The sequence below is a fragment of the Acetobacter persici genome, assembly GCF_018256955.1.
Lineage (GTDB): Bacteria > Pseudomonadota > Alphaproteobacteria > Acetobacterales > Acetobacteraceae > Acetobacter > Acetobacter persici.
This window is the reverse complement of record NZ_JAERKU010000013.1, coordinates 1-57,671: the sequence shown is the minus strand read 5'-3', so window position 1 is coordinate 57,671 and position 57,671 is coordinate 1. Positions and strand designations below refer to the sequence as shown.

General features: G+C 56.7%; 42 protein-coding genes and 1 tRNA gene (1 of these 43 running past the window's edge). 17 read left to right on the top strand and 26 right to left on the bottom strand.

Going from position 1 to position 57,671, the window contains the following annotated elements; all coding sequences use genetic code 11:
- The 4 genes from JK199_RS12735 to JK199_RS12720 form a co-directional block, all read right to left on the bottom strand.
- On the bottom strand, nt 1-609 hold the start of the coding sequence (locus tag JK199_RS12735; RefSeq protein WP_212376595.1) for a tetratricopeptide repeat protein. The gene continues 1,179 nt to the left of window position 1, outside the view; the window shows 609 of its 1,788 coding nt (coding positions 1-609); its start codon is at nt 607-609; its stop codon lies off the left edge, out of view.
- A gap of 45 nt (nt 610-654) precedes the next feature.
- Nucleotides 655-2,112 carry an HlyD family type I secretion periplasmic adaptor subunit gene (locus JK199_RS12730; protein WP_212376592.1) on the bottom strand — a complete coding sequence of 486 codons (1,458 nt, stop codon included), beginning with the start codon at nt 2,110-2,112 and terminating at the stop codon, nt 655-657.
- Nucleotides 2,113-2,115: 3 nt separating this feature from the next.
- The gene (locus JK199_RS12725; RefSeq protein WP_212376589.1) at nt 2,116-4,371 is read right to left on the bottom strand and encodes a peptidase domain-containing ABC transporter; all 2,256 of its coding nucleotides are present in this window, start codon (nt 4,369-4,371) and stop codon (nt 2,116-2,118) included.
- Between the two features lie 140 nt (nt 4,372-4,511).
- Nucleotides 4,512-4,958 carry a hypothetical protein gene (locus JK199_RS12720; protein WP_212376586.1) on the bottom strand — a complete coding sequence of 149 codons (447 nt, stop codon included), beginning with the start codon at nt 4,956-4,958 and terminating at the stop codon, nt 4,512-4,514.
- A gap of 64 nt (nt 4,959-5,022) precedes the next feature.
- On the opposite strand from JK199_RS12720, the gene metH reads away from it, so the two are divergent.
- The 5 genes from metH to purF all read left to right on the top strand — a co-directional run bounded on the left by metH (nt 5,023) and on the right by purF (nt 12,798).
- The gene (metH, locus tag JK199_RS12715; RefSeq protein ID WP_212376582.1) at nt 5,023-8,529 is read left to right on the top strand and encodes a methionine synthase; all 3,507 of its coding nucleotides are present in this window, start codon (nt 5,023-5,025) and stop codon (nt 8,527-8,529) included.
- An 87-nt stretch (nt 8,530-8,616) separates the two neighbouring features.
- Nucleotides 8,617-10,296, top strand: coding sequence for a Na/Pi cotransporter family protein (locus tag JK199_RS12710; protein WP_212376579.1), 1,680 nt, complete (start codon nt 8,617-8,619; stop codon nt 10,294-10,296).
- Between the two features lie 32 nt (nt 10,297-10,328).
- Complete coding sequence (locus tag JK199_RS12705; protein ID WP_099050357.1) at nt 10,329-10,733, top strand: phosphoribosyl-ATP pyrophosphatase; 405 nt, start codon at nt 10,329-10,331, stop codon at nt 10,731-10,733.
- 15 nt (nt 10,734-10,748) lie between these two features.
- Nucleotides 10,749-11,273, top strand: a complete 525-nt coding sequence (locus JK199_RS12700; RefSeq protein WP_025824992.1) for a CvpA family protein — start codon at nt 10,749-10,751, stop codon at nt 11,271-11,273.
- A 46-nt stretch (nt 11,274-11,319) separates the two neighbouring features.
- Nucleotides 11,320-12,798 (top strand): amidophosphoribosyltransferase, encoded by a 1,479-nt coding sequence (purF, locus tag JK199_RS12695; RefSeq protein ID WP_077930905.1) that lies wholly within the window; start codon nt 11,320-11,322, stop codon nt 12,796-12,798.
- Nucleotides 12,799-12,865: 67 nt separating this feature from the next.
- Here the strand turns inward: purF and JK199_RS12690 are convergent, their stop codons facing one another.
- Genes JK199_RS12690 through JK199_RS12680 form a run of 3 tightly spaced genes read right to left on the bottom strand, consistent with a single transcriptional unit; the run spans nt 12,866 to nt 16,755 of the window.
- Nucleotides 12,866-13,570: a PqiC family protein gene (locus JK199_RS12690; RefSeq protein WP_212376575.1), complete on the bottom strand. Its 705-nt coding sequence runs from the start codon at nt 13,568-13,570 to the stop codon at nt 12,866-12,868.
- A gap of 3 nt (nt 13,571-13,573) precedes the next feature.
- Complete coding sequence (locus JK199_RS12685) at nt 13,574-15,229, bottom strand: PqiB family protein (RefSeq protein ID WP_244985143.1); 1,656 nt, start codon at nt 15,227-15,229, stop codon at nt 13,574-13,576.
- 44 nt (nt 15,230-15,273) lie between these two features.
- The gene (locus JK199_RS12680; RefSeq protein ID WP_212376569.1) at nt 15,274-16,755 is read right to left on the bottom strand and encodes a paraquat-inducible protein A; all 1,482 of its coding nucleotides are present in this window, start codon (nt 16,753-16,755) and stop codon (nt 15,274-15,276) included.
- Nucleotides 16,756-16,926: 171 nt separating this feature from the next.
- Here JK199_RS12680 and JK199_RS12675 point away from each other — a divergent pair.
- Nucleotides 16,927-17,002, top strand: a tRNA-Thr gene (locus tag JK199_RS12675).
- Nucleotides 17,003-17,109: 107 nt separating this feature from the next.
- Here the strand turns inward: JK199_RS12675 and JK199_RS12670 are convergent.
- Together JK199_RS12670 and JK199_RS12665 are read right to left on the bottom strand one after the other, a co-directional pair.
- Complete coding sequence (locus tag JK199_RS12670) at nt 17,110-18,345, bottom strand: NupC/NupG family nucleoside CNT transporter (protein WP_212376566.1); 1,236 nt, start codon at nt 18,343-18,345, stop codon at nt 17,110-17,112.
- A gap of 92 nt (nt 18,346-18,437) precedes the next feature.
- Complete coding sequence (locus JK199_RS12665) at nt 18,438-19,280, bottom strand: ribonuclease T2 family protein (RefSeq protein WP_212376563.1); 843 nt, start codon at nt 19,278-19,280, stop codon at nt 18,438-18,440.
- A 193-nt stretch (nt 19,281-19,473) separates the two neighbouring features.
- On the opposite strand from JK199_RS12665, the gene JK199_RS12660 reads away from it, so the two are divergent.
- The 3 genes from JK199_RS12660 to JK199_RS12650 are packed head-to-tail and all read left to right on the top strand — an operon-like array spanning nt 19,474 to nt 21,503.
- Nucleotides 19,474-20,106 (top strand): nucleoside 2-deoxyribosyltransferase, encoded by a 633-nt coding sequence (locus tag JK199_RS12660; RefSeq protein WP_212376559.1) that lies wholly within the window; start codon nt 19,474-19,476, stop codon nt 20,104-20,106.
- Entirely contained in the window at nt 20,099-20,533 is a 435-nt protein-coding gene (gene cdd, locus JK199_RS12655) for a cytidine deaminase (RefSeq protein WP_212376556.1), read from the top strand. Before JK199_RS12660 ends, cdd begins: the two co-directional genes overlap by 8 nt.
- 40 nt (nt 20,534-20,573) lie before the next feature.
- Nucleotides 20,574-21,503: a nucleoside hydrolase gene (locus tag JK199_RS12650; protein ID WP_212376553.1), complete on the top strand. Its 930-nt coding sequence runs from the start codon at nt 20,574-20,576 to the stop codon at nt 21,501-21,503.
- 146 nt (nt 21,504-21,649) lie between these two features.
- Here the strand turns inward: JK199_RS12650 and JK199_RS12645 are convergent, their stop codons facing one another.
- Nucleotides 21,650-24,283, bottom strand: coding sequence for a M1 family metallopeptidase (locus tag JK199_RS12645; protein ID WP_212376550.1), 2,634 nt, complete (start codon nt 24,281-24,283; stop codon nt 21,650-21,652).
- A 397-nt stretch (nt 24,284-24,680) separates the two neighbouring features.
- Between JK199_RS12645 and JK199_RS12640 the strand changes: the two genes are divergently transcribed.
- From JK199_RS12640 to JK199_RS12625, 4 genes are all read left to right on the top strand, one after another.
- Complete coding sequence (locus JK199_RS12640; protein WP_212376547.1) at nt 24,681-25,472, top strand: sulfotransferase family 2 domain-containing protein; 792 nt, start codon at nt 24,681-24,683, stop codon at nt 25,470-25,472.
- A 248-nt stretch (nt 25,473-25,720) separates the two neighbouring features.
- On the top strand, nt 25,721-25,999 hold the full coding sequence (locus JK199_RS12635) for a hypothetical protein (protein WP_212376544.1): 279 nt from the start codon (nt 25,721-25,723) through the stop codon (nt 25,997-25,999).
- 143 nt (nt 26,000-26,142) lie between these two features.
- Nucleotides 26,143-26,925, top strand: coding sequence for a response regulator transcription factor (locus tag JK199_RS12630; RefSeq protein WP_244985137.1), 783 nt, complete (start codon nt 26,143-26,145; stop codon nt 26,923-26,925).
- Nucleotides 26,922-28,268 (top strand): ATP-binding protein, encoded by a 1,347-nt coding sequence (locus tag JK199_RS12625; RefSeq protein ID WP_342356330.1) that lies wholly within the window; start codon nt 26,922-26,924, stop codon nt 28,266-28,268. The genes JK199_RS12630 and JK199_RS12625 overlap by 4 nt, the downstream gene beginning before the upstream one ends.
- Before the next feature lie 49 nt (nt 28,269-28,317).
- On the opposite strand, the gene JK199_RS12620 is transcribed toward JK199_RS12625, so the two are convergent.
- Entirely contained in the window at nt 28,318-29,292 is a 975-nt protein-coding gene (locus JK199_RS12620; RefSeq protein WP_212376541.1) for a hypothetical protein, read from the bottom strand.
- A gap of 440 nt (nt 29,293-29,732) precedes the next feature.
- Between JK199_RS12620 and JK199_RS12615 the strand changes: the two genes are divergently transcribed.
- A complete protein-coding gene (locus JK199_RS12615) occupies nt 29,733-30,872 on the top strand; it encodes a lipase family protein (RefSeq protein WP_408742384.1) in 1,140 nt (379 codons plus the stop codon).
- A gap of 112 nt (nt 30,873-30,984) precedes the next feature.
- Here JK199_RS12615 and JK199_RS12610 read toward each other — a convergent pair whose 3' ends face one another.
- From JK199_RS12610 to JK199_RS12600, 3 genes are all read right to left on the bottom strand, one after another.
- Nucleotides 30,985-31,326 (bottom strand): TonB-dependent receptor, encoded by a 342-nt coding sequence (locus tag JK199_RS12610; protein ID WP_212376538.1) that lies wholly within the window; start codon nt 31,324-31,326, stop codon nt 30,985-30,987.
- Nucleotides 31,327-31,713: 387 nt separating this feature from the next.
- Entirely contained in the window at nt 31,714-32,865 is a 1,152-nt protein-coding gene (locus JK199_RS12605; RefSeq protein WP_244985136.1) for a M24 family metallopeptidase, read from the bottom strand.
- Nucleotides 32,866-33,012: 147 nt separating this feature from the next.
- Nucleotides 33,013-33,645, bottom strand: coding sequence for a TetR/AcrR family transcriptional regulator (locus JK199_RS12600; protein ID WP_086656501.1), 633 nt, complete (start codon nt 33,643-33,645; stop codon nt 33,013-33,015).
- A gap of 200 nt (nt 33,646-33,845) precedes the next feature.
- On the opposite strand from JK199_RS12600, the gene JK199_RS12595 reads away from it, so the two are divergent.
- The 3 genes from JK199_RS12595 to JK199_RS12585 all read left to right on the top strand — a co-directional run bounded on the left by JK199_RS12595 (nt 33,846) and on the right by JK199_RS12585 (nt 36,614).
- Nucleotides 33,846-34,529, top strand: coding sequence for a Fe2+-dependent dioxygenase (locus JK199_RS12595; RefSeq protein ID WP_025824967.1), 684 nt, complete (start codon nt 33,846-33,848; stop codon nt 34,527-34,529).
- A 250-nt stretch (nt 34,530-34,779) separates the two neighbouring features.
- Complete coding sequence (locus JK199_RS12590; RefSeq protein ID WP_212376530.1) at nt 34,780-35,808, top strand: Dyp-type peroxidase; 1,029 nt, start codon at nt 34,780-34,782, stop codon at nt 35,806-35,808.
- An 11-nt stretch (nt 35,809-35,819) separates the two neighbouring features.
- Nucleotides 35,820-36,614, top strand: coding sequence for a family 1 encapsulin nanocompartment shell protein (locus JK199_RS12585; protein WP_086656503.1), 795 nt, complete (start codon nt 35,820-35,822; stop codon nt 36,612-36,614).
- A 68-nt stretch (nt 36,615-36,682) separates the two neighbouring features.
- On the opposite strand, the gene JK199_RS12580 is transcribed toward JK199_RS12585, so the two are convergent.
- The 12 genes from JK199_RS12580 to JK199_RS12525 form a co-directional block, all read right to left on the bottom strand.
- Nucleotides 36,683-38,701 carry a phosphocholine-specific phospholipase C gene (locus JK199_RS12580; RefSeq protein ID WP_212376527.1) on the bottom strand — a complete coding sequence of 673 codons (2,019 nt, stop codon included), beginning with the start codon at nt 38,699-38,701 and terminating at the stop codon, nt 36,683-36,685.
- A gap of 36 nt (nt 38,702-38,737) precedes the next feature.
- Nucleotides 38,738-41,092 (bottom strand): TonB-dependent receptor, encoded by a 2,355-nt coding sequence (locus tag JK199_RS12575; protein WP_244985135.1) that lies wholly within the window; start codon nt 41,090-41,092, stop codon nt 38,738-38,740.
- Between the two features lie 300 nt (nt 41,093-41,392).
- Nucleotides 41,393-42,307 (bottom strand): serine hydrolase, encoded by a 915-nt coding sequence (locus JK199_RS12570; RefSeq protein WP_244985134.1) that lies wholly within the window; start codon nt 42,305-42,307, stop codon nt 41,393-41,395.
- A gap of 73 nt (nt 42,308-42,380) precedes the next feature.
- Entirely contained in the window at nt 42,381-44,456 is a 2,076-nt protein-coding gene (locus JK199_RS12565; RefSeq protein WP_212376519.1) for a S9 family peptidase, read from the bottom strand.
- On the bottom strand, nt 44,453-45,727 hold the full coding sequence (locus JK199_RS12560) for a serine hydrolase domain-containing protein (RefSeq protein ID WP_212376517.1): 1,275 nt from the start codon (nt 45,725-45,727) through the stop codon (nt 44,453-44,455). Before JK199_RS12560 ends, JK199_RS12565 begins: the two co-directional genes overlap by 4 nt.
- Nucleotides 45,724-48,171, bottom strand: a complete 2,448-nt coding sequence (locus tag JK199_RS12555) for a penicillin acylase family protein (protein WP_212376515.1) — start codon at nt 48,169-48,171, stop codon at nt 45,724-45,726. The genes JK199_RS12560 and JK199_RS12555 overlap by 4 nt, the downstream gene beginning before the upstream one ends.
- A 1-nt stretch (nt 48,172) precedes the next feature.
- A complete protein-coding gene (locus tag JK199_RS12550) occupies nt 48,173-49,381 on the bottom strand; it encodes a D-amino acid dehydrogenase (protein WP_077930883.1) in 1,209 nt (402 codons plus the stop codon).
- 167 nt (nt 49,382-49,548) lie between these two features.
- Nucleotides 49,549-50,730, bottom strand: coding sequence for a serine hydrolase domain-containing protein (locus JK199_RS12545; protein WP_212376512.1), 1,182 nt, complete (start codon nt 50,728-50,730; stop codon nt 49,549-49,551).
- Nucleotides 50,727-52,301 carry a serine hydrolase gene (locus JK199_RS12540; protein WP_212376510.1) on the bottom strand — a complete coding sequence of 525 codons (1,575 nt, stop codon included), beginning with the start codon at nt 52,299-52,301 and terminating at the stop codon, nt 50,727-50,729. Before JK199_RS12540 ends, JK199_RS12545 begins: the two co-directional genes overlap by 4 nt.
- A gap of 75 nt (nt 52,302-52,376) precedes the next feature.
- On the bottom strand, nt 52,377-53,552 hold the full coding sequence (locus tag JK199_RS12535) for an acyltransferase family protein (protein ID WP_212376509.1): 1,176 nt from the start codon (nt 53,550-53,552) through the stop codon (nt 52,377-52,379).
- A gap of 22 nt (nt 53,553-53,574) precedes the next feature.
- Nucleotides 53,575-56,367, bottom strand: coding sequence for a TonB-dependent receptor domain-containing protein (locus JK199_RS12530; RefSeq protein ID WP_179194641.1), 2,793 nt, complete (start codon nt 56,365-56,367; stop codon nt 53,575-53,577).
- Between the two features lie 186 nt (nt 56,368-56,553).
- Nucleotides 56,554-57,447, bottom strand: coding sequence for a LysR family transcriptional regulator (locus tag JK199_RS12525; protein WP_212376507.1), 894 nt, complete (start codon nt 57,445-57,447; stop codon nt 56,554-56,556).
- Nucleotides 57,448-57,671: the final 224 nt, after the last annotated feature.

Here is a 57,671-nt window from a genome sequence, read left to right as displayed (position 1 = left end):
CGCTGCCTGAGCATACTGCTCATACGTCTGCGCGCCTTTCAGCGCCGCAAGACCAAGCCCCAGATGCCCCTGTAAACATCCTGCATCTGCTGACTTCTGATACCAAAGCAACGCCTGATCAGGGTCCCGAATATCATCCGGTCCTGCACTCAGGATATAGCCATACAGAGCCTGCGCATCGGAGTTACCAGCCTCCGCGGCCTGTCTGGCCCAGCGAGCCGCTTTGTAATAATCCGGCTGAGCTTTTTCCCGCTTTTTGTAGTCCTCAAAAACAGAAGACAGGCTCTCGCCTTCTTCTACCTCGGGTGGCAAGCCATGCAGATACAACGTCGCCAGAATAAAAGCAGCCCGGTCCCAGCCTTTCAAAGCCGCACGCCGGGTCCAGCGCGCCCCTTCAATCAGGTTGGGAGGGGCTCCCTGAGCGTTCAGATAAGCCTGCCCGACCAGATACTGCGCTTCCGGCTGCCCTTCTCTTGCAAGGGTTGTCAGAACCGTAAAGGCCTTGGAGTGCTCCCCTTGCTCAAGCAAGCTCTTGGCCTGAAGCAGCCTGTTATCGGCTACTGGCTCGTTGCGCTTTCCAAAGAGGCGGCTAATCAGATTTTTCAGCATACTATGCCCCTTCCCCCAACAAGACTCAGCTAACCGCGGCTCCCCTCAGGGCTCACGCATGCCGTCTGTCATCAGCGGCATAAAGCTGTTCAGCAGATATTGCATGACAGTCCGCTTACCAACACGAATATCAGCCGTTACAGGCATCCCAGGCTGAGGGTGGAAGAAGCTCGGCACCCCATGTAATGTATAACGATCAACGCGCAGACGAACACGGTAAAACTCTTTGCTGCTGCTATCTGGGGTTACATCGTTACTATCCTGCGCGCCCCCACCAGAGGAGTTTCCAACAAAGGAATCCGCACTAATCGTTCGCACAGTCGCGTCAGCGCCACCATATTGCTGGTTTGGGAACGTCGCAAACTTGACGAGTGCCTTATCTCCAAGGCGAACAAAGCCAGCGTCTTTGCCGGACATAACCGTTTCGATTTCAAGCCCTTTGCCGACAGGTACCAAAGTCATCAACTTTTGGCCAACTGTCAGGACGGCCCCGACAGACACCTTGGAGATATTGAGTACAACAGCATCTTCATCTGCCTTCAATGTCACCAAACTATTATGCAAGACGGCTTTCTGATAAGCACTTGTTGCTTCTGAAAGATGATGCTGTGCAGTTACAAGATCACGATAAGCTTCCGCTTTCCAGTTCTGAATATAGCCTTCTTTTTCAGAAACCTGAGCTGCCAGTTTATTCCGCGTACTACCCGCCAGTTGCTGCGCTGAAATCTGGGAACGCTCGACTTCCATCAGGTCATTCTGAGCACTTAGAGTGGAAAGCTTGCTCCCGACCTGATCTTTCTGCAACTGCATCCGCATTTTATGCACATCCGCCGCCACTTTGGCGCGTGCCGCATACATGGCAGCGCTGGCCTGAGCACTCTGCAGTTCATTTTGCAGGCTGGCAATCTGCTTGTCATAATTCATGACTTTGGCATCAAACTCAGCTTTGCGCCTTAGAAATGCTTCGGCCTGCTGAACAGAGGGCGGATTCTGGGGATCGGCCACGTAAGTTTTCCCCTGCGTCTCTGCGATAAGACGATCAACTTCGGCCTGATACTGGTCATTCTGGGTGCGCATGTTGTCGATATCCGCACCTGACGTCGTCGGATCGAGATGCGCAAGAACATCCCCTTTATGAACAAAATCCCCTTCCCGCACGTCAATGGAACGAACAATAGACGTATCCAGCGGCTGAACCACAAGGGTCTGTTCTGTTGAGACCAGACGACCTTGTGTTGAGACAACCCGGTCAAGAGGGAAAACCGTCATTACAGTCACAGAGGACAGAACCAGCGCCCCAACCAGCCACGTGATATACTGCGCTGATGGGGTTGGTGGCATATTGACCAGTGCGGCAGTAGGAGAATGAAACTCCAGCAACGCCACGGGCATATCGTCCTGTGCATACGGATCATCCGCCTGACGCAGAAAATCAGCCTCCTGCCCCTGATCCACTTCAGAACCAGCGGTCTGACCTGAGGCCACAATATCCTGTTCACTCATGGCTTACTCTCCCTCAGCGACCAGAGAAGACGAGCTGGGTTTGGCTCTTCCTTCCGTATGACGATTTTGCTGCATCCACAGCGTGCGATAAATATCGCACCGTTCAAGCAGGACATCATGTGGGGCAATATCTGCGACAGATCCGTGGTCCATCACACAGATCTGGTCGCAATTTACCAGAGACGACAGGCGATGCGAAACAATGACCATGGTGCGCCCTTTGCCAATCCGTTCAAGATTGGCGTTCACCAGTGCTTCACTTTCAGGATCGAGTGCAGAGGTCGCCTCATCCAGAATCATCAGCTTGGGGTCAGTAATGACTGCGCGTGCAATCGCCAGACGCTGGCGCTGGCCACCGGAAATATTGGTCGAGCCTTCTTCAATAAAGGTCTCATACCCGGCAGGCATCCGTTCAATAAATTCTTCCGCGCCGGCCATACGCGCCGCACGCACGACGTCATCAATCGTATATCCTGGACGGCCTGCCGTGATGTTTTCGCGGATAGTACCACGAAACAGGAAGTTATCCTGCAACACCACACCAAAAGACCGTCGCAGATGGGTCAGATTAATTTCACGCAGATCAATCCCATCCAGCTTCAGATAACCTGTATAGGACCGACTGACCCCCTGAAGCAGACGCGTGATGGTAGACTTCCCGGAACCGCTCCGCCCCACCAGACCGAGCATAGTTCCTGCAGGCACTTCAAAGTTTACGTTGTTAAGAGCTTTGGATGTTGAGCCTGGATAAGTAAAATCCACTCCGTCAAACGAGAGTGCTCCTTTAATCGCAGGCCGCATCCCGGTTGTGAGTGCCTTTGTTTCCGAGGGTTGATTGAGCACAGAGGCAGCTTCCCCCAAAGAGGTCATGACTTCGTTAAAATCATCAAGAAGCCTAGCAAACCCAACAAGCGGTGATGCCACTCTATTACCAAGCATCATAAATGCAACTAACCCGCCAACCCCGACAGAAGATGGACTTACCAGCGCCAGATAGGCCCCAATAAGAATAATACCGCGGTTGATAAACAGATCCAGAGGCATCACAAGAGTTTGCGGCCAGTTAGACATTCTTCCAACGGCAAGCTTCCATCGGATCACAACTGCGGTTGCTTCATCCCACACCTGCTTACGCATATTCTCCAAGGCTAGTGTCTTTAAAGTACGGATACCGGCAACTGTTTCGTATAAAATAGCGCCGCGCTCACGGTCTGCCTGCATTTGCGCAGTCATGACCTTAGCTACAGGTCCCATAAAAACCACCACGATGAGGCCGATACAACCAGCAGCAGCGACGGTCATCCATGCAAGGGTCGAACTGAGATAAAATAGAAAAGGTAAAATAACGACAAGCGTGAAGAGGTCGAGAAAAGTATTCATAAGCTTTCCGGTCAGAAAATCTCGGACCTTATAGATCGCCATGACACGACCAAGCAGGTTACCCGCCTGCTGACGTTCAAAATACTCCAGTGGTAGCGACACCAACCGACTGAATACATGTAAGGAAATGCGAGAATCAACACGGGTCGTCAGCACCATGGACAATTCACGACGTCCATAAGACAACAGAACTTCATAAACGGAAAAAACAACAATAATGCCACTGATCGAAATTAGCGTAGACATAGATTTGTAATTCACCACCCGGTCAATGACCTGCATAACAATGAGAGGTGGGAAAATCTGCAGAATACTCAGCGTCATGGATGCAATGGCAATATCACGCAGGGACCGTTTTTCCCGCAGGACCATCTTGGCCAGCCAGGTCAGATTAATCGGGGCATCAGCTTCAGACTGGTCACGACGCCGCTTAATCAGCAGAACGTCACCGGTCCAGATCCGGCTCAGACGCAGTTCATCCACAGGCACAGGCGCAGCCGCTTCATCCTTTAACGGATCACGGAGCCAGACAACACCTTTGGCCGGGTCTGCCCCCACCATCACCGCAGCGGAGCCGTCCCGGAACATCAGCACAATCGGCGGGGAGTTGGTCATTTTGACCAGATACCGCCACTTGATGCGCATCCCCTTGGCGACAGCACCCTGTTCTTCCAGCCAGCGCACCAGAGTGGCCGGAGACGGACTTTCTTCCCCGGGTTCTGCCGCAAAATCACGGACATCCAGTTCCAGCCCATGGAAGCGGGCCGCTGCAACAACCGCTCTCAGGCGAATCATCGTGGGGCTGACGCGGGAGGCACTTTCACGGCCTGGATCAGAAGAAGGGCCAGAAACATCAGGCACATGATCAGTCTGGTTCACGAACAACCCTTTTGACAAACCTTAATACGCGGCCCGACCGCCTCAGAATATTGGCTCCCGGACAAAAGTCCTTATGACAGGGAGTGCAGGTGACCTCAAAGTGTTTCTCCGCCTGAGGGGCGGGAGAGCGTGTTATTTTTTCAATATTCGCAGGAAAAACGGCTGGAAACCGCCTCCATCCCGCAAAGAGAAAAAACCAGAGGATCAGCGTGAATCACCCGCATCAGACCAGCAATGTCCCGTGCGGGGCAAATCAGACTGACTTTAACAAAAAAAGCACATTCCCCGCGGGCCCGCTCCTGTATCAGGCGCAGCAGCAACCGGCCCAGATACCCTCCCCCCTGACAGCAGGTGCATCCACCGCCATGCACACCCTCGCCAGCCGGTGGGGGGCATACACGCACAGCGCTCCATCCGGCCTGCTGCGCTGCGGTGGGAGAACCGCCGAGAAAAATGGCAAGACTGTCCGGCTGTGCCTGCTGCACGGCCTCTTCCAGAGACACCACTCTCAAAGGAATACGCTGGTCTTCCGGCCCCCTCCAGAGCAGAGGACTGGTGGACAGAGATGCCGCTCTCTGGAATAACACTCTCCCCTCCGGACCGGCGTCCGACCGGGGCTCGTCTTCCCGTTTTTTGTGATTTATGGGTGCCATGTCTTCTCGTCTTCCGCTTCTCGATGCTCTGCGCAATCAGGTCCTGCTGTGTGACGGAGGGATGGGCTCACGCATCCAGATGCTCGATCTGGATCTGAAACGGGATTACTGGGGGCAGGAAAACTGCACGGAAATCCTGACACTCTCGCGCCCTGAGCTGATCCGGGAAATCCACCGCGGCTATTATGAGGCCGGGGCGGACATGGTGGAAACAAACACCTTTGGCGGCTCCCCGATTACTCTGAGCGAATTCGATCTGGCTGACAAGGCGCGCGAGATCAACCGGAACTCCGCCATTCTGGCGCGGGAAGCCGCAGAAAGCTTTGTGGACGGCCGTACCCGTTATGTGGTCGGGTCCGTCGGGCCCGGCACCAAACTGCCGTCTCTGGGCAATGTGGATTATGACACGCTGGAAGCCGCCCTTGCCGAGCAGGGGCGCGGCCTGATTGAAGGCGGTGTCGATGCAATCCTGATTGAAACCTGTCAGGACACGCTCCAGATCAAAGCCGCCGTAAACGGCATGAAAATTGCCCGTGCGGAAATGGGCACCACCACGCCGATTTTTGTGCAGGTGACGGTGGAGACCACCGGCACCCTGCTGGTCGGGCCGGATATTGCCGCCGCAGCCACCGTCATCCACAGCCTTGATGTGGATCTGATGGGCCTGAACTGCGCCACCGGACCGCAGGAAATGGCAGAGCATGTCCGCTGGCTGGCTGAAAACTGGCCACGCCTGACCTCCGTCCAGCCCAATGCCGGCCTGCCGGAACTGGTGGACGGACAGACCCGCTACCCGCTCTCCCCCGAAGATATGGCCACATGGGTCGAGCGCTTTATTGTGGAAGATGGGCTGAACATGGTGGGCGGGTGCTGTGGCACCTCCACACCGCATATTGCGGCACTGGACGCCATGCTCCGCCGCCGTGCGGAAAGCACCGGCCAGCATCGCCCGGCCCCTGTGCCTAAAACGTCCGTGTGGATTCCCTCCGTTGCCAGCCTGTACACACAGGTCCCGCTGCGGCAGGAAAACGCCTATTTCTCCATTGGCGAGCGCTGTAACGCCAACGGCTCTAAAAAATGGCGTGAACTGCAGGAAGCGCATGACTGGGACGGCTGCGTCGCCCTCGGGCGTGAACAGGCGAAGGAAGGCTCCAACGCGCTGGATGTCTGCACGGCCTTTGTGGGACGGAATGAACGCGCGGAGATGGATGAAGTCATCAAACGCTTCACTTCCTCCGTCAACGCGCCACTGGTCATTGATTCCACCGAAACCCCGGTGATTGAAGCGGCCCTCAAGCTGCATGGCGGCAAGCCAATCATCAACTCCATCAATTTTGAGGACGGAGAAGGCCCGGCGTCCGACCGCATGGTTCTTGCGCGCAAGTTTGGTGCGGCGGTCGTGGCGCTGACGATTGATGAAGTCGGCATGGCCCGTCGCCCGGAAGACAAGCTGCGCATTGCCACCCGCCTTGTGGAGTTTGCCTGCGAGAAGTACGGCCTGCCGCAGTCGGATCTGATGATTGATCCGCTGACCTTCACCATCGCGACCGGTGCTGAGGATGATCGCAAGCTGGGCCTGTGGACGCTGGAAGGCATCCGCATGATCCGGGAAGCCTTCCCCGATATCCAGATTGTGCTGGGCCTGTCCAACATCTCCTTCGGGCTGAACCCGGCGGCGCGCGCGGTGCTGAACTCCGTCTATCTGGATCATGCCGTCAAGGCGGGCATGACGGCCGCCATCGTGCATGTCTCCAAAATCCGCCCGCTGCACATGATCGCCCCGGAAGAAGTCAAGGTTGCGGAAGACCTGATTTTTGACCGCCGGACGGAAGAGTACGACCCGCTGCAAAAGCTGCTGGCCCTGTTTGCCGACCGCAAGGCGTCTGAAGCCGTGCAGCGCAAGCGGGCGGAAACGGTGGAAGAGCGCCTGCGGGACCGCATTGTGGACGGGGACCGCAAGGGGCTGGAAGCCGACCTTGATGAAGCCATGGCCAAAATGCCGCCCCTTGAGATCATCAACACCGTGCTGCTGGATGGCATGAAGGTGGTGGGGGAACTGTTCGGCTCCGGCAAAATGCAGCTTCCCTTCGTGCTGCAATCCGCAGAGACCATGAAAGCCGCCGTGGCCCATCTGGAACCACATATGGAGCGCACGGAAGGCCAGCATCGCGGCACCATGGTACTCGCCACCGTTAAAGGGGACGTGCATGATATCGGCAAGAATCTGGTTGATATCATCCTGACCAACAACGGCTATCGCGTCATTAATCTCGGCATCAAAGTGCCTGTGGCGGACATGATTGAAGCCGCCCGGAAAGAAAAGGCCGACGCCATTGGCATGTCCGGCCTGCTGGTGAAGTCCACCGTGATCATGCGGGAAAATCTGGAAGAAATATCCCGCGCTGGTCTGGATGTGCCGGTGCTGCTGGGTGGCGCGGCCCTGACGCGCAACTATGTGGAAGAAGACTGCGTGGCCGCCTACGCCCCCGGTGGCCGCGTGGCCTATGCGCGTGATGCGTTTGACGGCCTGACCCTGATGGACCAGATCGCCCAGAAGGGCTTCGACGATTATCTGGCCGCTGTTGGCAAAAAACGTGAGGGCAAAGCGACCCGCCGCAACGCCCGTGCGCCGGAACAGGCGGAAACCCGAGGCTTTACGCCTGTTGACCCTGCGACCGCACGCGCCCGCCGCACCCGCCTGACAGTCGATGAACCTCAGCTGACCCCACCCTTCTGGGGCCCGCGCGTGCTGACGGCTACTCCGGAAGCCGTTCTGCCCTTCCTGAATGAACGCGCGTTGTATCAGTTCCAGTGGGGCTTCAGAAAGCAGGGCCGTTCACTGGAAGAATTCCTGAAATGGGCCAAGCAGGATCTGCGCCCCATTCTGCGCCGGATGCTGGACCTGACTGCTCAGGAAAACATCCTGAACCCGCAGGCCTCCTACGGGTACTGGAAAGCCGCTGGGGACGGGAATGACCTCGTGCTGTTTGAAGAAGACGGCACCACGGAAGCCGCCCGCTTCACCCTGCCGCGCCAGCCGCGGGACGATGGCGAGTGCATTGCCGACTTTGTGCGCGATATCAACGATGCCGAGCGCGATGTTGTCGGCCTGCAGGTGGTGACTGTCGGGCAGAAAGCGTCTGACATGGCGCGCGACTGGTTTGAAGAAAACCGCTATCAGGATTACCTGTACCTGCACGGCCTCTCGGTCGAGATGGCGGAAGCCATGGCGGAATACACCCACAAGCGCATCCGCTCGGAACTCGGCTTTGCCGCGGAGGATGCGCGGGACATGGATACCCTGCTCCAGCAGGGTTATCGTGGATCACGCTATTCCTTTGGGTACCCGGCCTGCCCGCGTCTGGAAGACCAGCACCCTATCCTGCGGTTGCTGGACGCAGAGCGGATCGGTGTTTCCCTGACAGACGGGGACCAGCTCCACCCGGAACAGTCCACCTCCGCCCTTGTTATCCTCAACAAACACGCGAAATACTTCACCATCTAAGGCCTGTCCGGGTCTGTAACGCCCCTCTGGTCTGGGGTAAGCCGGGCACCCCGGTCCTGACCACCGCACCAGAAGGGAGCCGCCACCTTGGAACTGCTGACACTCGTTGATCTTGCCGGAAGCGTCGCCCTGCTGCTGTGGGGCGTGCATATGGTGCAGACCGGCGTGCAGCGGGCCTGTGGCGCACGGCTGAACAGCCTGCTTTCCCGCATGCTGGGCAACCGGTTTCAGGCCTTTCTGACCGGCCTTGGCATTACCGCCGTCCTGCAATCCTCCACCGCCACAGGGCTGATGATTACCGGCCTTGCCGCCCGTGGGCAGCTTGAGCTGGCCCCGGCACTGGCGGTCATGCTCGGGGCCAATGTCGGCACGACACTGATTGTCCAGCTTCTGTCTTTTGATGTTGCGGCCATTGCCCCGGTTTTTGTGCTGACAGGCGTCATGCTGTTCCGGCGCGGACAGGGGGCATGGCGGGATTCGGGCCGGGTATTTATCGGTCTGGGGCTGATCCTTATCTCCCTGCGGCAGTTTCTCGTGCTGCTCGGCCCGTATACACACCGGCCGGAACTGACGGCCATGCTCGGCGCCATGAGCTCGCACGATCTGGCCGCCATCCTGCTGGGCGCGGTGCTTACATGGATCAGCCATTCCTCCGTCGCGACGGTCATGCTCGTCACCACCTTTGCCACCAGCGGCACCATTCCGGTGGAAACCGCTCTGGCGCTGGTGCTGGGGGCCAATATCGGCACCTCCATCAATCCTGTGGTGGAAGGCAGCCGGACGGACCTCACAGCCCGCCGTATTTCCATGGGCAATCTGCTGGTACGCGCCGTGGGGGCCGGGCTGCTGCTGCCTGTTCTGCCCTGGCTGAGTCCGCTTGTGGCACGGATGGAGCCGGATGCGGCCCGTCAGGTGGCGGATTTCCATACGCTCTTCAACATCCTGCTGGCCCTGCTGATGCTGCCGCTGCTCAACAGCTATGCCCGCCTGATGATACGGCTGATCCCCACGCCACCAAAAACCGCGCAGCAAACCCCCGGCACCCCGCTGTATCTGGACCGGCTGCTACTGGATAAAGCCCCCCAACTGGCCGTGGGCAGCGCCACGCGGGAAGCCATGCGGCTGTGTGACCTTCTTGCGGCCATGCTGCATGCCCTGCGGGAGGGTCTGACCCTGTCCGACCCGGCGCGCACCGGGGCCGCCCGGCCTCTGGGGAACGCCATGGAAGATCTGGGCAATGCCATCCGCTCCTATCTGGCCGGGCTGGACCCGGAGACAGCAAGCCAGAGAGAAATGGACCGGGCGGAAGATATTCTGGCCTTTACCACCCAGCTTCTGCACGCTGAGGATATTGTGGAACGCAGCCTTGTGCCCATGGTGCAGAAAATGGCGCGCCAGCGCGTCCCGCTCCCGCAGGACCTGCTGGCCCCGGTGCTGACCATGACGACGCAACTGACCGCAAACCTGAATATCTGCGCCACCGTCCTGCTGGGCACGGAGCACGGCACGCCCAATCCGCTCAGCGGCCAGAAGGATTTTTTCCGTGATCTGGAGATTGAGGCCACAACGGCCTACTTCGAGCGCCTGCGCCGCCAGACGTCTGAAACGCCTGCTCCCGTCAAGCCGGGTGACGTTTCTTTACAGGATGAAGAGGTCACGTATCAGCTCACGCTGCTGCGCGATCTGCGGCGTGTGAACACGCATATTGTCGCGGCCTCGACCTACCCCATGACCCCTGCCGAAGACGATCTTTTCGTGCAAGGTTGACCAGTCTCACTTCTCCTGCCCATCATGCCAGAATGCCGCATGTGTCCGACCCTAACGCCCGTCCCCCTCTTGCTTCCGGGCAGACCTCTGCGCCGGCAAGGGCGCGCACGGCCCCAGACCAGACGCCCCTCCCGCCAGAACAGCGGGCTGTTATCAAACGCCTGAGTCAGGAGATGGGCCTGCACGCCACAGCCTGCACGGCGGCGTTCATTGCCGGGAATCATCCTGATATTATCCGGGAAAGTGCTGCTTTTATCCGCAGTCTGGAAGCGATCTGGGCCGAAGAGGGACTGGACCCGACGGACGTCTGGACTGAACTGCTGCGCCGTATTGAGGTCGGGGATCTCTTCCTGCGCCTCAATCAGCCGCCGCACCGCAAAAAGCAGAATGGCAAAGCCGTGCGCCCCTGGTGGGTTGCCACCAGCAAACTGCCCTGAAAGACACGAGCCATTATGGCGGCCATTGATATCATTTCCCTCGTGATTGTGGGGCTTTCCGCCCTGCACGGCCTGTGGCGCGGCTTTACCCGGCAGGCGCTGGGTCTTGGCGGGTGGATTCTGGCCATTCTGCTGGCCTGCCGGTTCTATCCGCTGCTGATCCCGTGGACGCAGCCGTACCTGTCCAACCATCTGGCCGCGGATGCCGCCGCCTTTGTCATTCTGCTGCTGGCACTACTCATTGCGGCCTCCCTGCTCTCAGCTTTTATTGTCCGGCTGGTGCATCTCACCGCCCTCAGCGGTCTGGACCGCACGCTGGGGTGTGGCTTTGGTGCCATACGGGGCGCCTTACTCGTTGTGCTGCTTTTTATGGCCGCCCAGTGGTTCATGATGCCGGAAGATATGGCCAGCCTTGAGGCAAACGGGCGGCTGACCCCTTATATTCGTCTTGGCGCAACCTATATCCAGCCATTCCTGCCGGTTTTCAGTGCGAAAGGGGTTGCACCGAATCTCTCCACGGGTCATGACGCCACCTTGTGATCTCTTGCGGCCCTATGCCGGCTACTTGCGGAGGCCCTGCGCACCGATGCTCGCCCACCCGACCCTTCCTGACGCACCTGCGGGTGCGGCCTGCCATGATGACGACCACCCGCATGAAGAATGCGCCGTCTTTGGTATCTGGAACGCCAAAGATGCTGCCGCGCTGACGGCTCTTGGCCTGCACGCTCTGCAACACCGGGGGCAGGAAGCCGCCGGCATTGTTTCCTATGACGGACGCTTCCATTCCCATCGCGGGCTGGGGCTGGTGGGGGATGTGTTTAATGACCCCCGCGTCATGGCAACCCTGAAAGGGGACCGCGCCATTGGCCACAACCGCTACGCCACAACCGGGGCCACGCTGCTGCGCAACGTGCAGCCGCTGTTTGCGGAATTCGCCTTTGGCGGTCTGGCCGTGGCCCATAACGGCAACCTGACCAATTCGGACTCCCTGCGGCAAGAGCTTATCCGCCGTGGCTGCCTCTTCCAGTCCACCATGGATACGGAAGTCTTTGTCCACCTCATTGCCATCTCGCTCTACGCCACGGTGGAAGACCGCCTGATTGATGCGCTCAAGCGCGTCACCGGTGCGTATTCTCTCGTCGTGCTGTCTCAGGACGCGCTGATGGGCGTGCGGGACCCCATGGGGGTGCGTCCGCTGGTGCTGGGCCGCCTGCCGGGTGAAGACGGCAAGGACGGAAGCTGGGTTCTGGCCTCTGAAACTTGCGGTCTGGACATTATCGGCGCTGAGTTTGTGCGCGATGTCGAAGCCGGTGAGCTGGTCATTATCGACGATAACGGCATCCGTTCGCTGCGTCCCTTCGGGGACACCAAGCCGCATTTCTGCGTGTTTGAGTATATCTACTTCGCCCGTCCGGACTCCGTGCTGGAAGGCCTGCCCGTTTATGCCGTACGCAAGCAGATTGGTAAGGAACTGGCGCAGGAAAGCGGTGTGGACGCTGACGTGGTGGTTCCGGTGCCCGATTCCGGCGTGCCCTCCGCCATGGGCTATGCGGAAGCCAGCGGTATTCCGTTTGAACTCGGCATCATCCGCAACCATTATGTCGGCCGCACCTTTATTGAACCGACAGACCAGATCCGTAATCTGGGCGTGAAGATGAAGCATTCCACCAACCGTCCGGCGCTGAACGGCAAACGGGTTATTCTGGTGGATGATTCCATTGTGCGCGGCACAACGTCCCGCAAGATTGTGGATATGGTGCGCGCCGCCGGGGCTAAAGAGGTGCATATGCGCATCTCCTCCCCGCCCACCAAACATTCCTGCTTTTACGGGATTGATACGCCGGAACGCAGCCACCTGCTGGCCGCCCAGCATGATCTGGCCACCATGGCAGAACTGATTGGTGTGGACAGTCTGGCCTTTATCTCACTGGACGGTCTCTACCGCGCCATGGGGCATGAAAGCCGTGACGCCTACCGTGAACGCTATTGCGACGCCTGCTTTACCGGGGAATACCCCATTCCACTGATCGACCACGATCGGGAATTCGGCCCCGACTCAGCCTGAGGCTGGAACCCCGAACCAAAAAAGGCGGCCCCGGTGTGGGCCGCCTTTTTTTATCCGCTCTCAGACCTTATTTCCGGTGACGCGACCCTGCGGCAGAAGCTGGTACCGGGCTGCTTTCCGGCGGCTCAGGCGGCATCATCCGCAACTGTGCTGCGGCCTGATCGGCCAGTTGCCCGAGAAGCTGGCTCAGGGCTTCCACCATCGCCATGGTGCCGGAGGAGACCGCCGGAGCCTGCACCAGCACACGCTGCATATAGAACTGCCCGCTGGTATCCGGTGCGCCAGCCTGCGCGCCTTTGACGGACAGAGCTGCCTCAATCTGCACTGCGCCGGAGGGCCCGGCTGAGAAGCGGGTCACGGACAGTTCCACATAAGCCTGCGGCTCTGTGGAAACCGCGTCATTTTCCGCAAACACACTCGTACCCGGCAGGCGCTGCGCCAGATCCCCCGCCAGTGTGCGGCTGATCTGCCCGGCCAGTGAATCCCCCCACGCATCATTGGCGGAGACGGTCAGCTTATAACCGCTATCCGCTGTCACAATACGGTCCCGATCCAGCCCGGACGCAATGGTCGGCTGACGCACCTCCACAAAGCGCGGGCCACCCGGCGCAGGCTGCCCCGGCACAACGGAAAGGGTGTAGAGCGTCGGCCCCGCCCCGCTGGAGCAGGCCGTCAGGGTCGTCGCCATAACACCCAGTCCGGCCGCCCCCAGCAGCAGGCTACGGCGGGGAAGAGCCGCCTGAAGGCGACGTGAGGAAGGAGAGAACGTCATGCTTTATCGTCCCGATATCAGCGCAGTAGGATGGTTGGTCAGGAACTCGGACAGGAACCGCAGAGACCGCGCCGCCTGCCCAAGCTGAATGACCATAGCCTGAAGATTCCGGTGGAAATCACTGTTTCCGCCATACCCTGCCAGCAGGTGGTTGGCATTTTGCAGGGTCTGGTCAAGCTGGTTCGTCATTTCCGGCAGGCGCTGCATGAGCGGCCCCATGCCACTGCGGAGCTGAGCGCTCATGGCCTGAAGGTTCTTCAGCGACTCTTTCAGGCTGGCCAGAGACTGTTTGACCTCCGGGCTGGTCAGCGTTTTGTCCGCATTGGCCAGCAGGTTGTTGGCGTTTACGCCAATCTGCTCAAACGGCATGGCCGCCAGACGGGACGCCACGGTGGAAAGAGAATCCATAATCCCGTTCATGCCCCCTGCCTGACTGGGGATAACCAGCGTCGGCCCTTCCATGGACGTGGTGGCTGGCGGTGGGTTTTTTACAAAGTTCAGCGAGATCATGGTCTCGCCCGTCAGCAGGCTGGCGCTGTCGGTCGAGGCCCGCAGGCCGTTATCCACCAGCGTTTTGAACATGTCCGTCAACGCGCCATGCCGGATTTCATTCGCGGCCAGCACCCGTTCCGGCTGGATCTGCATGCCAATACGCACGCGCGGATGCCCGGCCTTCTGGTCCAGATCCAGCTTGACGCTGGTCACGCTGCCAATCTGAATCCCGAACATGGTGACCTGACTGCCCGGAGCGAGCCCCTTGACGGAGGATGTCACATACGTCGCCAGCGGCACGCGCTCATGATACCCGGCACTCTCGGAATCCGCCTGACTGTCATACAGCTTGAAGACGGTATCTGCCGGGGCTTCATCCCGCGCGGTTCTGTTATTCTCACGCGGCAGACCAAAGGCGACCCCACCGGAGAACAGCGCCTGAAGGGACTGCATCTGCACCTTCAGCCCGCCAGCCCCAAACCCGACCTGCACGCCCGACACGTTCCAGAAGCGCGTATCCGGGTAGAGATAATGGTCGTACGGCTCGCGCACAAAAAGCTGGATCAGGATCGGCCCGCGGCCACCCGGCGGCATGGTGTAACCCAGCACTTCCCCCACATCCACATCCCGGAAGAAGACCGGAGCCCCCTGCCCGATGGAACCAATAGTGGGGGTAATCAGCGTATAGGTCCGCCCCGGCTGATCAGACCGCACACCCGGCGGGGCTTCCAGCCCGCGGAACTCGGTCTTGCGGTGGCCCTTATCTCCGTCATTACCTTCCGGACCGGGGTCAAACGCAATATACGCGCCGGACATCAGGGTCTCCAGCCCGGTGATGCTGGCCCCGTTAATACGCGGGCGCACCACCCAGAAGCGGGCCTTGTCCGTCAGCATCGGGCTGGAACCCGCATTCATGCGGATGCGTACATTAACGTGCCGCAAGTCATCCGTCAGGGAGATGCCCTGCACTGTCCCCAGCACCACGGCCTTGTTCTTCACCTGCGTCTGGCCGCTTGTCAGGCCGTCTGCCGTGTCAAACATCACCGTAATTTCCGGCCCGTTATTGGCAAAGCTCTTCCAGATCAGAAAGCCCGCGATCACTACGGAAAGGACGGGAATAATCCAGATGATGGAAAACCGGATACGACGCACAACAGCATCCGGCATGGTGCTGTCATTCTCGTCGGGAGACTGATGATGATTCTGTCCGTTCACGCCCTGTCCGGCTCCCTGTTATCCTGATACGCGCTGGTCTGCAGGGCAGCAAAGCCACCCCTGCGGCGTTTGCCGCCGGTGCGGGCCAGCGCCGCATCCCCGTTTTTGCCCGCGGCATCCCACATCAGACGCGGGTCAAATGTATGGACCGCAAAAATTGTCAGCACCACCACAGCGGCAAAGCACACCATGCCACCGTTGGCTGTAATACTCGCCATATGGTTGAACCGCACCATGGCGACAAGAATAGACACCATGAACACGTCAATCATCGACCACCGGCCGATAATATCAATCACACGGTAGACTTTGGACCTGAACCGCAGATGCCGGTGTGACTTCCGCCGTGTTGCCTCGACCATATAGGACAGGCCGATCACTTTAAGCACCGGCACTGTCACGCTGGCAAATATGACCAGCAGGGAGAGCGGGATCATCCCGTCCACCCACAGCTCTATCGCGCCCTCCAGAATGGTATGGCCGGTTCCGGCCCCCATGCGGATAACGGTCATGACCGGATAAATATTGGCGGGCAGATAGAACACAATGGCGGAGACCAGCAACGCCACGGAGCGGCTCATGCTGTTGGCCTTGCGGTGCCGCACCACATGCCCGCAACGGGGGCAATATCCGGAAGGTTCGGTGGGGTGCAGGGGGTGGTCAAACTCCAGAACCAGCCCGCAGGAAAGGCAGGACACCCGGTTGGCCGAAGGCAGCAGAGGCTCATCGGCACTGGCCGCCACAAACGTCAGCGGCAGGCGCGGGCCGCGCATGGGCCGCATGACACTATCAATCTTCCGGTGCCGCCAGATAATTTCCGTGTCCAGCGTAGCATCCGTCGCGGCCATGGAGACCATCAGCCCGGCCACCAGATAAACCGCGGCCCCGACCTCCACAAACGCCAGATCCACCAGCTTGGTGTAGGCCACAAACACGCCCAGAATATAGACTTCCACCATGGACCATGGGCGCAGCGCCTCGTACCACTTCATCAGATGTGGCACCCAGGCGGGCAGGCTCGGCCGGAGCGATGCGGTCAGAATCATCCCCATCATGGCAATGACAATGCCGGGGGCGAGAATGGTGGCAATGGCCACCAGCACGCCCACCTCACCCCAGCCTTCATGCAGCAGTTCGATCGGCCCGGTGAGAATATCTACTGTGCGCTGCCTCCCATACAGGTCCAGCATCATGAGGGTGGAAAACAGCATGGCCACATACAAGGCGGCCGAGGTAATGCAGAACGCAAGTGGTGTGGCAATCGGCGCGGTTTTGTTTCGCCGGTCCAGAGACTGGTCACACCGCGGGCAACGGGCCTGCGTGCCGGGCGCAAGCTCGGGAAGTTTCTGGATCAGCCCGCAACACGGACACTCCATAACACCTTCAAGAACCTGAACGTGCCGGGTGTTATCAACCGATGTATCCTGAACAGGCATCACGGCGTCACGCATCAGGGCGGTAAATTGCGACACGCTCATGCCCGCAATCTTAGAACGAAAAAAACCCGAGCGTAATAGTCATGTCATAAGATTGCAGCCATGCGGGCCGGGAACCCGTCCTGCGGCCCCGCAAATATCTTTTGTTTTCCGCACTCTCCCCCGTTGCGTTTCCCGAACTGCTATGATACCCAGCCTTTCGAAAGTGAGTATGCCCGCTTAGCTCAGTTGGTAGAGCACGTCATTCGTAATGATGGGGCCGGTGGTTCGAATCCTCCAGCGGGCACCACTTTCGGTTTTCCTGAAAATTTTTAGCCGTCACGCTGCAACAGATGCAGAGCCTCGTGCTTGCGTTGCTTGTGCGTCAGTCTGTCAGCAGACTGGCCCTCCGCCTCTTCAGGCAAGAATAATCCCGGCAATCGCAGCGCTCATCAGGTTGGAGAGCATACCAGCCATCACAGCCCGCACGCTGACACGCGCCAGTTCCGCGCGCCGTTCCGGGCACTGGCTTCCAAACGCGGCAACAAGAATGCCGATCGAGCTTAAATTGGCAAAACCACAGAGGGCAAACGTCGCAATAGCACCGCTCCGCACGGAAAGAGCGCCGTTCTGCAAAGACGGACCAAGATGCAGATAGGCGACAAATTCGTTAATAACGAGCTTCAGCCCCAGAACAGAGCCAACCAGCGTACATTCCCCCGCAGGCACACCCAGAAGCCAGGCAACGGGCGAAAAAAGCAGGCCAAAAAGATATTCCAGTGAAAGGTAAGGCATGCTGATTGCCTGCCCCAACGCCTGAAACCCGCTATTGATCAGAGCAATCAGCCCGATAAACGCCACCAGTGTTGCCGCCACAGCAACGGCGGTTTTCGTGCCTTTCAGCGCCCCTTCGGTAATCGTTTCAAACAGTGCCTGATGATAGGAGGAGCGTCCGGCGGCCAGCGTATCCACCCCACTCCCCGCAGGGCGGGGTGCCAGAATTTTGGCAAACATCATGCCACCCGGAATAGCCATGAAGGACGCGGCCACGAGATAATGGGCCGGCACCCCCAGCCCCACATACCCAACCAGCGTCGCACCGGACACGGAAGCAACACCGCTGCACAGCACGCTGAACAGTTCCGTCGGCGCCATCGTGCTCAGATACGGCCCCAGAGCAACCGGCAGTTCACTCTGGCCAATAAAAATGGTGATAACCGCGCCAAACGATTCAAGAGGCGACGTGCCGAGCAGCTTTTGCAGGATTTTCCCGGTACCACGCGCAAAGGCCTGCATGAGGCCGATGTGAAACAAAATAGCGATCAGCGCGCTGACATACACCAGTGAGGGCAGCACCCGGAACGCAAATACAAACCCTTCATGCGGGAAGACGGCGTCCATTTTATCGCCCGCCAGAGGGCCAAACAGGAAGCGTGCTCCTTCATCCCCGCAGGACAGAATGTTGGTGACAAGCCGGGACAGGGACCACAAAACCTGCTGCCCCGCAGGCACACGCAACACCAGAAGCCCGATGGCAATCTGCGCCAGCAGGCAGCTCAGAACCGTGCGAAGGCTGATATTTTTACGGTCTGTTGAGAAAAAGACCGCAATGCCCAGCAGCAGGAGAATCCCCAGACATCCACGACTATGCACTCACTGATCCTTCTCTCACGCTCTGCATGGCCGCCTGCCCTGATGTTATCACCACATAAAACGCCCCTGCTTTACAGCGGACAAAGCCGGGCTTACCGCGCAGCGCCGCCCACAACTCCGGCTGTTGTCCATTGTGGCACCAGAAACTGTGCGGGGCAGTTATCCTGAAGCTGCGGGCTGCTCAGGAATGCATCTGTTTTGGGAAATTTGTCTAAAGACGCAGGTTTAAGCGTAAACCAGATCTGCGAGAGAACGGCCTCCCCTGTCGGGGTCTTGTTACACTGGAACTGCACGCCCCGGTTTGGCAGGGGGCCGGTATCGGCTTCGATCTGACGGGTCAGGTCGGCTTTTGCAATCCGGGTTCCGGCCTCCGTCAGCAGATGGGCGGCTGCGGGAAGTGCCGCAAAACGGTCCCGCAGATGCGTGGCAACGGAGAAGAACTGCTCTCCGTCCATGCCAAAACACTGCACATGTTTTGTGTATTCATGCGCGACAAGGCTGGAATGGGTATGGGCCACAACCTCTGACAAGCGGTGCGTCAGTGCATCCGACAATGCGGGCGCTGCGGAAGGGGCTTCTCCATCATACAGGCTGCACCCTTTACGCCACCATGTCGTCACCGGTACCTGCGCCTGTATCAGATCAGACGGGCGGGACGCCCAGAGCCCGTGCAGCCCGATAAGAGGCATGTGCGGCTGATCCGCCTGACAGCTATTGCCCTCCGGGCCGGTGCAGAACCCCGGCTGCCATGTCAGCGCGAGGGTATAATGCCCAAAATCCCCGTGCCGGGGGGCGGCAAGCGCAAGCGCCTCCGTGGCTCCGGCAGAGGAGGTGGAAGGCGAAGAGGACGATGGGACAGACGGCTGATGCGCACATCCGGACAGCAGAAAGCAGGCAGCCATCATTCCCGTAAAAACATACTGTACTGCCCGCATAGTCTGTCTGCCCCCTGCGCAGAAAGGTTAAGAGAACAGGCTCTATCCTGCTGATATGCAAAGGTATTACTGTTGCTTACATCTTGTGCTGTGTCTATGATTTTTATAATGGAAATGCACCGTTTCTCATAACTTTCATCACATTCTGCACGCGCCGGAACAGCAGCGTGAGCCTCTGAACAGGGAAGACTTCATGGCCGATCCTCTGAACTACCCCAAGGTTTACCTTGGTGGAGACCTTGTTTTCAGGAACAACGCTCAGCAACTTTTCAAAGCGTTTAAAGAGATCTGTCTGGAGGTGCGTCTGCACGGTGTCTCCCCGTTTGACGGGCAGGAGGAAATAGACGCCCTGCCACCCGGCAAGGAGACCAGTCTGCTGATTGCACGGCTGGATCGGGGCCTGATGGACAAGTGTGACGCCGCCCTGTTCTGCATTGACCCCTTCCGCCGCGCTGCGGATATGGACCCCGGCACAGCGGTTGAAATTGGCTATATGGCAGCCCAGAACAAGCCTATGGCGGGCTACACAACCGATGGCCGTTCCTACCATGCCAAAGTACAGACCTATTTTGAGCAGGCCTGGCACACACCGCTCACACAGGAGCGCCCGCACACGGCCGCCAGAGTGCGCTGGCTGGATGCCGATAGCATGATCGTACATTCAGAAGGTCTGTTACAGAATGCCATGGTGGAAGGGTTCATCAGGCAGGCGGGAGGAGACATTGCCATCGCTGAAGACATTCTGGACGCTTTCCGCGCTGCCGCCGTTACTCTGGCTGATCTGATTTATGGCGCAACGCAGCAGGAAGCAGCCTCTCATGGATAATAAAACCCTTTCAGACCTCACGCAAAAAGCTTTAGCGGCCCGCAGTAATGCCTACGCCCCGTACTCCCGCTTTCACGTTGGTGCTGCGCTGATCACGGAAGAGGGTCAGGTCTTTGCCGGATGCAACGTGGAAAACGCAGCCTACCCGGAAGGCGTGTGTGCTGAGGCCGGAGCCATTTCCGCCATGATCGCGGCAGGCGGTTCCCGCAAAATTGCAACAATTCTGGTCGCAGGCAAAGGGCCTGCCCCCTGCCTGCCCTGTGGTGGCTGCCGCCAGAAAATCCGGGAATTTGCAACACAGCGCACCTGCGTTCTGGTGGTAGATGAAGACGGCAAACAGCTTTTTAAAGATGATCTTCATGCGCTCCTGCCCGCATCCTTCGGCCCGGAAAATCTGGAAACCGGCGCAGACAAAACCTCTTCTTAAAACTTCCTGAAAGTCTCGATAATTTCACGACGGAGCACGCATGAAGATTATTATTGATACCGACCCCGGTCAGGATGATGCGCTGACCATCCTGCTGGCCCTCGCCAGCCCGGAAATAGAGCTTCTGGGGGTCACAACGGTTGCCGGGAATGTGCCGGTTGCGCAGACGACAGAAAACGCCCTGAAAACTCTTGATCTTGTCGGACGCACGGATATTCCCGTTCATGCCGGAGCAGACCGCCCGTTATTACGCCCCGGCGTAACGGCAACGCATGTGCATGGCAAAACGGGTTTTGAAGGTGTTGACCTGCCTCCCCCAAGCCGGGAAGCCACACCCGGCCACGCGGTTGATTTTATCATCCGCACGGTCATGGAAAACCCGCCGGGCACAATCACGCTCTGCACAATCGGCCCTCTGACCAACATTGCCCTCGCTTTGGCCAAAGAGCCTGCCCTGCGGGAGCGTATTGGCCAAATTGTCACAATGAGCTGTGCATTTTCCGAAGTGGGGAATATTACCCCCACGGCGGAATTCAATATCTATGTAGACCCACATGCTGCGCGGATGGTGTTTGAATCCGGCATTCCGCTTGTTGTGTTCCCGTTGGATGTCACGCATCAGCTCCATACCAGCAAAGCGCGCCTTGAGCGCCTTGATGCCATTCCCAACCGGGTCGGCCCGGTTGTGGCGGCATGGCTACGGTTTGAAAAACGGTTTGAAGCCACAAAATACGGGACAGACGGCGGCCCCCTGCATGACCCCAATACTGTCCTGTGGCTGCTCAGACCCGACCTCTACCGTGGGCGGGAGGTAAATGTTGAAATTGAGACTGAAAGCGCGCTGACAATGGGTATGAGCGTGGTGGACTGGTGGGGCATTACCGGAAAAAAGAAAAATGCCCTGTTCATGCGCGAAGTCGATGTGGAAGGCGTTTACGATCTGGTTATCGAGCGCCTGTCTGCCCTGTAACTCTGCGCAGACCAAAGCAGGTTTGCAGGTCCCTCTGCCCATACGGATCATTCACGTATGGGCAGGAGCAGGAGCAGGAGCAGGAGCAGACCTTTAATACACTTAGTCTTTTCTTGGCCCCCTCCCCGGCGTTGAGACCCGGCCTTTTAGTGCCGGGTGGCCAGCCAGTCATGCAACTGCGTCTGTGCCGCCTGCATAGCCTCTTTACGCGCACCGATTTCACTTAACGCTTTTGCCGTTGCGATCTTAGAGCCGGTTGTTTTGCCAGAGAACGGATCAGCTTCAAGCGCCTGCGCAATGGCCGGATTATCAGAATAGGCTGCAATAGCCGCCAGAAAGCCATCCTGAGACCAGGGGGCGAGATGCGTGCGGATTTCAGCCTCGTGCTGTTTGACGAGTTTCCACACCAGATCCGGGTTTTCACTCTCCTCCGCCACACGGCCCAGCGCCATGGCAATACGCCCGTTGGGAATGGCCCCGCTGTAGGTCAGCGCGACGTTTTTCTCAACCAAGCCCGGGTCTGTTGCACCAGCGAGTGCGTTAAACAGACGGAGTTTGACCTCAGTGGCCTGCGTTGTGCGGACTTTCTCTGCCATGGCATTGTAAGTTTTCTGGTCTGCATGGGTCATGGCAATCCGCGCGACAACACCAACCAGATCAGGCTTTAAAGAGGCCGGATCAGCCTGCCAGCGCGCAAAGCTCCTCCCGGCTTCTGCAACCACGCCCGGATCTTCAAAGGTGCCGAGGGCCGCAATAACAGACGGGCGCAGCATGGTGTCCAGCACGCTTTCATCCGCTTTCTGATCCCAGCCCAGACGCGCAAGAACAGGCGCCAGTTGCTTGCGGGCATAAGCCCGGAACGGGGCACGGTCCGCACTCCCTTTCAGATACTGGTCCAGTGTTTCAAACCGTTCGATAATTTCCTGCAAAACAGCAATATCGCTTTCCTGCGCCGAGAGCAGACTATCCGCCAGATCCATATAGGTAGAAAGCGGGGCCTGACCGGAGCGGAACAGGGCAAACTGGTCCCCCAGCAGGTTGGCTCTGTCCACCGGAGCAAAATGCTGTGCGTTTTTCAGCAAAGATGCAAAGGCTGGCGCACTGTACTGCACACGATAATAGCCGCTTTCTCCCAGATTGAGCTTGAGGGGAGCATCACATCCTGCAACGCTGAGTGTCTGCGGCGCTTTGCCCAGCAGCAGTTTTTGTGTTGTCAGACCGGGGCCACCCGCCACAACCGGGATCATCCACATCTGGGCTGCCGGATGCGGGTCATGAATGGTAAAGCGGCTTTGTGTCAGAGTGTAAACCGTTTTTCCGGCTTTGCAGGCAGAGGCAACATTCACCAGCGGGATACCCGGCTGTTCTGTAAAGCTCCGGGCCGCCGGACCAACATCCAGACCGGACGTTTTGGAAAGCGCCTGCCACAGATCCTGACTGGTTGTGCTGCTATAGGCATGGGCCTTCATGTACAGGCGCATCCCATCGCGGAAATGGTCTTCACCCAGCCAGCCTTCCAGCATACGGATCACAAGTTCGCCTTTGCCGTAGCTGATACTGTCAAATGCAGAGTTGGCTTCACTCACATTGTGAATAACCTGCTGGATGGGGTGCGTGGACGGCAGAGCGTCCGTCGCCATGGTTTCCTCGCGCGTTTCATGCTGACGGGGCCAGATGTCCCATTCCGGGTTCATCTTGTCTGTGGCCTTGATCTCCATCCATGAGGCAAAGCCCTCATTCAGCCAGATATTGTCCCACCAGCCCATTGTCACGAGGTCACCTGACCATTGATGCGCCATTTCATGCGCCACAACTTCATAAATCAGTTCGCGCGTACGGGGGGTGCTGTTTTTCGGGTCAAACAGCAGGACGTTATCAATATAGGTCAGAAGGCCCCAGTTCTCCATTGCACCGGCCTGATAGTTGCCGGGAATGGCGACCATATCCATTTTGGGCAAAGGATATTTTACGCCAAAATAGTTGTTGTAATAGGGAAGAATCTTTTCTGATGCCTGCAGGGCGTAACGCCCCTGCTCTTCCAGACCAGACGGCGCATACACAGCCAGAGGCGTGCCATCTGCCTGCCCCTGTACGGATTTCATATCGCCCGCCACCAGCGCCAGCAGATAGGTGGACATGCGCGGCGTTGTGCCGAAAGAGACTGTCTTGGCCTCAGCACCGTCCGCCACCGTCTGGGTAACCGGCATATTGCTGACAGCAACGGCCTCTTTGGGAAGTGTGACGTTCAGCTGGAACGTGGCCTTAAACGCGGGCTCATCCCAGCCGGGGAACATCCGGCGGGCATCGGCCACTTCAAACTGCGTGACCAGCATCCGCTTTGTCTCGCCAGAGGGCGCAGTATAATCATCCACATAGATGCCGTTAGGCGTTTTCAGAATGGGACCAGAATAGGAAATAACCAGCGTATGCGCGCCTTTTCCCACTTTAGCGGGAAAATGCAGGGTTGCCGTTTCGGCCGCGTCATCTTGCGTAATCTGCGCCTTCACGCCGTTATCCAGAACAGCGTCGGACAGGTGCAGACCGGCCTGATTCAGCGTCATATCCGCCGTAGGGGTGCGCACATCAACCCGGATGCTTTCCTGCCCGGCCAGCGTCAGGGCCTGCATATCTGTGGAAAGCCTGATGGTGTAGGCAACCGGCACCACTGTTTTGGGTAACTGCCCGGCAGCCCGCTGGAAAGAAAAGACCTGTTCCGCACACACCGGGCCAGCCAGCGGCAAACCTGCCAGCAGGGTGGTAAAAGCCAGAAGCCGACGCATCCCTCAATCTCCTAAAAAATCGCTGAATCTGATCACATCATTTTTTCTTCGGATTATTCCGAGTGCGCTATTTTTAGCATAGTCTCACGCCCGTCAACGATACGGGAGAACGGGACGCCTCCTTCATGGCGAGGCGCCTTTCCCGTCCTTTGTGTGCATATAGAAATACTGATCTTATTTTGACCTTATTTTGTCAAAACTGAAATAAAAAGATGATTCTCATTTTTTATCATTCCCCAATCTGAGTCCTGTGCGTTACAACAGGCTTCTCTCTGGAGTCTTTTATTTCCGGTAATTTCTCTTTTACCAGAAAAATAAAATGACACTCTGAATCCTGTTGTTCTTTACTGGATACGCGGCATGTCTTCTGCTTTTTACACTCTGCGAGAACAGATTCATGAAACGCGAAAAAAAAACGATGGAGCAGTTGTGCGGTGTCACCCTGCATGGGGATCTGCAGGAACGCTATGTGGACTGGAGGCTCCCCCTCCCCTTAAGCAAAAAGCGGCAGGAGCGTCTGGCCACCATCCGCAAGGCAGGCGTCCTGTTTATCCACGTGCCCAAGAACGCCGGAACGGCCATCTCCGAGGTGCTGTACGGGTGTAGCATGCGGCATGAAAGCATTCGCTATTACCAGAAACACGCACCGGATGTTGTGCGCTCCATGCCCAGTTTTGCCCTGTGGCGTGACCCTGTTGAACGCTTTCTCTCGTCCTATGACTTCATCCGCAACGGAGGCGGCAGCCATGTCGAGCTGCATCCCGGTTTTGTGGAACGCTACGCAGATCTGACCACTCTGGACCGGATGATTGAGTATGTGGACGGTGCGTCATCCATTTATCAGTTGGACCATGTTCTGCGCCCGCAACACTGGTATCTGACAAACCGGCAGGGGGAAATGGCTGTTAAAATGCTGTTTGACCTTAAGGATATTGACCGGATTTACCCCTTTATCCCCGGCCTGCACGCTGGAGAAATCCGGAAAGTCAACACAACCCGGCGTTTCACCACAGACCTCAGCGCAGCTCAGAGGCAGAAAATCCTCACTATTTATAAGGAAGATTATACACTCCGGAGCCACATGACGCAGAGTGATGCTCTGCCCGAGACTTTCTACGCGCAGCACACCACCAGAACACAAAAGAGCACCATGGGCCGTTTCCAGCCTTCTCTGCAGGTCAGCCTTTAAGCGGCGTTCCGTAAAGCATGATGCCTGGCCGGTTCCTAACAGATCTGCACGGCGTTTCCGAGCACCATCCGCCCGTTTAAATCGCCAGCCACCCTATAATACTTATTTTCTATTTTTATTATTTTTCATAACTGACATATTCCCTCTTTTTTCCAGTTTTACTCTTACGAGCGCCAGTTTTTCTCCTATGTTTTCCTGACAGGCGAGAGGAAGTCTTTTCCTCCCGTCCTGCACAAAAGGTTTTATAGATGATGAAAAAAGCTCTTCTCCTCGTCGCTGCTCTGGGTGTTGTGGCACCTGCCCTGTCTTACGCAGACGGACACAGATCCCACCACAGCCAGAACAGCGATAATGACAGCCAGAACAACGGCAGCCATCATCATGGGGGTCAGCGCGGCTCACGCGGCCAGTCTTCCGGCTCTGATGATCAGGACAATACCCAGAACGGGGGCGAACATCGCCACGGCGGCAACCACGGGGGCGAAGACCGTGAGGGTGGGCCAGACCGTAACGATAATCAGAACTGATCGGGTTTCCAGCCCATAGAACAGACAGGCGCATCCCGTGGTGCGCCTGTCTTCATGCTTCCAGTTTTTACTTGCTTTCTTTTACAAAACCACAATCTTAAGAGTACGATTCACGAGGCCTGACTGACACGAGAAGAACGCATTTGTCTTCACACACTTCCTCCCCTTTACCAGCAACCACCGAGGCACATCCCGCCATGACCAGTGCCGCGCAGGCCATCCATGTCCTGATTGTGGAAGATGACCCCGAAATTTGCGGGCTGTTACAACGCTATCTTCAGCGGCTGGGTTATAAAGTTTCAACCGCGCTCAACCGCGCAGGCATTGATGCGGCCGAAAAGCAGCAACCGCTTGATCTCACTCTGCTTGACATCATGCTGCCGGGGGAAGACGGGCGCAGTCTGTGTCAGCATATCCGCCAGACATCTGCCTCACGCATCATTATGGTCAGCGCGCTGAGTGATATTGATGACCGGATTTCCGGGCTGGATCTGGGCGCGGATGACTATGTTTCCAAGCCGTTTGATCTGGAAGAACTGGCCGCCCGTATCCGGGCCGTGTTACGCCGTGCACAGCCAGAAACCACCCCTGCGGAGGCGCAGGGTGTTCTGCACTACCGGTTTGATAACTGGCTGTTTGAGCCCGCCAAACGCGCCTTATACGGCAAAACCGGAATCCGCGTGGCTCTGACAGGCTCGGAGACTGATCTGCTGCTCACCTTCTGCCAGAACGCCCATCATGTTTTTAATCGGGCGGAACTTCTGGCCCGGATTCATGGTGATGAGAAAAATGTGGACCCCCGCGCTATTGATCTGCTGATCAGCCGCCTGCGCCGCAAACTCTCGCATGAAGGGCGACAACTGGAACTGATCCGGACCATTCGCGGCGGCGGGTATATTTTTGACCCGGACGACCGTAAATCGTGAGGAAACTGCCTCGCCTCTACCCCAGAACCATTTATGGCCAGATGGTCACTCTCGTGTCCGTCTGCATGTTTCTGACGCTGAGCATTACACCCTTTCTGCTCTATGCGTTCCGCCCGCTGGTCCCGCCCCTGCCGGGCGGCCCATGGACCAATATTCTGGCCATTGAAACCGGGATTGAAGCCCTTCAGGCCGCACCGCCCCAGTTCCGGGAGGCAATTGCCCAGAAGATTTCCGGCAACGGGCTGAATTTTAGTGTTGGCCCCACACCAGCCTGTGCCGTCGTGCCAACAGACCCCATGACCGGCTTTATCCAGCATATGCTGGTCTCCCGCGGCAATCTGGGGAACCATGCCCTGCGCGCCAGAAGCTGCGCCGGACATGATGAGCATATGCCGGTGTCTTACCTTTCGCTCTCTCATGAAAATATCAGTGTTCTGGTCTATAACTCTCACAATCATCATATTGGCCATATGATGCACTGGACCATGCCGCTCACGGTTTCTCTGGTCTTTCTCGTTACCATCACTTTGTCGCTCACCTTCTGGAGCATCTGGCATATCAGCCGCCCGTTGCGGAACATTGCCGCGCAGGCCGATGCTTTTGGGTATGACAGCACGCCCGACCCGTTGCCGGAACATGGCCCGACGGAAGTGCGGCGGCTGACGCATGCCTTCAACCGGATGCAGGCCCGGATTGCCGCCTCTGCGGAAGAACGCACCCGGATGCTGATTGCCATCGGGCACGATCTGCGCACGCCGCTGACGCGCCTGTTCATGCGGCTGGAACTGGGAGGCGAGGAAGCCTCTCCCGCCGCCATGAAGCATGACCTCACGCTGATGAAAAAAATGCTGAACGGGACACTGCATTTCCTGCGTGAGCAGACGCATGCAGAAAAAGCCGAAGCGATTGATCTTGCCTCCCTGCTGGAAAGCCTGTGCCATGAATTCAGCGTGGTTGGCCATAGTATCCACTATTCAGGCCCGGCGCAGCTCATTTGCATCTGCCAGACTACCCCGCTGGAACGCGCTTTTAGTAATCTGATTGAAAATGGCCTGAAATACGGAACGGACGTGACTGTCAGCCTGAAAAGCGAGGGGCACCGCGCCCTGATTGATATCCGCGATAACGGCCCCGGTATTCCTGACAACCTGCTGGCTTCAGCCCGCCTGCCGTTTTACAGGCTGGACCCGGCCCGCGCCTCCGATGGAGGACTGGGTCTGGGACTTTCAATTGCTGATGCCATTATCACCCGTCATAATGGGCAGCTTTCCCTCAGCAACATCAAGCCGCATGGCCTGCGTGCGCATATTGCGCTGCCACTGGGCATTGTCTCCAAACCCTGAAAACCGGGACGCCTATAGTCCAGCCCCTGTCTTGGCCGCAGCGAGAAAATTAGTTCTGCGGTACCCCTGTCTCCTGCGGAGCAGACTCTCCTGCAGGCGTTGCCGTGGTGTGTGTCACGGTAGGGGGTGCAACAGGAGTGGACGCCGGGTTGGCCGGAGTTGCGCCGGAGGCATTTGTCGGGACTGACGCAGGACCTGCCCCTGACGCGGCGGGCATTACGGCAGGAGACGTAGCCGGGCTAGTTGAGGTTGGGGTTGGGGGTGCTGTAGGCGTAGGCGTAGGCGTAGGCGTCACCGGGACAGTTTCCGCAGGCGTTGTCACAGGAGATGTGACAGGTGTCTCCGCACCGGGCAGTGCCGCAGGGGCGGCCAGTGTCGGCTCTGCAAGCGGGGGAGCCAGGGGCGCGGGGCGAGAGGCGAGTCCTCCCGGCGTTGTGGCGGCTGGTGCCGCAGCGTTACCGGAAATACCGTCCGTAGCAGGAGATATTGGAGCAGATGCCCCGGACGATTTCTCGGGTTGCGGCTGCATGAACGCAGAGGTTTTCCAGAAATCAGGCGGTGAGCCACTAGGCACATTGCGGCGGACACATCCGCGCACAATGCTTGAACACACTCCGTCTGTGCCCACCAGCATATCATCATCACCACTATAGTACACGTCACGCACCGTCCCATCGACAATGCGGAAGTCAGCAATACAGCTATTCCCGTCCCCACCGCCAACATCTCTGACAATATTGACAACAGACTGCACAGGAATAAGCGTTGAAGACGTGGGCGCCCCAATATTACGCCCCCGCTGATATTCAAAAATTTTTACATGACTGTTGATGATCTGCGTTTTAGCCGGAACACCCGCACACGCCTGCACGTCTTCTTCCGTCATACCAATCATGATCACCTGCGCCTTATGCGCCGTGCGGGAGGCGTAATAGCCGCATCCCCCCAGACCCAGCAGCAGAGAGCCAACAGAAAGATGCACAGCAGATCTGGTAACAAAACGCGCAACAGGCAGGGTCTTCACGGGCAGGCTCATCTCTATGACAGTCTCAGATGATAAGAGCTAACGAATTTCCCGCCGCCTGCCAATATGAGCATAAACCGACGGCAAACCGGACCCTGCTCCGGCCTCTCAGCACGCGGCACAACACGCCCCACAGGCAACCTGAACGCGACACGCCATTCAGCCAGAAAAACCAGCCAGACGTAACAGACCAATTGCAGTGCAACGCCGGTCAGCACAGGCTGTTCCATCCATTTCCCATGAAAAATTCATCACGATTTCACCCCTGTAATAAACATTTTTGTGCATAGAGATCATTCCTTGACAAACCCAGCCCCGCACGATCCTCTGAAACCTGTGAATTTGAATACATAAAGACAAAAGTAAGGATTTTTGTTGTGAAAGAATTCAGACATTCCTTTAAGCGCGCCTTTCTGGCTGGTACCAGTCTGCTGGCCGGTCTGGGCTTTGCCCTGCTTCCTCCCGCCAGTCAGGCCGCCTCTACACAGGCCGCGAAGAAACCCGGCACCCTCACGGCATCAGCCCCTCTGCCTGCCGCTCTTACGCTGCCTGAGGCAGGGCGTTCGCTCCGCCTTACCTACCTGTCCACCAACGGTGTTACTGGCAAAGGGCTGGTGCCTGTTACAGAAGAAGTCATTCTACCTGCGGGCAAACCCCCGGAAGGCGGCTGGCCTATTGTGGCATGGGCGCACGGCACAACCGGGGTGGCTGACCATTGTGCTCCGTCTTGTAACCCATGGTCCGAGCGGAACCGCACCTATCTGTCCGCGTGGATGAAGCGTGGTTTTGCTGTTGTCGGCACCGATTATCAGGGGCTGGGTACATCCGGCACCCATGCGTATCTGAACACACGGGTGGAAGCCTACAGTGTGCTGGATGGCGTGCGCGCGGCGCTGGCCTCTGTACAGGGGCTACAAAACAAGATCATGATTGTCGGGCAGTCTCAGGGAGGTGGCGCGGCATTTGCTTCCGCAGCCTACGCACCGGACTATGCGCCAGACCTGAATATCCGGGGGACTGTGGCAACAGGTGTGCCTTATGTGTCGCAGGAACTGCTCCAGCATATGGCCACATCGGGCGCGCATGAAACGGGCTTTAACCCGGTTATTGTGTACACGCTGTATCTGGCGCAGGGGCAAAGCGGATATGATCCCTCCTTTAAACCGGAAAGTGTTTTTACGGACAAAGGTCTCCCCGCTTATCGCGCTGCGGCGGATCTGTGCGTGCATCCGCTGACAGATAAAGCCCGCGCTGAGGGCCTGAATTTCAGCAACGCTGTCAAACCCGGATACCAGAAAGCACTGGCCCCGGCTCTGGAAGCCATGCTGTATCCGACCATGAAGCTGAAACAGCCGCTTTTTGTCGGCACCGGGGAAGTGGATCAGGATGTGCCGCCCCCCCTCCAGCTTGGCCTTGTTAAAGCCGCCTGCGCCGCAGGAACAATTGTGCAGGCTCATATCTATAAAGGCCTGAATCACGACCAGACCGTCAATGCTTCCCTGCCGGATTCAGCCGCTTTTACAAAAGCTGTGATGGCGGATCAGCCCGTGCCTTCAAACTGCACGCCCACGCCTGAATAACACCCTGTAGACTGAGTGGCGGGGCTGCCTCTCCCCCTTCCACTCAGTTATTTTAAGTTTTAAACAGACAATTTCAGGAACAATCAAAGCCAGAAATCCATTCCAGATCCTTTTAGAGATCAATTCGCATACGGCCCCCCACCATACGCGGTGTTCCCGGCACACCGAAAATACCATTCAGGCCAGTCTCACGGGTAATGTCGTAACGCCGGTCAATAATATTATTGGCATAGGCGGTGATGGACCATTTATTGCTTTTGGGTGCAAAAGTCAGGCCAACATCCATCAGGAAATAGGCAGGCATTTTATAAAGCGTATTCCCCGGAATATTCTGCTGTGCGCCGCGATAGCTGTATTCAAGATACGGCGTCAGCGTCCAGTCTTTCCCCAGTTTTGCTTTATAAGACGCAGATCCCTGTAAGGTCAGTTTGGGGATGCCCATAGGCAGGGCCATGTTTTTTACTGTGCGTTGCCACAGGCACAGCAGAAGATGCAGGGGGGCGAGGCGTAGCCTTCCCTAAGCCTGAAGTAGGGCGCACACCGGAGGTCGTAGCCTGTGCTGTTTGCACAACACCCACCATGGAGAACACAAGCGCACTTGTGCAGAGGAGAAGAGTGTTTTTATATCGTAACATTTTCAACTTCAGCAGCCTCTCGTCAGGTTTCAGACAATCCATCGTTCAGGCAGCAGCTTGACGCGTGGATTCAGAAAACTTTTGGGAGAAAGACATTCCTGCTTTTATTTGTTATTTATTCGTAACAAAAAGCAGGAATCTGACAATCAGGTTGACCCTGAGGGAGTACTCTCCCTGAAATCAGGAAAAGTTTTCTCGTTTTTCTTTCAGGACAGTGTCAGATCATCGCGCTCATCAGGATATCTGGTCAGGATTTCATAGCCTGCTTCTGTCACCAGCACGGTATCTGAATGCCGGAAGCCTGCGATCCCTTTGAGATAAATCCCGGGCTCAATACTAAACACCATTCCCGGCTGGAGCACATTCTCTTCTCCAACCGCCAGAAACGGCGCTTCATGGCTGGTCACGCCAAAACTATGGCCAGTACGGTGCAGCGGAACATCATAACCAGCTTTTCTGGCAATTTCCTGACAGGCTGCATCAATTTCGGACCCAATGGCACCCGGCCTGAGCATGGCATACGCCTTATGCCGCATTTCCATCATGGTATCGAATGGCCTGCGGGCCTCTTCAGGGCAATGTTCCAGAAAGAATGTCCGCTCAATTTCCGCGCCATATCCGTTGATTTTTCCGGCAACCAGTCCCAGAAATGGCCCCCCCGGCTCACACGTGGCCGTCAGGCATGAAAAATTATGCGGATCATCCGTGTAAGCCGGCGGCTGGATCAGCCCCGCGGCATGGGTGGACATCACATTATAATTGGGCGCTTCCGCCAGACACCGCTGGTAGAAATACGGCGTGACATTTCCAATTGCCTGCGCCACCAGAGTGCCGTTTTTAACAGCGCCCAGCATCATGGCCAGTGCGTGTGTCATGACATCACTGGTCCAGGCAATACGGGCAATTTCATGCGGGGATTTAATTTCCCGCACGGTATCAATCACATTCAGGATCTGCGTCGGGTTGCGGACAAGAGCACTCAGATAAGCGGGGCATGCCCCCTCAATCCCCACAGTGCCCTGCGCAGGCAGAACGTCCAGCAGGCGGTCAGACCAGCGCGTGCCAGCGCGGGCCGGGAATTCCGCATACTCTACAAGTGTCAGTTCATCCCCCACCCTGTGCCGTTCAACATGGGCTCTTTCCAGCCGGGGAATAATAAAAGTGAGCGCCGATGCCGTTACAACCAGCACAAATGGCCGCTCATGAACAAAATTCGCAAAGTTTGTCAGGTAGTAAATATTGTCCGGATTGAATGAGATATAGGCAGAAAACCCTGCCTGCTCCATCTTCTCGCGGACTTTTTTCAGGCGTTCGGCAATCTCCTGACTGGAAACCTGATGAGCACTTAAAGATGGCATCGTCACGTTATACCCTTTCTGGCGTTCAGGGCGCCTTTCCCGCAGGAAGACTACCCCGGAAGCGTGTATAGCAAGCAATACATCCTACTTGTTTGTAAGTCGTCAAGAGATTTATTCCAAAAAAGCAACAAGTTCCGGCGTGTGCCCTTACGGGGTGTCTTTCACAATTGCCAGAAGTTCCGCGCGTGAAAAGCCACACCAGATTTCATAAGCCTCTTTCAGCTCACTCAGCGGTGTGCCCCGCGCAATTTCAATGGCAACCCCACGCAGGAACGTGGAATTCAGCAGGCGCAGCATCACAAATTTCGGGTCCGGCTTGCCGTGCTGCCTGCCGGAAAGCCACCCCGTCATAAACTGGTCAATGCGGGCCAGCACTGGTTCTGTGGCCGCAGCCAGTTCCGGGTCACTCCGCCGGGCCAGTTCAATTTCTACCGTAGCAATAAAATCCGGCCCCTCCGTCACAAGGGTCCACATGGCGGACAGCATAGCGTCCACCCGCTGTTCTGGCTGGCTTTTATGCCGCATGGCGGGGCGGTACAGACGTGTGCGCTTCAGCGCATAATGCCGGAGTACCATGGCCATAATCTGGGCTTTTGCCGGATAATGATGTTGCAGAGCCCCCAGACTGACACCCGCCGCCTTTGCAATGCGCTGGATTGTGGTGGCGGCATAGCCCTGCGTTTGCAACAGGGTGACAGTTGCCTGAATGATTTTTGTCCGTGTGGCTGTGCTGCGATCAGCCTGTGTGCGGCGGCGCACTGGAGAAGAAGGGGCTGGCATACGGTACGGATCACTCAACTTATTATGGCAAGGAGCCGGGAAAAACATGTGTTTACAAGCACTTCGTCGATAATGGAAACCCTTTCCGACGCATGGCGCAGAATTGAGAACCGCTGGGCACCCCCGAGCAGGTTGCAGCAGGGCGCGCGGTTCTGCCATTCTCCCCCGCACAACCAGAAACCCCTGAACGGACCGCCCGCATGCTTGTTCATATCCCCAATGTTCTGACACCGGAAGAAGTTGCCCATTGCCGCGCAACACTGGAAAAATCTGAATGGGTGGATGGCAAGGTGACGGCGGGAGACCAGTCCGCCAAGGCCAAGTACAATCTCCAGATCCCGCAGGACAGCGCAGAATGTCGGGCACTGGGTGAGATCATTTTACGGGCACTTGGCCGGAATCCGACCTTTAACAGCGCAGCCCTGCCCCTCCGCGTCTTCCCGCCTCTGTTCAACCGATATGATGAGGGCATGCGCTTCCACGCGCATGTGGATAATGCCATCCGCCCCGTACCGGGCACCGGCTTCCGGATGCGGACGGATGTCTCCTCCACCCTCTTCCTGAGTGAGATGGAGGAATATGATGGTGGGGAACTGATGATTCAGGACACATTTGGCGTGCAGAATGTCCGTTTTCCGGCGGGGGATATGGTGCTCTACCCTTCCAGCAGCCTGCACAGCGTCAGCCCGGTCACGCGCGGGTCACGCTGGGCCTCCTTCTTCTGGTCCCAGTCCATGGTGCCGGAGGATACTCAGCGCACGCTGCTCTATCAGTTTGACCAGTCCATTATGGAAATCCGCAAACTTCTGCCGGATGATAACCCGGCTGTGCTGGGCCTGACCTCCACTTATCACAACCTGTTGAGGCAGTGGGCACAGCTCTGATCAACCTCTGCGCGCTTCCCTGCTGCCCGTCCCGGACGGGCAGCAGGGAAGCCCTCTATTATGCCGCCTGCACACCCTCTGCTCCGCACCGGATTTATGGCGTGATTGCTCTGGGTTATCAGAGGCCCTTTCAAGCTCCTGATTTTGTGTTTTCTGTGCGGCCCTCCCTTGCCAGATAAAGCGATCTGCCTATGGTCAGTCTGCCTGATCTTTTTCAGGCAGACGCCACTTGCAGGGGAGTTTCAGTCCGTTGGTCACACCGCAGCCCGTTGATACAAAACTGACTCAGGCCGCCGTTTTCCTCGTGATGACACTTAGCGAGGATGAGTCCGTTAACCCGCAGGTGGTGGACCTGCTTGCAGACCTCTCCTCCCTCGTACGGGGGGTAGGATTCCGCATCCCCGATGGCCTTCTGAGCTGCATTACCGGCATTGGCTCCCACGCGTGGGACCGCCTGTTCGGCCAGCCCCACCCTAAAGACCTCCACCCGTTTCAGGAAATTAACGGGGTGCATCATGCGCCCTCCACCCCCGGAGATTTCCTGTTCCATATCCGCGCAAGCCGGATGGATCTGTGCTTTGAGCTGGCCGCAGCCATTGTCTCCCGTCTGGAAGGCGCTGCGGTGGTGATTGATGAAGTACACGGGTTCAAATATTTTGATTCACGGGACCTGCTCGGCTTTGTGGACGGCACGGAAAACCCGGAAGGTCAGGCCGCAAAAATCGCGACCCTGATTGGCGATGAAGACCCGGAGTTTGCAGGCGGCAGCTATGTGATTGTGCAGAAATACCTGCATAACCTGAAAAAATGGGAAGCCATCCCCACGGAAGTTCAGGAACATATCATTGGCCGTAAAAAGGTTTCTGATATTGAACTTCAGGACTCCGCCAAACCCAGCTACGCCCATAATGTGCTGACCAATATTGAAGAAAACGGCCAGCAGCTCCAGATCGTGCGGGATAACATGCCGTTTGGAGAGGTGGGCAAAGGGGAATTTGGCACCTATTTTATTGGCTATTCCTGCTCCCCGGCACGCACGGAGCAAATGTTGCAAAACATGTTTGTGGGGAAACCTGCTGGCAATTACGACAGAATTCTCGATGTCAGCACGGCGGTGACCGGTGTGCTGTTTTTTATCCCGACAGCGGACTTCCTCGATAACGCAGCCGACTGGGCTGCCGCCCCAGCTGATGACACCACGCCCGCCCCTCCGGCAGACGCACCTGCGCCTGCCGCCCCCCCGCGTGATGGCTCCCTTGGTATTGGCTCACTGAAGTAAGGATACGTAAGATGAACAACCTGCACAGACATCTGGCCCCGATCTCCAGCGCCGCATGGGCTGAAATTGAGGAAGAAGCCGCCCGCACCATCCGCCGCCATCTGGCTGGCCGCCGTGTGGTGGATACCTCTGAACCCAAAGGCACCGCGTTCTCCGGCACGGGCACAGGCCGCGCCACAGCCCTCAGCACCCCGGAAGACGGGATTCAGGCAGTCCGGCGGGAAGTTCTGCCGCCGGTGGAAGTCCGTGTTCCCTTCACCCTCTCCCGCACCGAGATTGATGCCGTTGAACGTGGCGCTCTGGACGCAGACTGGCAGCCCGTGAAAGACGCCGCAAAAAAAATCGCATTCTTTGAAGATCGCGTCATTTTTGATGGCTATGACGCCGCCGGTATTCCCGGCATCCGACGCAGCAGCTCCAACACACACCTCCAGTTGCCAACCTCCGCCAAAAACTACCCCGGCGTGCTGGCGGAAGCCCTGAAGAACCTGCGGCTGGCGGGCGTAAACGGCCCGTATTCTCTGGTGCTGGGTGCGCAGGCCTATCAGGCTGTGACAGGCGGTGGTGATGACGGATACCCGATCATCAAACATATTGAGAGCATGATTGACGGAAAAATCATCTGGGCCCCGGCAATTGAGGGCGCGTTCCTTGTCTCCCTCCGCGGAGGCGATCTGGCACTGGAAATCGGTCAGGATTTCTCAATCGGGTATCTGAGCCACACGGCCACCACGGTTGAACTCTATTTGCAGGAAAGCTTCCTGTTCCGTGTTCTGACGGATGAAGCCACGGTGGTCATCGACTAACCACCCGGCTCAGACAGTCACTGGCTCTGCTCACCGCAGCAGAGCCAGTGACCGTTCAAGACACTCCGTTATGCCTGCATGCCCATATGCGGGTCTGTGCGGCTGGGCTTTCCATTTTCCATATGGCCAGCCAGATGCAAAAGCAGCGTGCCGTCCTGCGCATCATACACGGCCAGATCATACCAGTTATCAGACGCTACCAGCGGCCAGGACGTGCTGACGGAGGAACCGGACGGCAGAGTGAGGGTCTGAGCAGCAGAGCTATAACGCTCAGCAACACGCACACTGCGGGGCGCCTGCTCTGAATTCTGCACAGTCAGAACAACTGCCCCGTTATCAGGATCTTCCCGCAGACTGCATTCCGGCACGACCTTCCCGTAAAAACCACGGAAAAAACCGTTTGGACCGTGTACTGTCAGAGAAGACTGTCCGCTATTATCCACCGGCACCGCAACACTCTGCCCGGCAGACAGGGTGTAGTGGCGCGCCGTCCTGCCATCCCGCACGCGGAACACAGCCCCCTGCACGCCAGTATTGAGAAGCTGCACAGCTCCCGCATGCCAGTCGGCGTGCAAGGCGTAAGGGAGCGCGCGGGCGGGGCGTTGCCCGCTTTCCTGCTGCGGCATAGTCTGATGGGCAGGCACAACAGGCTTAGGCAACGCACAGGATTTGCGGGTTTCTGCCAGATAGCTGTCCGTGCGGGGCAGCGTGGCCTCCCAGCGGCGGTCCCTCTGTGCAAAATCAAAAATGGAGGTCAGATCTCCGCACACGCTGCGCCGCCATGGCGTGATGGTGGGGCATGCCACCCCAAAGCGCGCTTCCAGAAACCGCAGCACAGATGTGTGGTCAAAAACCTGCGAATTTACCCAGCCCCCTTTAGTCCATGGGGAGATAACCAACGCTGGCACACGCGGCCCAAGGCCCACCGGTTCTCCGTTATAGTGCTCTCCGTCGGTCGGGACCGTGCAGGCGCCCTGTTGTGCATCCAGTGCCGGGACCGGGGGCGGCACATGGTCAAAAAACCCGTCATTTTCATCGTAATTGAGAATAAAAACAGTTTTGGACCAGACGTCCGGGTGCCGGACAAAAACATCCATCAACTGGGAAATCAGATATTCCCCATAGCCCGGCGGGGCATTGGGGTGCTCGCTCAGGGCTGTGGGCGGCACAATCCATGAGACCTGCGGCAGTTTGCCCTGCGCAACATCGCGCTCAAACGCTGCAATCAGATAACGCCCCTCCGTGGTCTGCATATCGGCAGGGCCAGAGCCCTCCACAATGCTGCGCGCCCCACGATACGCCCATGTATTTTTATCGACATTCCGGAATGCCGCAAAAGAGGCCAGAGGGTTATCACCAAAGTTATCGTATTCCTGATACACTTTCCAGGAAACACCCGCTTCCTGAAGTTTTTCAGGGTACGTGGTCCAGTCAAACGGCTTGAAGTCCGGCTTGTCATGCGTGATATCGGCAGACCAGTTGCCATCATCAACATTCTCAACAGCCTGCTTGCCCGCATTCCCCACAGCCAGCCCGTTTGTGCCGGTAAAAAAGTACAGCCGATTCGGGTTGGTGGGGCCAAAAATCGAGGCATGATAGGCATCACAAATCGTGAATGCATCAGCCAGAGCATAATAATACGGGATTTCGTTACGGGTGAAATGCCCCATGGTCATGGGTGTTTTGTGCGGCACCCATGTATCCCAGTTATTCCACTCCGCCTGCGTATTTTTCCAGCTATGATCGAGACTGGCCAGACAGGCACTCGATGTGTGCGCGGTATTAAACAGAAAAGGCAGGACATACCCGCCTTTTCCGTCAGGCTGCGCAAATACGCTCTTGCCGTCCGGGCGGTGCTCGGCACGCGGGTCCCCGTAGCCACGCACGCCTTTCAGGCACCCGAAGTAATGATCGAAAGAGCGGTTCTCCTGCATCAGGATCACCACATGCTCTACATCCTGTATCGTGCCGGTTACTGTGTTGGGCGCTATGGCAAGCGCCCGCTTCAGGTTTTCCGGCAACGCCGCTCCGGCCGTTACAGCGGCGCTAAACTTCAGAAACTGGCGACGATTAGGACCACGGAGCATGAAAATATCCGTTACATGAGATAAACAAAAAAGCTTTTAGAAATGCTTGCGCACTGTAAAGAAGACCATGCGCGGAGCACCAGCCTGAAGGGTCTGCAGGCTGCCCGTCGGGTCAGTCGGGCGGAAGCCTGCGCTGCCAACAGTCGCGACATAGCGTTTGTTGAACAGATTCGTCACGTTGATCTGCATATCCAGACCACGCAGCGCCCAGTTCTGGCTATGGAAGCGATAGCCGACATTCAGGTTAAAGATGTCGTTCGGCTTGATCCACTGGTCATTGGTATAGGTATAAGTCCGGCGGCCCTGATACTGCATGCCGAAATTACCCCAGATCGAGCCATCATCATAGCTGATCTGCACGTTTGCCAGATTACGCGGCATTGCCACAACGCTTTTGCCGCGGGTGTTGTAGGTAATGCCACCTGTCGTCAGATCATCATTATAGGTGGACTGGTTATAGGCATACGAGACGTAGAGAGACCAGTTATCCGTAAAGTGGTAGTTAAACGCCGCATCAATCCCGCGCGCGGTCACACCGCCACCATTGACAAGAATACTGGGAATACCCTGCACGTTATTGGTCGCATTGGGGGTAATGGACAGAAGGCGATTTTCAAATTCAATGTAATACCCGGTCAAAGAGGCCTGAATACGCCGGTTATGGAAGCGATACCCGATTTCTTCACTATAGGACATTTCCGGACGCAGAGAGTTTTTAGAGGCCGCATAGGCTGCACTCGTCATGGCGAACGGGCTGGTGGCACCTGTAGTTGAGTTATCAAAAGCCGCCATGTTTCTTGCAAAATCAGCAAAAATTTCATTGTGGCGGTTCAGGCGATAGTTCGCCCCGATCTGCGGCAGGAAGCCGTTGGCCGAAGTTATGGAGCCGCCGGCATAGGTGTTGGTCGGCACAGGCACACCCATCTCATTCCCTTCAAGCTGACGACCACGGTTGTCAACAACGAGAGATTTGAACCCGTAATTCAGCTTAAGAGCCGGAGTAATCTGCCAGGTATCCTGCAAATGGAACTGGTAGGTTTTGGTGTTGAACGCACTCTGCCACTGGGTTGCAAAGGAATTCCCACGGAACCAGTGGACGGAACTGCCGGTATAGCGATCCTCGCTCAGCGGATAAAAGCGACGGGCCTGTTCAAAATCATTATTTTCAAACCAGAAGCCGCCCTCAATCGTGTGGTGCCCGATTTCATATGACAGGCTGCCAATAAAGCCTTCACGATGAATATCATATTCCGTGGTACGGACGGACAGCGGAGAACCGCCCAATGCCTCAGGTGTCGGCGTATAGGGGGTGGCATAAATCCCTTCGCCCGTATTGGTATGGCCGTAAACGGTGGCGGACCCTTTCAGGCGGTCTGTCAGGTGAAAGTCCAGTTTACCATACCCCAGCACGTCCTCACGCAGGCCTGCTGAGTTATAGTAAGACTGATCCTGATCCTTGATCCCGGCCGGAAAAGGCGTGCCATTCTGGTAGGCTCTGGCAATCTCTTTGGCGAGACCATAGTTATTGGTAATATTATCCAGCTTATAGCCGATTGTTCTGATCTGCTCTTTGGAAATGTCCTGATAATCGTTTTCTGCCCGCTGGCTGTAATCCCCAAACAGCGTCAGTTTTACCTTCTCACCCAGCGGCTGCACGAACTTGACGTTTGCCTGCTGCTGCTGCTGGATGCCAACACCCTTCCACTTATTGGCGTCCTGATAATCATAGGACATATACATGCGGCCACCGCCGGGCAGCGTGCCGGTGTTCACCCGTGCAAACGTCCGCCAGGTTCCGTAAGACCCACCCGTTGCCGCAACGTCCGCACCAAATTTCTCGGTGGGGTCTATGGATGTAAACTCAAGCGCGCCGCCAAGGTCATTCGAGGCCGCAACCCCGACAGACCCTGCCCCCTGCGCCAGAGTAGCCGTACCATTATTTTCCGTCTGCAAAGCGCGGCCAATCGACAGGCCATTATCATTCCCGTAGGCCAGATTGCCCAGCGGAATACCATCCATGGTAAAGCCAAGGCGGCTCTGATCAAACCCGCGAATAATAATCTGCTGAGACCATTCATAAGACCCCAGCGCGTCGGACGATGTAAACATCACCCCCGGCAGTTTGGACAAAGTTTTAAGGGGGCTGGTGCCGGGCGCCACCTGTTGCAGCGCCAGATGGGACAGTTTTTGCGTCTCACGCGCCGCACCCGCACCCAGCACAATAATCGATTCAGACTTGTCTGATTGTGTCGAGGTGACTTTTATTTTCCGGGGAGCCGCAGCCAGTTTATTTTTAGCTGCCGGCGTGGCGCTGGCCTGCGCAGCTTTTTTGCTGTGCGTGCTGGCTGGCGCTGTTTCAGCATGGGCATGATGAAAGAGCAAAGAACTCATGCATGTTGTCAGAAGAAAGAGTTTACTCTGTTTCATGCAGCGTAATTCCTCATACTGAGGCTCCCGGTCGGGGGTTAAATAACGCTGCGTAACCTATCGCCTTGCAGAGGCGTGTGTGTTGTAGTTTGATGATTGTTCTGTGACAGTATTGTTAAAGAACACAGGAAAAGTTACGGAAAAACAATGTTAAAATCTTTTTTATAGAATGTGTTTTTTGTAAATAACTCTTTTTCAGGAAATCACTATTTCCAGCCACACTCAGCCTGTGCAAAAAATCCGAAAAACCTTTAAAACCGCCTGTCAGCCCTTCTTCAGAAAATACAAATACGCCTGATGAGAAAGGGTGTTCAGCACTTTGATCCCGGCCTGTTCATCCGGCAGGCCAGATGTCAGCACCACCAGAATATACTGCCGCCCGTCAGGCAGCGTGACGATGGCCGCGTCATTCCGCACACCGTTTACCCACCCTGTCTTATGCGCGACCGGTGTGCCGACTGGCAAGCCGGGAGGAATAATGTCATTAAATTTCTGCCCCAGCATAATTTTGATCATGCTCTGGCTTTGCGTTTTGCCAACAATCTGCCCGTTATTCAGCTTTTGCAGAAAACTCCCCAGACCACGGGCGGAAACGCGGTTACGAATACCCTGCGCATCCGCGTCAAAATCCTCAATCATACGGCCGAAGATAATACCGTTCAGACCCTGTGCATTCACAACAGAACGGATAGGCAGAACACCCAGTTTTTCAATCATCAGGTTGGTTGCAAGATTACTGCTATACTGGATCATCACCCGCAGAAGCTCTGATACAGGAACAGCTTTTCCCGCCTGCGCGTAAAGAGGGTCATAAGAATCCTCTTTCTGCTCCAGTGCAAAGTGTCCCTTTCCAACCAGAGAAGAAAAGCGATTATGCACCGTAAGAGTATCATCCGGATGCAGTGTGCCTTTTGCAAACGCAGCATAAGCCGCAGCCAGCACAAAAAGTTTGATTGTGCTAGCGGCGTTAATCAGATCATCACAGTTCAGGCACACACCCGGTGCCTGCCCGCTCCGGGCAGCATAAACCGCATAATGTCCGGGCTGATTAGCAACCGTCTCCGCCATCCTCTGCGCGAGCGGCGTGGCCCCAGCAGCGAAGCCGACACCTGCCTGAGAAGACACCAGAACAAGTCCGGCCATAAAAACTTTTTTCATACCATAGAAAGTTTTTAGCATCTTCATCTGTCCCTCTCCGATGAACAAGCCACAGGCCGGAAGAACTCCCGTGCTTCCACAGGCCTTCTGCTGTTTAAGGCTTATGGGCTGCCAATTTGTGCGCAAAAAACGTATTCATCCATGTATAAGAAGAGAGCCAGTCCTGCATCCGCAAAAACGCATGCCGTTCATCAGGCAGCGCATGTTCCTCATAGGGTACGCCACGTTCTGAAAGCAATCTGGCGAGCAGCGTGGATTGCTCAAACTCTACGTTATAATCATCATCCCCATGCACAAGCAGAACCGGGGCGTGCCAGCGGGCAATATCCGCCACAGGGGAAGACTGCCATTCCAGCTCATGCGCTTTTCGGTTTTCTTCCGGCGAAAGGCCGGGTTTATCAGCCTCCGTCATATCATGCACGCCGTGGAAATCTGCCCCTGCGGCAAAAATATCGCTGTTGCGGGCCAACGCCAGTGCCGTCAGATAGCCGCCCCAACTCCCACCCCAGATGCCAATCCGCGCGGGGTCCACATCCGGTCTGGCTTTAAGATATCTTGCCGCAGCCAGAACATCCCGATATTCACGCGCACCCAGTCTGCCAATATCGGGTGCGTTGCGGAAGGCCTCGCCATAGCCCGTCCCGCTCCGGTAATTTACGGCCAGCACACTATAACCCTGCGCCGCCAGAGTCTGGTTCATGGCATAGGCGTTGGAATAATAGCCCATGCCGTTAAAGGCAGGGAGCATCTGCCTGTGCGGGCCACCATGCACAAAAACCAGTGCGGGATGCGGCGTTTGAGAGGCTTCGTCCGGCGCAAAAAGCTGTCCATGCACCTCCTCCCCATCCTCACTCCGAAAAATAACAACTTTCGGGGTGACAAAATGCGTGCCCGCAGGGTGTTGCGGGGAAACAAGCGGTTTTCCTTGGCCTTCGGGCGTTACCACAACCGGATGTGTTGTTTGCACAGCGTTTGCGGCCAGCAGACCAACGCGGTTGCCCGCAACCGCAAGCTCTGTCTCCGTATCCTCATTCTGCGTCAGACGCTGGGGTGAAGAGCCATCCAGAGCCAGCCGCCATGCGTGCCATGCATCCAGATTTCCGACATTGCTTGTGTAAAAAAGCGTCTTTCCATCCAGAGAAAGCCGGTAGGATGATACCTCCGCTTTATCCGGTGTCAGGCATGCTGGCGCAACCGCGCCAGAAACCGGCACAGAGCAAATCCGCATCCAGCCACTCCCTTCCCATGGGAAGAGAATATGGGCGGAATCAGACCATAAAAGACCACTGCCTTCAGGCGCAAAAAACCGTGAGCCCGGACCAGAAGGCGGTGTCCAGACGACATGATCGGTATTGCTCTCCAGATTATAAACATGCAGAGACCAGAAAGAGCCTTTCTGCCCCTTGCTCTCACTCAGCGGTTTATGCTCACGCACAAACGCTACAGAGCGGCCATCGGGGGAAAAGGCAGGCAGACTATCCTGCGCCAGCGCGGGGGCGAGGAACATCATGCTGGCGGTCCGGATACGCCATAGTCCGATAAAGGCATGGCTGCCCCGGTCCAGCGTGACTATAAGCGCCGATCCATCCGGCGCCCATTGCAGCGATGTCAGGTTACCCCGTACCGCCGTAACCTCTTTCGCAACCTTGCCGACCGGACCAATAAACAACGACCCTTTGCGGATAAACGCCAGCATCTGTCCATCGGGGGAAAAAGTCGGGTTCCAGCCTTCGCCAACACGGATCGGCCTGCCGTCCTCCCGCACCACATACACAGTCTGGTGCGTTGGGAAGGCCTGAAGATCAGGGGTAGGGGAAGGATCATCCGGATATTCCGGGTCTCCTCCCTCCACGTAAGCCAGCGTCTTACCATCGGGAGAAAGAGCCAGTCCCCACAAATCTGTTCCGTCGTCCTGCGTATAATGCGTCAGGGCTTTTGGCGCACCCGCGGCGTCAGCCACCAGAATGTTGCGCACCCCATCCCGCTTTTCCACCCATGCAAACCGGGGTGCCGCACTAGCCCCGACCAGATCCGTCGCAAACGGCATAGCCAGAAGGGCGCGGATCTGCTGGGCAACTCCCGCTGCATCCAGCGGAGCGGCATCGACACCGCCTGCATTCCATACGCTCCCGGCAAGCAGCGCCAGCGCCAGAACAGAACGGCGGCTCATGGCTTCTTTCCTGCCAGAGTTGTGAAAATTTCCTCTTCTACACGGGAGAAGGAGGAATATTTTCCACGTTTTTCCTGATCATAATCCGGGAAGCCATCTGCCGCGAACAGATAGGCATCTCCATTTTGCGGATTATACCAGAAGCCGGAATGCAGGCCGTACGCATCCCCCAGATGCCCCCGCAGCCCGCCTTTATACCCCGGATAAGGGCTGGCAGGCTTTCCGTTGGTATCCTCTGCGCCTGTCAGCAAAAACAGGCTCAATCCATATGCGCTCAGCGGGTAAGGGCAGACGCCGTTCTGGCCGTTAAAGGTCCATGTGGGGGTTTCCATGGCCTCAATGCTCTGAGACGTCAGGAGCCTTACTCCTTCCAGTGTGCCACGCTGGATCATGAAGCGTGCCAGACGCGTCAGACCCTGCATGGAAATGCGCAAACCACCCTGCGGGGAAAAGAGTGTTCCGTTACTGCCGATTTTATAAGCAGCCAGGGCGTCTTTGCTCCACCCTTTAAAGGGCTGGCTGTCTACTGTGGCCTCATAGCCTGAGGGTACGCGCCCGTAGAGTGTGGCCAGACGCTCCGGGTGGTCGAGCGCCATGATGTTGTATCCACCATCAATTTTCAGCGGCTCCAGAACATGGTGTTTCTGATACTGGTCAAACCGTTCCCCGCTGACACGCTCAATAGTCGTGCCGACAAGCCCGTAACAGAGGTTGCAATAGGTAAAATATGTTCCCGGCGCGTGCCCATCATGGACAGAAAAATGATAGTTCTGATTACCGGGTTTATGGGTCGCATCAAAAAAATCCTGCACGGATTTTCCGGGCGGCAAAACATACACATCCCCATCGCGGAGAGTCGATGTATGGTTCAGAAGCATCCGCACGGTAATGGGTGTCTGCGGGAAATCCGGATTCCGCAAAGTAAAGCCAAGATAGTCTGAAACATCGTGGTCCAGATTGACTTTCCCCTGTTCCACCAGTTCCATCAGACCAATGGTCGTCACCACTTTGGAAATTGATGCAATACGGAACAGTGTATCCTGTCTGACGGGAACCGTATTTGCGCCATCCCGCCGCGCAAACCCGCCATAATATTGATAAACAGGCTGACCATGATGCAGCCTGACAGCCGCCAGCGCCGCCAGAGGCTGGCTTTCACCCTGCGTCAGCACAGCATCCATCTGCTGATCCATGGACCGTTTCGGCGTCTGCGCCAGTGCGGTCGTTGTAAAAAACGCCAGAGCCAGAGCGGAACAGAGTTTAGAGTTCATGGCGTTTTTCCTTTTGGGTAGAGTGTGGAACGGTATCTGGCTCCGGCCTGAACGGCCTGTTCTGAAAAGAGCAGAGGCTGCATCTCCCCTTTCAGCCAGACACGCAGAGCATCCTCATAATGTCTGCTGCCTGGCACAGCCGACTGTCCGGGGAAATTCAGGAACAGAGACTGGTCCCATGCCCCGACGTCACACACCATCAGATAACTCGCCCCCCCTGTTACGGCGTACGGGTTGCGGCCCTGTTCAAAGGCTTTATGAGACAGGTTGGGGTTATACCAGCGCGCCATAACGGTATATGCGTCCCCGCCGCTGCGGGCGTCTTCTCCACCTATCGGCAAAAATGCTTCTGCTATCGCTTTAACACTATGCAGCGGGTGACGAAGCTGCACCGTATGTAACCGGCCCCACTGCCACGCGGCAGCAACCGGCCCAAGCCGGTCACGCAGTTCATCCACTGCTTGCTGGAAAGCTGTGACAAGCAAAGTATTTCTCTGCGCTTCTGGGGCTTTTCCCAATCTTTCATCCGGCGTTTGCAGAAGTGCGAGCAGAACAGAGGCATTGAGCGGCTGTGGCAGCAGGGGGCGCAGATGTGCGGGCACCAGCGCCTGATAGAACAGCGTATTCAGCCGTGTCCACCAGACCTCATACAGCGCGGCCCCAGCGCTGGCAGCCTCAACATGCCCGTCCCACCGGCGCAAGAGGGTCGCTTCCGCCGCCAGATGCGCAGGAACATCCGGCAGAAACTGCACGACGGACAAAGCGAGATGCGAAAGTGTATCGTGCTGCAATGCCACACTCTGCGCGAGAGTGGCGCGCGGAGAGGCCTGAAGAACCTCCGCAACCCGCTGGTAACGGTAAGGGTCCTTCCATTCATAACTCACGCAGCGTTCCGCGTAGGGATAATCCGCGGGCAGATTAAGTTCGTTCGAGGTCCCGAACCAGCCACAAGCCGGATTAAAACTGTTCGGGAGGGCATCCAGCGGCTGGAGGCCTTTCCAGTCATAACGCCCGTCCCCCGGTGCGGGAAGGAGACCATCATACCCGTTACGCCGCTCCGGCAACCCGCCCGCTGCCTGCCAGCCAATGTTCCCGTCGGTATCCGCGTATGTAAAATTTGTCGGGCTGGTATGGAGTTTCAGAGCCTTGCGGAAACTGGGCCAGTCACTGGCCAGATTGATTCCAATATTTGCCAGCATGCCATTGGCACCCGGATACAGCCATGTGGCAGACACTGCCACAGCCCTGTTCCGCACCCCATCAGCCGACACAACAGGCCCCTGTTCCGCATAACGAAGCCTCACGCTCTGCGCAGGACCACCACGCACCGCAATGGTGGTCTCTTCCGTCTCCATCTCCGCCCAGCGCCCGTTATGGAAATAGCGATCCGGGTGATCGGGATGCGTGCGTAGGATAAAAAGATCTTCCTGATCAATATGAAAATTGGTGCGTCCAAAAGCAAAATGTGCGTTATGCCCCTGCATGACACCGGGCATACCCGGTGCGCCGCCACCAATCACATCCAGCCCCGGTGCCGTCAGATGAATAACATGGCGTGGCCCCGGTGAGCCGAAGCTGAGATGCGGGTCATTCGCCAGAACAGGCCGACCTGTTGCTGTGCGCGTGGGGGCTATGACCCATGCGTTACTCCCTTCATTAGCGCGACGGTGGTCGCCTTCCGTACGGGATGGAGGTATATGCAGGCCAGAGAGCGGGGGGCCATCCTGCAAACCCCCAAAAAGACCCAGATCCTGTTCCGTCACAGCCTGCACATCCAGCCCGTCCGGCACCGTAAGGGTGTGAGCAGGGCGCAGGGGCATAATCAGTACGTCATAAGCAAGCGCATCCTGCGCGGCCAGCCGGGCACGGCGAATTTCAGCCTGTGTGTTCCCGGTCGCTTCCGCGCGGATCCGCACAAGGTCCAGCACATCCCAGACAAGCGGCGTGTACGAAAAAATCCTGAATTCTTCAGGATATTGTTCTTCATTATTTTGCAGGTGCGCAAGATACGCGTTAATTCCCGCCACGTAGGCACGGGCAGAAGCCTGCACTGTAGAGGGAAGCGCAGCAAACTCCGCCTGCGCATCACCCCGGAACAGGAAAAGTCTGCTCGCGGTATCAGACGGCACAAAATCCGGGCCAAACACTTCCGCCAGCCGCCCCAGCGCGCGGCGATACTCAAAATCAAGCTGCCAGAGCCTGTCCCGCGCAACCAGATAACCATTTGCAAAAAACGCATCCGGCACGGAAGCCGCGCGAACATGCGGCACACCCCACTGGTCTTCCAGCACCTCAACCGGCGCCTCCAGCCCCTCTCCCTCCATAATCCGGGAGTTCCCGCCTTTACGGGCCAGAGCAGACGGAGTGACAAAGCCAGCCAGACCCGCGGCCACACCTCCCAGCAGAACACGACGACGGGAAAGAGCGGAGGCGGACTGTTTCATGTTAAGGCTGCATTTCTTCAACAAGATCGCGAATAGTCACGGCCGCCCCGCAGGACAGCGTGAACCCCAGAGCGCCGTGACCAACATTCAGCAACAGGTTACGCCATTGCGTCCGTTCCACCAACGGCACGCCTGTCGGTGTTGCGGGGCGCATCCCGGCCCATGTCACGGCGGACGCGTAAGGCCCGGCGGCGGGGAGCGTTTCTTCCGCCAGATGCCGCAAGGATGCAATGCGCTGCGGGTCAGGCGACGCATTGAGCGCCCCGATATCGACCATAGCGGCAATACGGAGACGCTCCCCCAGCCGGGCATAGACCACACGGTTATCATAATCCGTCACGCTCACATCAGGCAGCAAAACGGGGTCAGCCGCCACCGTCAGGCTGTATCCTTTCAGCCCGTAGAGCGGCAGAGTAAGCCCCAGAGGCTGCACCAGCGTGCGCGAGGCCAGACCTGCCGCCAGCACAACAAGATCTGTCGGTAAAAGAGCCCCGTCAACCCGCACATGGCACACTCCCGCCTGCCCGGCCTCCAGTGTAGCAACACCGTTGATCAGACGGAATTCTTTGCTATTTTGAAGAGATTTGAGAAGAGACTGGCAGAACAGATAGCAGTCCGCAACTTCATCATCCGGGGAGAAAATCCCGCCTGCCAGTGTGGGGGAAAGACCTGCAAAGGCGGGTTCCACCCGTGCGCAGTCGGCCGGGGTGAGCACCTGCTCCTGTTGCGGGTTTTTGACATTTTTTGCTGCTTTGGAAAATTTCTGTGCGTTCCTGTAGACAACCAGTTTCCCCGGTTTGCGCCACAGGAAATCCGCCAGACCATCCTGCCGCCACTGATGCAGCGCCTGCTGTGATTGCAGGGCGAGTTTTAAAAGCCGGGCGGCGTTGGCGCTGTTGGTTCTGGCATTACATGCCAGCAGAAAATCCGTCAGCCAGCGCCACTGCTTCCAGTCCAGCCGGAGCCGGAGTGAAATTGGGGAGTCTGGCCGTACCATCCATGAAAGGGCTTCAAGCGGCACGCCAGCATCCGCCAGTGGCCGCACATAGCGGTAGCTCAGTTGCCCGCCATTGCCAAAACTGGCCTGCTCTCCAACATGCTCTTCCTGCTCGACCAGTGTCACGCTATGTCCGGCACGGATAAGCGCATAAGCGGTTGTCAGGCCAATAACGCCCCCGCCGACTACCGTAATTGTCCGTTTTGCAGGCATAAAATCCGCTGACCCCTTGTGTAGAATGACGAGCCCGCTGAAACATGCTCACGCCGGAGTGCGGGGATCTTCTCAGAAGAAAAACCTAAAAAGAGATAGCCCGGCATGCCATTTAAAAAATGCCCGCCCCCCATAACCTGAAGTTAACACCACAGAGGCTTCAGAGATTACGGCACAGCCAGAGGCAGCCCCAGAGCCTCTCCGGCCGCAGTCGCCACATCATGCCGCAAATGCACAACACTGTGTCCGCCATTGGGATGCACACGATTGGTCAGAATAAAAACATAGCAGTCATTCTCGGGGTCAATCCACAAAGATGTGCCCGTAAACCCGGTATGCCCGAAGGACTGGTGTGAAAGCCTCTCGCCGCGTGGCGTGGCATACGGGGAGGCAATATCCCACCCAAAGCCACGCAGGCTCGTCTCGCCCGCAGGCTGTTGCGGTGTTGTCATCCGCAGCAGCAGGGCTCGGCTGAGAGGAAATGCGCTGGGCCGCCCGGCACGCTGATCCAGCAAGGCCTGCGCATAGCGCATCACATCCTCTGCGGTGGAAAAGAGGCCTGCATTCCCCGCAACCCCGTTCATCCTGCGGGCAGTCGGGTCATGCACCACACCGCGCAGCATGGTGCCGTGTTCATCATACTGGGTTGGAGCAATGCGCGGCTGCATGGCGGCAGGCGGCAGAAAACCGGATTGCGTCATGCCAAGCGGTTTGAGAATGGCCGCCTGTGCATACACATCCAGCGTCTGACCTGTCAGCGTTTCAACTAGCAGACCAAGAGCAATAAAATTAAGATCACTATAAATAAAGCTGCTGCCAGGTGTTTTGACGGGAACAGCCTGCATAATGCGGTCTGTCGCGGCGGATTTGCCCCACCAGTCCGGTGCGCGGGGCAGGTCAGGTTGCAGGCCGGAAAAATGCGTCAGCAACAGGCGCACCGTAATCTGGCCTTTACCCCCTGCGGCAAACTGCGGAAGGTAGCGGGCTACTGGCGCATCCACGTCCACCAGCCCTTTTTCCACAAGCTGCATAACGGCCAGTGCGGTGATCATCGGTTTGGTGAGAGACGCCATGTCAAACACCGTGTCCCACGTCATGGCCTCCTGCACCGGCACAAGACTGCGCGCGCCGAAGACACCCCGATGCAGCAACCGCCCATGCTGCCCGACACCCCATACGGCGCCGGGGCACTCGCCCCGCCTGATGGCCTGCTCTATCAGCGTATCCGCCTTTGCAAACCTGTTCAGTTCACCCGGCGTCTGGCACCCGGAAAGACCAGCCTGCGCCAGCAGAAGAGAAGATCCCTGCAAAAAATGTCTGCGGGAGAGAGGAAACTGCCGCCCGGTCATGGCGCAGCCACTTTAAGCGGATGCAGATCCTGTGCATCAAAACTGAAATCAGACCCGACAACCTGCATATGAAACCCCGTAACCTTACCGGACATATCGCGCTCAAACTGCACATAGCTGTCATCCCCGGCATCCTCAGCCCGGTTCTGCCACTTTGCCACAAACAGATCATGCGGGAGAGCCGACAATGTGCCGGAAAGGCCGTCTGCCTTACCAAATTCCATAACAAGAGCGTTATTTTTCAGAAACAGGCGGATATCGCCGCGCCACGCATCATGATAAAGTCCGACATACTCTTTCAGCTCAGAGGCTGGCAGCGTTATAAAGGGCCGCGCGTGGGAACCCGGTCCGGTTGTAGAGGCCTCCTGCGCGGCCTTTGCCTGCGCTTTTCTGGCCTCATTCTGCCAGTAGGCAACCCAGTCATCACTTTTGCCCGTCGCAATCAGCGAACTCATGGTCAGAGCAATGGAATAGGTCGCGTGGTTATCATCATGGTTGGTGAGAACCACCAACCCTGTATTTTTTTCCGGCAGCATGGAAACATAGCTGACCATGCCGCTGACGGTGCCTGTATGCCAGACCCGTTTGAGGCCGTAAAAATCTTCCATAAACCACCCATAGCCGTAGGCCCGGAAATGGCTTTTTGTCCTGTCAGCACTGTCTGGCAATGGGAGGAGCGCGTGGGGTGCCCAGAGCGCATCACGCTGGGCCAGACTGATCACCTTCCGGCCATCCACGGTCTGGCCGCCATTCAGAAGGGTCTGAACCCAGCGGTTCATCCCGTTCACGCTACACCACACACCGCCTGCGGGTGCCATGGCCGAGGGGTCTGCGTGGTCAGGCAGCACACCATCACTCCCCTGCCCCGCCGCAACATCCACCTGCCCCTTGACTGGGAATGTGCTCTGACATGCCGGGAGTGCTGCGGTATCAATCAGGCGCGTCTGAACATAATGCTCCCATGTCTGGCCGGATACTTTTTCCACCAGCGCCCCGGCTACAACATAAAGCAGATTATTGTAGGCATAGTCGGCCCGGAAACGCCCCGTGAAGGGCATGTAGGGCAATGCTGCCAGAATATCTTTCCGCGTGAACGTGCTGTGTGAAAACAGCATCAGATCTCCGGCACCAAGCCCCATGCCGCTATGATGCGTCAGCAGATCACTCACACGAAAATCCCGCGTAATCCACGGGTCTGAAACCCTGAATTCGGGCATGATATCATTAACGCGATCTGTCCATTTCAGCTTGCCTTCATCAACCAGCGTTGCAAGCGCGGTTGCTGTAAACTCCTTGCTGTTGGAGCCAATCGCGAAAAGGGTGCTGGTATCGACCTGACCACTTTTTTCATTATCAGCCTTGCGCCCATACCCTTTGGCGAACACAATTTTTCCATCATGAATCACACCGACGGCAACACCCGGCACATCAAAAGCCTGCCGTGCTTTGTTCACCACATCATCAATCTGCTTTTCAGTCAGGCCATCTGGCAGAGAGACTGTTGCCGCCTGAACAGACGTGCCTGCCGCCACCAGACACAGTGCCGCCAGCGCACCGCACTGTGCGAACATGCTGAAACGCCGCTTTAATCGTGTCTGATTTGAACGCATAGAGGAAAAGACCTGTGTTTGAAACATGAGAAAACTCTAAAGCTTTAGAAATATTTTTTTATGGTACAGCCCATAAAGTGGCACAAAAACGAGCATAAGGAAAAAGATGGAAAACAGAAAAGATGTGAGTGGCGTGGAGGGAGGCCCGGCCCTGAGGACAAAAGAGAGCCACGCCTGAAAAGACGCCCCCTCTTTTACCGGAGAGGGCAGAGCAAGCAGCGTTTTTGCGACAAAACCCGAAAAGAGAAATGCAAAGACGGCGTTTGTCCCGAATATCCTGAAAAACGTCGCAACAGAGCACATAACAGAACTGTTTTTCTGCACCATCCGGAGATCAAACAGAAAGTCACACACGCTCAGGCAGCAGAGCGCCGCTCCTGTTGTGAAGAGCGTGAAGGAGCTTGTCCATAAGGACTTGTTCAGCGGGAAAACCAGCCCCCACAGCAGACCAAGCACAACAGCAAGAAGACCCGCGGCCATAAGAAGCGCGGGCCGCCGCGCCGGTAAAATATCTGGCCGCCGGAAGAGCTGGCCTGTCAGAACGCCAGATAATGTCGTCCCGAGTGCCGGAAGGGTGCTTAAAAGCCCTTCCGGGTCCCACGTCTTTTCATACAGCACACCAGTATGCAGCCATGCCCGGCACCACGCGGAAAACTGCCTGTCCAGCCATGCCGCCATATTTTTATCGGCATCCAGAAAAGGAAAATCCTTTCCTGGCCAGCCTGCATCCGGCACGGGCAGCGCATACAGCATCCCCCAGTAAGCCAGCAGGAGGATCGCGATAACGAAGACTAAAACCACTGGCTTGCGGACAGACACATAAAGGCTGGCGGCCGCCACGTAACACAGAGCAATCCGCGTCAGGACCCCAAAAAAGCGCAGATGCCCGAAATGAAAGAACGGATACAGGCTGAGCAGAAGTTTAAAGCCGATTAATGCCAGACCGCGCCACGCGATATGCGCCATCAACTGGCTCCGCTGCACTCCCTCGCTCAGGCGTCTGTCAAACGCAAAGGGAATGACGCACCCCATGAGGAACAGGAAAAACGGAAAAACAAGGTCAGCAAGGGTGCAGCCATTCCATGCGGCATGCTCCAGCGGGGGCCAGACCTTGCTCCAGTCCCCCGGATTGTTGACCAGAATCATGACAGCAACGGTTGCACCGCGCAGGATATCAAAAGAGAGGATGCGGGAAGAAGGCGGAGGCTGCACGGCCCCCACCCCAAGCTCTGACCTAGAAATGAACCTGCGCCTTCAGATAAACATACCGCCCGGCATAGTCATACATTCCGGGTGACGTATTATAATCACCGTTTGCGTAAAAATTCGGGTCCCGGCCCCCAAGGTTTTTCACACCTGCCGTCACGCTGTAGATATCTCCGTGATAGGTCAGCATCAGATCATGATACCAGGCCTGATTGGTTTTCCACCACTCGGAGACAGTCGGGCCATAAGAAGAACTGGGATAATACGTGAACCCATCAATAAACCGGAGCATGTATGTCAGGCTCCAGCGACCATGGGTGAAGGTGGCAGACCCGTTGGCAACCCACTTTGGCACGCCCGCATCCGTGCTGAGATAGGAAATAAGAGGCTGGCCATCCTGACTTTGCGCTTTGTAGGACATGATGTCCTGAATATCCGCACCGAATGTCAGCGTATTGTTGTAGTCAATCGGCACCTGATAGGACGCGTTGATATCCAGACCATCTTCAATAAAAGCACCGGTATTTTCATGCAGACGCGCAACCGGGTAAAGCTGGCCATTCACATCGCGCCCATTGAGAATGGAGCAGTAGCTGCTGGACAGGCCGGTGCTTTCATAACAGCCGTTGAGCTCGGTCGAGAGAGACGGATAGCCGATTGTTTCCGTAATATGGGTATGGAAATAATCCACCGTTGCCGTAAAGCCCGGAATGAACCGCGGTGTGATGATGGAACCAATGGTATAGGTTCTAGAAATTTCCGGCTTCAGATTCACATTGCCGCCGGTTTCATATTTCAGAGACCCATTGGTCTGCTTGAATGTGTTCGGGTTGATGCCCTGAGCCCGGCAGTTATCCGCAATGGTGCTCTGCACGGCTCCGGGGTAGGTGGAGATATAAGCACACGGATCACGCGTGCCCGTCAGGCTGATAATTTTGGCTTTATAGAGATCCTGAATGGTCGGTGCCCGGAAACCTGTCGCGATGTTCGCCCGGAATTTAATATCGTCAGTCGGCGCATAAATCAGACCTGCGTGCCAGTTATAAGCCTGCCCAAATGTATTATAATTTGAAAATCGCCCGGAAACTTCAGCATTCAGCGCTTTAACTGCCGGAAGATTCCGCAGCAGAGGAATACTCAGCTCCCCAAAAACTTCTGTCACGTTATAGCCGCCACCCGTATCCCCGCGCACCTGATTGGAGTTCAGGCCAGCCTGATCCTGCCATGAAGAATGCCAGTAACCATTCAGACTGCGATGTTCGACCCCAAGCGCGATCCCCAACGGACCATACGGCAGGCGGGCAAGATGCTTGTTGGCAACAGTAAACTGGACGTCCCGCATTTCCTGAGCGGACGGATACACATCATCAAAGCTGATATAGTTGGCAGCCGCGCGGGACATGGTACCGGAAAAAGGGTTATACGGTGAGCAGCCAGCGGTATTTGCGCAAAGATTAGGGTCATAATACCCTTCTGTTGAGCCAGCGCCGCCCGTCTGATGGAAGCCCAGCGCGTTTTCCATATTGCGCCAGTTAACGCGGCCCGTGCCTTTATCGGACGTTGTGGTTTTGCCGTAAGAGAAGAAGAAATCATACGTCCAGCCACCTGTATGCGGCAACGTGCCGCGCGCGCCGCCTGTCAGCTGGTAGTAATCAATATTTTCATAGTCATATTCACGGCCAATCCCGAACATACGCTGGTTCAGCGCGACATCTGACCCAAACGGATTTCCCGGCTCACCGGCGGGCACAACCATTGCGCCGGAATTGCCTGTCAGCGTCGTGGCGGGTGTGGCGATATACATCGGGGTGCCCGCGCTGACTGTATGCGTGTGGCTGTAATTCGCCGTCATATAAAGCTGAAGATTACTGTTGACGTCAAAATGCCCTGTAGAGGCCAGAGAGCCGACCTGCTGTTCCGCTATAATCTGGTTATCTTTGGAGTAATCATAGTTATCACTCCATTTATACGGCCTGTATCCACCATGCCCGTCAGAAATGACTGACTGCGCCACGCCATCACTGGACGGTGTTAAAGGTGCACCCCCGTTGAGGGCCGCATAAACAGGCAGAGCGCCATACTGGGAACCATAATACTGGTCCTGCCCCGGCGGGTTATTGACCTTTGCTTCCTGCATCGCCCATTTGCGCTGATCAGCCGCCATGGGCGCCTGATAGTTATAGGACCCGGCAATAGTGAAATTGCCGCGGTCATGCATGAAATTGAACCCATGCGCTGCGGTCAGCGCCGTCGTCTGATCATCCCCGTATTCACTGATCCCGCCGTTTGCGGTCAGCGTTGTACCGGTAAAATTCTTCTTCAGAATAATATTGACCACACCTGCAATGGCGTCAGATCCGTAAGTTGTAGAAGAGCCATCTTTCAGGATTTCAATACGGTCAATCATGGCGGGGACAATGCTGTTCACATCCGGGCAATCAACCGCGCCATTCCCGTTGACCATACGATGGCCATCAACCAGCACCAGTGTGCGGGCCGTGCCAAGGCTCCGGATATTCAGGCAGGAACCGCCTGCGTTGGAATAGGTGTTCCCTGAAAACCCCATGGACGGGATGTGCGCAAAAACATCCCCCGTTGTCATAGAGGAAGACTGCTGAATCTGCTCACTTGTAATGACGGTAACCGGCTGAACTTCCGCCGTTTCAACAGCACCCAGATGCGTGCCGACCACGGTGATCGCTTCATCCTTGCCGTTTGTTTTGACCGTCGCGTCCGATTTTTTCGACGATTTATTGGTTATGGCTTTCCCTGTGGTTGTCCCGGGCAGAGAAATGATCTGGGCGTGCGCCTCAGTCGTCAATCCATAACAAAAGGCAGAAATGCCTAAAAGAAGAAGTCGCTTTTTATAGGTCCCTGATCCAGACATCGTCCACCTGCCTTCCCCGCCACCACCACGTAAATACGATATCGGAATGATCAGAAGAAAACGGAACGCTGTCCATGTCAAAAATGTCACGAACCATTAGCCAGCGGTTAAGGGGGGGGGTTACAGAGCAGGCAGACCAGCAAGGTCGTCTGCGATCTCTTTTTTAAGAAGTTCCAGAATATCGCGTGAAATATGAGAAAGCGCATAATCCGCCCGGAAGAGAACCGTACAGGCTATCCCCAGTGGCGGCTTGAGTGGGAGCGGTGTGGGCAAACCGGGATGATGCAGAGCCGTCAGCCCATCCACAATGGCGCAGCCTCCCCCCAGCCGGACCAGCTCCGCCGCCATATAATGCGTGCGCACCCGCACAACGGGTACAGCCGCCAGACTGGCTTCTTCCCACACCATATCCAGAAGGCGCGCTGTCGGGTCATTTTCGCTCAGGCCGATATAGCGGGCCGGATCAATATCTTCCAGAGCGACCGGCCCCTTCGTCACGTCCTGATCAATCAGCACCAGCGGAACATCGGCAATATGGCTGGCGGTAAGCCCCTGCTTTTCATAGGTGCCGAAGACAATACCCAGATCAAGGTCATGATTGAGGATACGCGAGACAATTTCCGGCCCGTGCAGCGTATCAATTGTCAGTTCGTTCCCCGGATGGGCCGCGTGATAGCGCTGAATGACTCGGGGCACCACGCTCAGCCCCAGACTGGGCACACAGCCAATACTGATAGCGTGACCATCCCGCGCATAACGCAGATTTTCCGTAAGTCTTTTAAGGTCAGAAATCTTTTCAAAAATTGTATTAACGTGGGGCAGCATAATCCGTGCTTCCCGCGTGGGCACCAGCCTGCCGCCTGTCCGCTCGAACAGGGCAAACCCTAAAGACTGCTCAGCATAGCGCAGCACCTTGCTGGCGGCGGGCTGAGAGACATGCAGCACCTCCGCAGCACGACGCAGAGAGCCCGTGGACATGATCGCGTAGAAAACTTCGATCTGACGTAAACGCATAATAAGCGTTTTATCCTTTCTGGTCTGGTTTCCTAATGTTAACATACCCCAACAAATTAGAAAGACCCATTTTGGGCCTTCACCCTCCCATCAGAAAAGCAAAATTTTTCCCTTTTTAAGTTTCTATAAAGACAGAAGACTTCAACTTGGAGGGATCGAAGAACTGTTGGTTGATGGGGCTGGCTCGTGATTTCAGGCTTTTGGCGATTTGATTGACGGTTCTT

Coding starts and splice junctions, on each gene's coding strand:
- JK199_RS12680 (WP_212376569.1), bottom strand. CDS start 16,755: ATGAGCGTGTCGCAATTTACCGCCCTGATGCGTGACGCCGTGATGCCT.
- JK199_RS12705 (WP_099050357.1), top strand. CDS start 10,329: ATGCCGCATGTGTCCGACCCTAACGCCCGTCCCCCTCTTGCTTCCGGG.
- JK199_RS12585 (WP_086656503.1), top strand. CDS start 35,820: ATGAACAACCTGCACAGACATCTGGCCCCGATCTCCAGCGCCGCATGG.
- JK199_RS12600 (WP_086656501.1), bottom strand. CDS start 33,645: ATGCCAGCCCCTTCTTCTCCAGTGCGCCGCCGCACACAGGCTGATCGC.
- JK199_RS12660 (WP_212376559.1), top strand. CDS start 19,474: ATGGCCGATCCTCTGAACTACCCCAAGGTTTACCTTGGTGGAGACCTT.
- JK199_RS12570 (WP_244985134.1), bottom strand. CDS start 42,307: ATGCTAAAAACTTTCTATGGTATGAAAAAAGTTTTTATGGCCGGACTT.
- JK199_RS12685 (WP_244985143.1), bottom strand. CDS start 15,229: ATGCCGGATGCTGTTGTGCGTCGTATCCGGTTTTCCATCATCTGGATT.
- JK199_RS12525 (WP_212376507.1), bottom strand. CDS start 57,447: ATGCGTTTACGTCAGATCGAAGTTTTCTACGCGATCATGTCCACGGGC.
- JK199_RS12645 (WP_212376550.1), bottom strand. CDS start 24,283: ATGCGTCGGCTTCTGGCTTTTACCACCCTGCTGGCAGGTTTGCCGCTG.
- JK199_RS12700 (WP_025824992.1), top strand. CDS start 10,749: ATGGCGGCCATTGATATCATTTCCCTCGTGATTGTGGGGCTTTCCGCC.
- JK199_RS12665 (WP_212376563.1), bottom strand. CDS start 19,280: ATGCGGGCAGTACAGTATGTTTTTACGGGAATGATGGCTGCCTGCTTT.
- JK199_RS12545 (WP_212376512.1), bottom strand. CDS start 50,730: ATGACCGGGCGGCAGTTTCCTCTCTCCCGCAGACATTTTTTGCAGGGA.
- JK199_RS12580 (WP_212376527.1), bottom strand. CDS start 38,701: ATGCTCCGTGGTCCTAATCGTCGCCAGTTTCTGAAGTTTAGCGCCGCT.
- JK199_RS12555 (WP_212376515.1), bottom strand. CDS start 48,171: ATGAAACAGTCCGCCTCCGCTCTTTCCCGTCGTCGTGTTCTGCTGGGA.
- JK199_RS12565 (WP_212376519.1), bottom strand. CDS start 44,456: ATGAGCCGCCGTTCTGTTCTGGCGCTGGCGCTGCTTGCCGGGAGCGTA.
- JK199_RS12560 (WP_212376517.1), bottom strand. CDS start 45,727: ATGAACTCTAAACTCTGTTCCGCTCTGGCTCTGGCGTTTTTTACAACG.
- JK199_RS12595 (WP_025824967.1), top strand. CDS start 33,846: ATGCTTGTTCATATCCCCAATGTTCTGACACCGGAAGAAGTTGCCCAT.
- JK199_RS12610 (WP_212376538.1), bottom strand. CDS start 31,326: ATGGCCCTGCCTATGGGCATCCCCAAACTGACCTTACAGGGATCTGCG.
- JK199_RS12690 (WP_212376575.1), bottom strand. CDS start 13,570: ATGACGTTCTCTCCTTCCTCACGTCGCCTTCAGGCGGCTCTTCCCCGC.
- JK199_RS12730 (WP_212376592.1), bottom strand. CDS start 2,112: ATGAGTGAACAGGATATTGTGGCCTCAGGTCAGACCGCTGGTTCTGAA.
- JK199_RS12635 (WP_212376544.1), top strand. CDS start 25,721: ATGATGAAAAAAGCTCTTCTCCTCGTCGCTGCTCTGGGTGTTGTGGCA.
- JK199_RS12540 (WP_212376510.1), bottom strand. CDS start 52,301: ATGTTCGCACAGTGCGGTGCGCTGGCGGCACTGTGTCTGGTGGCGGCA.
- cdd (WP_212376556.1), top strand. CDS start 20,099: ATGGATAATAAAACCCTTTCAGACCTCACGCAAAAAGCTTTAGCGGCC.
- metH (WP_212376582.1), top strand. CDS start 5,023: ATGTCTTCTCGTCTTCCGCTTCTCGATGCTCTGCGCAATCAGGTCCTG.
- JK199_RS12605 (WP_244985136.1), bottom strand. CDS start 32,865: ATGCCATCTTTAAGTGCTCATCAGGTTTCCAGTCAGGAGATTGCCGAA.
- purF (WP_077930905.1), top strand. CDS start 11,320: ATGCTCGCCCACCCGACCCTTCCTGACGCACCTGCGGGTGCGGCCTGC.
- JK199_RS12640 (WP_212376547.1), top strand. CDS start 24,681: ATGAAACGCGAAAAAAAAACGATGGAGCAGTTGTGCGGTGTCACCCTG.
- JK199_RS12650 (WP_212376553.1), top strand. CDS start 20,574: ATGAAGATTATTATTGATACCGACCCCGGTCAGGATGATGCGCTGACC.
- JK199_RS12575 (WP_244985135.1), bottom strand. CDS start 41,092: ATGAGTTCTTTGCTCTTTCATCATGCCCATGCTGAAACAGCGCCAGCC.
- JK199_RS12550 (WP_077930883.1), bottom strand. CDS start 49,381: ATGCCTGCAAAACGGACAATTACGGTAGTCGGCGGGGGCGTTATTGGC.